The sequence below is a fragment of the Nocardia sp. NPDC059236 genome (genome assembly GCF_042754085.1).
Classification (GTDB): Bacteria; Actinomycetota; Actinomycetes; order Mycobacteriales; family Mycobacteriaceae; genus Nocardia.
Genome location: NZ_JBHZAF010000020.1, coordinates 115344 through 171469, shown reverse-complemented (window position 1 = coordinate 171469; position 56126 = coordinate 115344). Strand labels below are relative to the sequence as shown.

Sequence of the window (56126 nt, the reverse complement as noted above, 5' to 3'; positions counted from 1 at the left end):
GGGCCGGCCGACCAGCCACGCTGGGCCCGACCCGCTCTGCTGAGCATCGCCGTCGCGGCCGGGGTCCTCTACGCCTGGGGCATCAGCTCGCAGACACCACACCTCTACTACTCGGCCGCCGCCCGCTCGATGAGCATGAGCCGGCACAACTTCTTCTACGCGGCCTTCGACCCGGACGCGACCATCAGCATCGACAAACTGCCGGGCGCGATCTGGATCCAGGCGCTGTCGGTACGGGTATTCGGGCCGCACACCTGGGCGTATCTCCTGCCGCAGGTCATCGAGGGCGTGCTCACTGTGTTCGTGCTGTACCGCGCGGTGCGGCGACTGTCCGGTCCGTACGCGGCCCTCGTCGCGGCAGCGGTCGCGGCCCTGGCGCCAGCGGTGGTCGCGCTCGATCGCGGCAATATCTCCGACACCCTGCTGATCCTGCTGCTGGTGCTGGCCGCGGATCAGGCGGCGGCCGTGATCGTGTCGGGGCGGGTGCGGAATCTGATGTGGTGCGGGCTGTGCATCGGCCTCGCCTTCCAGGCGAAGATGGTGCAGGCCTGGTTGATCGTCCCGGTGCTGGCGGCGGCGCTGCTGCTCGCCGCGCCGAGAAGCGAACTGCGGCAGCGCATCACGGGTCTGGCCTGGTTCGGTGCGACCACGCTGGTGGTGTCGCTGAGCTGGATGACAGTGGTCAGCCTGCTGCCCGCCGGGCACCGGCCGTACGTGGACGGCAGCCACCACAACTCGCTGTTCGAGCAGGTCTTCGTCTACAACGCGGCCAGCCGCACCAATGACGGATTCAGTGTGGGGTCGGCCAACTTCACCACCGGTGGCCGGGGCTCGGGATACCGCGCGGAGCTGGTGCTCGGACCGGACAGCCGGTTCGACCATCTCTTCGGAGGCGGCGGCGGTCGCGAGAGCGGGTGGTTGATTCCGCTCGCGCTGGTCTGCCTGATCGCCCTGGCCGGGGCGGCCCGGCGGCGGCCGCGCACCGCCCGCGAGACCGCGGCGCTGGTGCTGTGGGGCGGCTGGCTCGTGGTCCACCTGGCGATCTTCCTGGTGATCGGGACGGTGAACCCCTACTACCTGGCGGTGCTCGCACCCGCGATCGCGGCCCTGATCGGCATGGGGGCCGAGGCTTTCCGCCAGACGGATGACCGCCGGATGCGCGGGCTGGGGTCGGCCGCCGTGGCCGCGACCGCCGCGTACGGCTGGTGGCTGTCCGCGGCCGCGCCCGGCTGGGTGCGGGCCGGGCTCGTGGTCGTCACCGTGGTGCTCATCCTGGCCGCGCTGCGCGTCCGCGAATCATTGGCAACCGCACTGCTACTCGTCGCGGCGCTCGCCGCGCCGACCACGGCCGCGGTCTCGGTGGTCGCGGACGGATACGGTCCGCTGGACACCCCCTATGAAACGGCGCAGGCCCGGCAGATCACCCAGGGCTTCATGGCCTCGGCCCTCACCTCGGCCCGGGAACTCGATGCACAGCTCGCGAAGACGCCCGGCCACCCGCGATATCCACTGGTCACCTTCACCTCCGCGCTGGCCTCGCCGTTCATTGTGAGCAGCGGCCGGCAGGTGCCGGCCATCGGCGGCTTCACGGGCGCGGCCCCGGTGCCGACCACCGCCGAGGTCGCCCGCATGATCGAGGCCGGCGAGGTCGGACTGGTCCTGGTGACGCCCGCGGACGACGACCGTGTGACCTGGATCCGGCAACACTGCCGCGCACTGCCCGGTGGCGGGGACGGCGCGGTCCTCGCCTACACCTGCGCCCGCCACTGACGGCAAACCGAAACGGTCCCGAATCACTGTGCGGCACTTAGCATCACTGACCATGCAGGCCATCAGCGGGCTGATTCACAAGATCAAGCATGGGCTCGACACCCAGGTGAGCATCGCGCGGCTGCGGCGAAACCGCACCCTCGCGGAAGCCGCGACCGGACGCACCGTCCTGATCACCGGCGCCTCCTCCGGCATCGGACGCGTCGCCGCCGCACAACTCGGCGTGGCCGGAGCCACCGTGCTGCTGGTCGCGCGCCGCGCCGAGGAACTCGAACAGGCCGTCGCCGATATCGAGGCCGCCGGCGGCAAGGCCGCCGCCTACCCCTGCGACCTCAACGACTTCGACGCCCTCGACGCCATGACCGCCAGCGTGCTCGCCGACCACGGCCACGTCGACATCCTGGTCAACAATGCCGGCCGCTCCATCCGCCGCCCGCTCGACCAGTCCTACGACCGCTTCCACGACTACGAACGCACCATGCGGCTCAACTACTTCGCGGCCGTCCGCCTCATCCTCGCCTTCGCGCCCGGCATGCGGGACCGGCGTGACGGCCACATCATCAACATCCTGTCCCTGGCCAACCTCTACGGCGGCCCGGGGTACGCGGCCTACGTCGCATCCAAAGCTGCCCTCGACTCCCTGAGCACCAGCCTCCAAGCCGAAACCCACACCGAGAATGTGCGTTTCACCTCCATCTACCTCCCCCTCGTCCGCACCCCGATGATCGCTCCCAACGCCGTCTACCAGAACGCCGACGCGCTCACCTCCGAAGAGGGCGGGCAGATCATCTGCGACGCCATCATCGACCGGCCGCGGCGACTCGCCCCGGTCATGGGCCGAGTCACCGCGCTCATCGACAGCGTCCTGCCCGAACGCGCCGACGGCATCCGCAGCGCACGCTTCCGGCAAGGCATGTGACCAGCACCCCGGGGCGCACCGATGCCCCGGGGACACCGTCACGCGCACCGGCGGCCCCACAGTGCGGCCAAGGCCAGCAGCCATCCGCTCCACAGCACGTACCCGGCGAAATTCGCCTGCTGCGCGCCCGGCACCTGCCACGGAGCACCACACCCGGACAGGACACGCGGATAGTCGAACACCGCGCCCAAACCCGCGAACCCGGCATTCATGCCCACGACTGTCACGGCTATCAGGACCCGCGGCATCAGCGGCGCCCTGCCGGTGGAGGATTTCGTGAGAGTGGATATGGCGGGCTCCTTCACCGGCGCACGGCGGGCTGGGCGTCCAGGGTGGCGCGGACGGCATCCGCGATCGGCGTCGGGTCGAGGCCGAAGTGAGTGGTCGCGGCGCTGGAGTCCAGGACGAAGGGGCGGTCGAATTGGTAACGCAGTTCCCGCATTTCGCGGGCATCGGGTACGAACAGGCCGACCGCCCAGAGCAGGGCGGCGGGCATGCGGCCGACCCGGGCTGACGGCGCGCCGGCCAGCGACGCCGTCAGATCGGCCAGGGCGCGGACCGACAGCGGCGGCGGGGTCGGGACGTGCCAGGCTCGGCCCCAGGCGGTTTCGTCATCCGCGACGGCGATCAGCAGGCGGGCCACGTCCTCGGTGGCGGTCCAGCTGTGCGGGGCGTCCAGGTCCGCCGGGACCAGGGCGCGCTTGCCCGCGAGCACCGCGGGCAGCACCAGCACGCTGAAGGCCGACGTCGCGGCCGGGCCGAGGTAGTCCGAGCCGCGCACCTCGGCGGTGCGGATGCGACCCGCCCGGTGGGCGGCGAGCTGCTCGGACCACATGTCCGCGCGCACCCGGCCCTTCACGGAATTCGGGCGCAGCGGATGCGATTCGGTGACCGGACCGTCGAATTCGCCGTAGCCGTACAGGTTTCCGACCGTGATCACGGCCGCGCCGGAAAGCTCGGCGGCGGCCAGGACGGCGCGATGCAGGGGTGGGAAATCCTGCGGCCAGCGGTGATACGAGGGCTGGGCGCACTGGTACAGGGCGGTGGCGTCCGCGCAGTGGGTGAGCAGGGCTGCCGGGTCGGCGGCGTCGGCGGCGATGCGCTCGATATTCGGGTGGTCGGGGCCGGAGCCGCTACGGGTGACGATGCGGACATGGTCACCTCGCGCGGCGAGCAGTCGCGCGGTGGCCGTGCCCACCGGGCCCGCTCCGATGACGACGTGCAGGGACATGGGGTCCTCGATCCTGTCGGATGTGGATAAGTCGAGAACACTGTTCTCGGCCTGTCGACGGTAGAAGTGCACACCGTTTCCCGTCAAGAACACTGTTCTCTCAGTCGCCTGCCGTTCTCCGAACAGTTGCCTGTTCTCTACACTGCGGATATGTCCGCCGGATCCCTGCGCGCCCGCGTCCGCACCGAAATGATCGAGGAGATCAAGGCCACCGCGCGCAAGCGGCTGGCCACCGACGGCGCGAACCTGTCCCTGCGCGGCGTCGCCCGCGACATGGGGATCGTCGCCTCCGCGCTCTACCGCTACTTCCCCAGCCGCGACGACCTGCTGACCGCCTTGATCCTGGACAGCTACCGGTCCCTCGGCGCGGCAGCCACCGCGGGCCAGGCCACCGCTCCCGCGAACAAAGAACGCGCACAATGGCTTTCGGTGTGCGCATCGGTCCGGGACTGGGCCGTCGCCAACCCCACCGAATACGGACTCCTCTACGGCAGCCCCATCCCCGGCTACGACGCCCCCGAGGACACCGTCGGCCCCGCCGCCACCGTCGTCATGCTGCTCGCCGGCATCGCCGCCCACGCCGCGACCGCCGACCGCCTGCACCCCGCACCCCTGCCCACTCCCCTCCCCGCCCCGGTGCACGCGGACCTGCGCACCCTCATCGAACAGCAGTCGTCCGACCTCCCCGAAGAAGTCCTCGACCGCGTATTCCTGGCCTGGACACAGCTTTTCGGCCTGGTCACCTTCGAGATCTTCGGCCGACTCGACGGCACCATCGAAGCCGTCGCCGACTACTTCACCCACCACATGAACCTCATGGCCGACCTCGTCGGCCTGCCCGCCGAAAGCTGATCCAACACAAGCGAATCGGCCTGTGCGCCACCATCACACGCCTGAGCCCGGCCATCGCGTGCCGATCGCTGCTCTCCTTCCGGGGCCTTACCCACACATGGCCGAGGGCCCGGCCACCATCAGGTGGCCGGGCCCTCGTTCTTCAGATGTGTTGCCGGAAGGCAGGACTCAGAAGTCCATGCCGCCCATGCCGCCGGTCGGGTCGCCCGCGGGGGCGGCCTTCTCCGGCTTGTCGGCGACGACGGCCTCGGTGGTCAGGAACAGGGCCGCGATGGAGGCCGCGTTCTGCAGGGCCGAGCGGGTGACCTTGACCGGGTCGGCAACGCCGGCGGCCAGCAGGTCTACGTACTCGCCGGACTCGGCGTTCAAGCCGTGGCCCGCCGGGAGGTTCGAGACCTTCTCGGCGACAACGCCCGGCTCCAGGCCGGCGTTGAAGGCGATCTGCTTCAGCGGGGCGGACAGCGCGACGCGGACGATGTTCGCGCCGGTGGCCTCGTCACCCGACAGGGACAGGGCGTCCAGGGCCGGGGCGGCCTGCAGCAGCGCCACGCCACCACCGGCGACGATGCCCTCTTCGACGGCAGCCTTCGCGTTGCGGACGGCGTCCTCGATGCGGTGCTTGCGCTCCTTGAGCTCGACCTCGGTCGCGGCGCCGGCCTTGATCACGGCAACACCGCCGGCCAGCTTGGCCAGGCGCTCCTGCAGCTTCTCACGGTCGTAGTCCGAGTCCGAGTTCTCGATCTCGGTGCGGATCTGCGCGACACGGCCCTTGATGGCCTCCGGGTCGCCCGCGCCCTCGACGATGGTGGTCTCGTCCTTGGTGATGACGACCTTGCGGGCGGTGCCCAGCAGCTCCAGACCGGCGGTCTCCAGGGAGAGGCCGACCTCTTCGCTGATGACCTCGCCACCGGTCAGGATGGCGATGTCGGCCAGCATGGCCTTGCGGCGGTCACCGAAGCCCGGGGCCTTGACGGCGATGGACTTGAAGGTGCCACGGATCTTGTTGACGACCAGGGTCGACAGGGCCTCACCCTCGACGTCCTCGGCGATGATCAGCAGCGGCTTGCCGGCCTGGATGACCTTCTCCAGCAGCGGCAGCAGGTCCTTGACGGTCGAGATCTTCGAGCCGACGAGCAGGATGTACGGGTCCTCGAGGACCGCTTCCTGACGCTCCGGGTCGGTCACGAAGTAACCGGAGATGTAGCCCTTGTCGAAGCGCATGCCCTCGGTCAGCTCCAGCTGGAGGCCGAAGGTGTTGCTCTCCTCGACGGTGATGACGCCTTCCTTGCCGACCTTGTCCATGGCCTCGGCGATCAGCTCACCGATGGACGAGTCGCCCGCCGAGATACCGGCGGTGGCAGCGATCTGCTCCTTGGTCTCGACCTCCTTGGCGGTGTCGAGCAGCTTGGCGGTGACGGCCTCGACGGCCTTCTCGATGCCGCGCTTCAGGCCGAGCGGGTTGGCGCCGGCGGCCACGTTGCGCAGGCCCTCACGGACCAGCGCCTGGGCCAGCACGGTGGCGGTGGTGGTGCCGTCACCCGCGACGTCGTCGGTCTTCTTCGCAACTTCCTTGACGAGCTCCGCGCCGATCTTCTCGTACGGGTCTTCGAGCTCGATTTCCTTGGCGATGGAGACACCGTCGTTGGTGATGGTGGGGGCGCCCCACTTCTTCTCCAGCACCACGTTGCGGCCCTTGGGGCCCAGGGTCACCTTGACAGCGTCGGCGAGGCTGTTCAGGCCACGCTCGAGTCCGCGGCGAGCCTCTTCGTCGTACGCAATTGTCTTGGCCATTGCGTTGAGATCCTCCAGATCAGGGGATTGGCATGATCTGGTCAGGTTCGGTGCCCGCGACGGACGACCCGGCTCATTTGGTCAAATACAGCCCGGTCTCACCGTTTCCGACCTAGCACTCGCAGGTGCGGAGTGCCAAATCCCTTTTTAGCACTCGCCCCAGTCGAGTGCAAGGTTGAGGAGATGGCCGCACGAGTCCCCTCGGCGGCCCGGATCCCACGAGGACTACGAGAAGTGGGAACGGTCGTCTACGCGCAGCAGCAGGGCGATCAGGGCGTCGGTACGACGTTCCTCCGGAGTCCGCGGCTCGCCGTGCTCGACGGTGACGAGTTCGGCATCCTGGAGGAGGAGTTCGGCTTCGATTCGCATGATGGCCCGGATGAACGGTGGTGCGACCTCGGGTGGGAGGTCTCCGTTCACGATGTAGCCGCCGTCCGGCGTGTCCTCGGTGGAGACATAACTGAGCGCGCGCAGCAGATCGGCGCGCTTTTCCCCCGCAACTAGGTCGGAACCCTCGTCGCCCGCCATTCCACAATCGTATCTGCCGCATCATGCACACCAGAGGACCCGGTGACGCGGGGATGATCGCGAGCCCTACATCACCAGGTCGGCAGCATGGTGGAGCGACACGCCGACTACTGCGTGTCGGGGGCGGGTGCCGTGATGCCGGGCACCGGCAGCGAGCTCAGCAGGTCCGCGATATCGGCCTGCACCGAGTCCTTGTCCAGACCCAGGCCGGACAGGACGCCGGTGCCGTTCTCCTGGTCCAGCAGGGCGAGCAGCAGGTGCTCGGTGCCGATGTAGTTGTGACCCAGCCGCAAGGCCTCGCGGAAGGTCAGCTCGAGGGCCTTGCGGGCCTGCGCGTCGAACGGGATGAGCGCGGGCACCGGTTCGCCGGTGGCGGCGGGGAGGGCGGCCGTGGCCACCCGGCGGACGGCGTCGGCCGAGACACCCCTGGCCTCGATGACCTTCACCGCGAAGGATTCCGGCTCGGCCAGCAGGCCCAGGATCAGGTGTTCGGGACGGGTTTCGAGATTACCGACGGCCCGGGCCTCCTCCTGGGCGGCCATCACCACGTGGCGGGCGCGCTGGGTGAAGCGGGCGAACCCGGCATTGGGGTCGAGGGCGGCGGCCTGGCCCGGGTCGGCGGGAGTCTTGGGGACGAAGCGCTTCTGAGCGGCCTGCTTGGTCACGCCCATGCTCTGGCCGATATCGGTCCAGGACGCGCCGGAGCGGCGGGCCTGGTCGACGAAGTGGCCGATCAGATGATCGGCCACCTCGCCGATGTGGTTGCCGAGGACCACGGCGTCGGAGAGCTGTTCGAGGACGTCGTCGGGACGGGCCTTCTTGATGCCGTCGATCAGATCGTCGAGGCGGATGGAGTTCGTCATGCGTCAACTGTAGGTTGACCACACCGAAATGGTCAACCCTAAGTTGACGATAGTCCGGGCGTGGGCTCAGAGCTTCGCTGCCCGGCCCACAGCCCGCACGATCTGCTCCTTGATCCATGCCGCCGTGCGACCGGTCAGCACCGTGCGGCCATTCGAGTCGTCGGCGTGCATGAACTGGACGACGCCGTCGCGACGACCCAGGCTGACGCAGGTCAGCACGAAACGGACCCGATAGGGCGCCGGCGTCTTCCCGCGCACCCGGGCGGCCACCGCCGCACCGATGTACTTGCCCGCGGGCTGCGCGGCCTGGCAGGACATCCGCGCCTCGCGGCCGTTGTGCCCGAGCATGACCGCCGCGTCACCGACCGCGTACACATCCGGGATGCCCTGCACCCGCAACTGCTCGTCGACCAGGACGCGGTCGCGCGCGTCCACCGGCAGGCCGGAGCGGGCCGCCACCTCCGGCACGGTGAAACCCGTTGTCCAGAGCACGGTTTCGGCGGCGATGCGCTCGCCGTCGACCAGCTCGAGTCCGGCCGCGGTCACCGCCGCCACCTTGGCGACGTGCACGCGGACGCCGAGGCGGTCCAGGACGGCGCGAATGTGCGCGGCCGCCTTGGGAATCAGCCAGCCTCCCGGTTCCTCGGCGCTCACCAGCAGAACCTCGAGGTCTGGCCGGGATTCGGCGAGTTCGGTGGCGGTCTCGATGCCCGTGGGGCCGCCACCCACCACGGCGACCCGGCCGGTGAGCGCGGGGATCCGGCGCACATCCTCGGAAGTCGCCACGGTGTGGGCGAATTCGGCGGCGCCGGGCACCATGCCGAGGTCGGCACGGCTGCCGAGGGCGTAGATCAGCGAGTCGTATTCGACGACTCCGCCGGAAGCCAGTTCGACGCGGCGGGCCGCGGTGTCGATACGTTCCGCGCGGCCGGCAATGAACTCGATGCCCTTGGCCGCCAGGGTCTTCCGCAGTTCCCAGCGCGGCACGTCCTGACCGGCGGTGACCTGATGCAGCCGCACCCGGTCGACGAATTCGGTGTGCAGGTCGATCACGGTGACCCGCGCGCCCTTCGCCTTCACCGCCTGCCGTGCCGCGGCCAGCCCCGCATAACCCGCGCCCAGTACGACGATTCGATGCTGCCCGGTCATCAGAGTGCTCCTTACCCGGCCCCCGCTCGGTGGCCGACACCCTCTAGACCGGACAGTCCCGCGATCCCTGACAGATTCCGGGTGTGTCCTGCGTCACCAGCGAATTCGCGGCGCGGAAATCGCCCCTATCCGGCGGTTTCGTCGGCGATTCGCTGCTCGGCACGCACGAGATAGGCCAGCTTGTCCGGGTTCACCACGAGCTGGAGCGAAGCGATCGAAGGGCCGTCGAAGTCGGCGGACACGGTACCCATCACGGTCCCCGCCAGCCGGGCCACGAACGCCGGCGCGGCATTGACCTCCTCGACCGAGAAGGTGAGACCCGGCATCTTGGTGAACAGACCCACCAGGTAGCGGGCCACATTCGCGGCGCCGACGATGGGCCGCTTGGCCGCGTGGACCTTCGCGCCGCCATCGGCGACGGCGACGATATCGGCGGTGAACATGGCCTCGAGCGCGGCCAGATCACCGGATTGCGCTGCGCTGAGGAACTTTTCGACCAGTTCGCGCGCATGCGCCGGGGCGGGTTCGAAGCGCGGGCGCTCCTCGTGCACGCGGTGGGTGGCGCGGCGGTACACCTGCTGTGCATTGGCCTCGGTGAGTTCGAGCATGTCGGCGATCTCGCGGTGTGCGTAGCCGAAGGCCTCGCGCAGGACGAAGACGGCGCGCTCGGTCGGGCTGAGCCGCTCCGCCAGCGTCAGGAAGGCGATCGACACCAGTTCGCGCTGTTCCGCCGATTCCAGCGGACCGAGTTCGCCCTTTCCGGTCGGGACCGGTTCGGGCAGCCAGGGGCCGACGTAGGTCTCGCGGCGGGCGCGGGCCGAATCCAGCCAGCTGCGGCAGAGGTTCACCAGGATGGTGGTCAACCAGGCCTCGGCGGAGCGGATTCCGGCGCGATCGGTGCCGTCCCAGCGCAGGTAGGTCTCCTGCACGGCGTCCTCGGCCTCGGCGGCCGAGCCGAGCATCCGGTAGGCGAGCGCGAACAGGCGCGGCCGATGCCGTTCGAATTCGGCCAGCCCGTTCGCGTCCATCAGTGCCCCAGTTCTCGTCCTACGCAATCGTTTGAGGACGATACGCCTGTCGCCGCGGGCCACCACGGTGACCACCCGCCACCGGCCACCGGGGTGCGGTCCGCGCCCGCCGGGGAACCAACGGCCGCCCGACCGAGAATCGGCGCGAAACTACTTGGGCGCCACCCGGATCGCCACCGCGACCGGCGTATTCGCATACGTCGAGGCCAGGCAGGCCAGTTTGGCGGTACCCAGCGCCACGTTCGGGCTGCCGTCCAGGAACGACCCCGGATTGGCGGCCAGGACCTGGTCGATCACCTGCTTCTCGGCATCCTCGGTGAGATCGCGGAAGTCACCGCAGGTGGTCTGGGCGCCGGCGGGCGCGGCCGTCTTCTTGGCCGCGGTGGCGCTGGTGGGCGCCTCGGCGGGCGGTTCCACCGGGGCCGCGGCGGTGGTGGAAGCGCCCGCGCTGGTGGTTCTGGCCGCAGTGGTGGTCCCGGCCTGCTTCAGGCCGTTCGTATCACTGGATTTGTCCGAGCCACAACCGGCGAGAGTCAACGCCATCGCACCGGCGGCGAGGGCGACGATCGAAAGACGCTTCATACCCTGCTTTCCGAACTTTCCCGAGAGTGCCAGCACCGGACCGGCCCGGCGCTCGCAGCAGCGTACCCGCCCCCGGTGACTCCCGGTAGAAAAAGTTCCGGCCCGCGGCTTTCGTCAGTGCAGATGCTGCTGCCAGTCCGCGGGCACCCGGCCGCGCGGGCCGGGCACCGGCTGGTCCAGCGGATGCGCGTGCGGCGGCGCGAGTTCCGGGCCGCCCTCGTACATCTCCTTGTTCTCGAAGTTGTAGTACCAGTCCTCACCCGGCTCGAAGCTCTGGATGAAGGGGTGCCCGGTGCTCTCGAAGTGCTTGGTGCCGTGCTGGTTCGGCGACATGTCGCAGCAGCCGATGTGCCCGCACTGCGCGCACCGGCGCAGGTGCACCCACCAGCCGCCGGCGGCATCGCATTCGACGCAACCGGATCCGCTGGGCGCGATGCTGGGGTCGATGCCTTCGATCTGTTCGGTCATCAGTTGCCTTCCGTCGTTTACTGCGCTGCTTCGAGAGTGGACTGCGCTGCGTCGGGAGCGGCTACCTCGAGCGGCAGTCGGACGATGAAACGGGTATTCCCGGGCCCGGATTCGACCCGGATGTCGCCGTGGTGCTTGTTCACCACGATCCGGAACGAGATGTCCAGCCCGAGCCCGGTGCCCTCACCGACCGGTTTGGTGGTGAAGAACGGTTCGAAGATGCGGGTGCGGATCTCCTCCGGGATGCCCGGCCCGGTATCGCCGATTTCCACTGCGGCGCAGTCGTTCTCACGATAGGTGCGGACGGTGAGGGTGCCGCGCCCGGACATGGCGGAGACCGCGTTGTCGATCAGATTGGTCCACACCTGGTTGAGCTCGGCGGCGTAGCACGGCACCGGCGGCAGCGCCGGATCGTATTCCTTGACCACCGCGATGTCGTCGCCGATCTTGCGGGCCAGCATGACCAGCGTGCTGTCCAGCAGTTCGTGCAGGTCCACCACCTGGAACGGGGCCCGGTCCATCTGCGAGTACTGCTTGGCCGCGTTCACCAGCGAGGAGATGCGGTTGGTCGAGTCGGTGATCTCGTTCATCAGCAGCTCGGTCTCGACCGTGTAGTTGAGCCAGCGCATGGCCGCCTCGAAAACATCGCCGCCACAACCGGACAGGGTGCCGTGCACCTTCTCCATCCAGTCGATGTCGAATCCGGCCTGCACGAAGTTCGGCGCGATGTCCCAGCCATTGGCGACGCCGTGGTCCTCGAGCCAGTCGCCCAGCTCGTCCTCGCGATCGGCGGCCTCCAGCGGCGTCAGCGTCGGGGCCTTGGCGACCTGGGCGGCCGCCTCCTCCTGCAGCTGGGCCAGCGCCTCCATGGTCTCGGAGTTGAACTTGCCGTGCGCCATCATCTTCAGCTTGTGCCGCATGCCCGCGACCCGCTCGCGCAGCGAGGAGGTGGCGCGCACCGCGGCGGCGGCCGGATTGTTCAGCTCGTGGGTGAGGCCCGCCGAGAGGGACCCCAGCGCCAGCAGCCGTTCCCGCTGGCCGATGCGCTCATTGGCATTTCGGTTGCCGAAGAAGACGCCCTCCAGCAGGTGCAGCGCCATCGGGAACCATTCCTGCATCATCTTCGCGAAGGTGCCGGCGTCCAGCACGAAGAACTTCGACGGCCGGGTCACGTAGAACGACGCGGTATAGGTCTGTTCGACCTTGTCGCCCATGTAGGCCGTCCACGCGCCCGAGTAGGAGCCGACGTGCTCGGTGCGGACGAGTTCGATCTCCTCGCCGCCCGACATCTTGGTCAGCCGCACCTCGCCGTCCATCAGGACGTAGAAGCAGGTGGCCGGGTCGCCCTCGCGGAAAACCATTCCGGGCTCGAACATTTCGACCCGGCCGTCCTTGCACAGCCAGGCCAGCTGCTCGTCGTCGAGCTTCTCGAACAGGAACAGCTGCCGCAGTTCGTTCGGGTCGCAGATCAATCGGGTGTTGCCCATTCACCTACTCCTACTGTTTCGCGAGCCAGCGGTGCACCAGCATGACGGCCATGGCGCCCTCGCCGACCGCGGAGGCCACCCGCTTCGCCGATTCCGAGCGCACGTCGCCGGCCACGAACACGCCGGGCACGCTGGTCTCCAGATGCTGTGGGGGACGAGGGAGTTCCCAGCCCGCAGGCCGTTCGCCCTCGACCATCAGGTCCGGTCCGGCCAGCACATAGCCCTTGTCGTCGCGCTCGACGGTGCCTTCGAGCCAGTCGGTTTCCGGCGCCGCACCGATGAACAGGAACAAACGCTCCGCGTCCACCTTTTCTTCCGTGCCGGCCTCGTTATTGCGCAGCACGATCCATTCCAGGTGGTCGTCGCCATCGGCGGACACCACCTCGGTGCGGGTGTGCACCTTGATGTTCGGGATCTGCGCGACCTGCTGAATCAGGTAGTGCGACATGGACGCTTCCAGCGACGCCCCGCGCACCACAATGTGCACGGTCCGGGCCCGCCGGGACAGGAACACCGCCGCCTGGCCCGCCGAGTTCGCGCCACCGACGATGTAGACGTCCTTGTCGGCGCAGTCGCTGGCCTCGGTCATGGCCGAGCCGTAGTAGACGCCGCGGCCGGTGAATTCGTCCACGCCGGGGGCCGGGTGGTGGCGGTAGTTGACGCCGGTGGCGATGAGCACCGAGTGCGCCGCGACGCTGCCGCCGTCGGCGAACCGCACCACGCGCGCGGAACCGCAGGCCTCGAGGGCCACCACCTCCCGCGCGGTGATCAGCTCGGCCCCGAATTTCACGGCCTGCCGGCGGGCCCGGTCGGCCAGCTGCGCGCCGGAGAGGCCGTCGGGGAAGCCCAGGTAGTTCTCGATGCGGGAACTCTGCCCGGCCTGGCCGCCGGTGGCGGTGCGTTCCACCAGCACAGTGCGCAGACCCTCCGACGCGCCGTAAACCGCCGCGCCGAGACCGGCCGGGCCGCCGCCGACCACGATCAGGTCGTAGAAGTCGCTGGAGGCGTCGGTGTTCAGGCCCACGCCCTCGGCCAATTGCGCGTCGGTGGGCATGATCAGCACTTCGCCGCTGGGATTGATGATGACCGGACAATCGTCCTCGGTGGCATTGGCGGCGGTCAGCAGTCGCGCCCCCTCCGGCTCGTCCACCTGGTACCAGCGATACGGCAACTGGTTGCGCGCCAGGAACTCCCGCACCTCCGAGCAGCGGGCCGACCAGCGGTGGCCCACCACCTTGGTCTCGGTCACCGGCTTGTGCTCGTCCCCGCGCCAGGCCTCCAGCAGGGCGTCGACGACCGGGTAGAGCTTCTCCTCCGGCGGATCCCACGGCTTGAGCAGGTAGTGGTCCAGGTCGACCACATTGATGGCCTCGATGGCGGCATTGGTGTCCGCGTAGGCGGTCAGCAGCACGCGGCGCGCGTACGGGTGCAGGTCCATGGCCTGCTCGAGGAATTCGACGCCGTTCATCCCGGGCATCCGGTAGTCGGCGATCATCACCGCGACCGGCTGGCCGCGCAGTTTCATCTCGCGAAGGGCCTCGAGCGCATCGGCGCCGGACTCCGCCCGCAGAATCCGGTAGTCCGCCCCGTACCGGCGGCGCAGGTCCCGCACGACCGCGCGCGAGACGCCAGGATCGTCGTCGACGCTGAGGATGGCCGGCTTCGCGGCAGCTGGTGAAGTCACCTAACGAGTATGGGCTGACGAGGCAAGACCGCGAAGGCCAGACCGTGCCATGTTCGCGTCAGGCGGAACAGACCTGCGTCCTTGCTCGAACATCCTGGGCACACCGATTCAAATCCGGTGATGCTCAATGAAATCCATCTCGGTAGGGGTGAGCAATCGCTCGAATCGCTCTTCGAGGTCGCCGTTGGCCTTGCGGCGGAAGCGTTTCGTCGATTTGTCGAGCGTCGGGGACTCCGCATCGGTACCGGACTCTTCAGCGGGGAGAAGCGGGACCGTCTTGGTCTCGAGATGCAGGAGCGAACGCAGGTTCACGGCCGATCACCTCACGTTTCCCAATCGGAAAGCTGGTGGCAGTGTCTGTTGCTTCGTCTATCGACATTGTGCGCCGAGCATTACATTTCGGACATCAACACCCCCAGAATGTGATCTAGTTGATTTTCAACCGCGGAATGAACCGGCGGCACATGCTCATACGTGCAGGTGGGTGTGGTGATCCACACCACGGAGCCGAGGTGATCCACGCCACCCGAACTAGGATGCGTGGTACCGATCGTCACGTCCCCGGAGGCAACGTTGCCGAAAACTCTCGAAGCCAGCATCGATATCGCGGCAGCACCCGAGCAGGTCTGGAGCGTTGTCGCCGACCTCAAGCGCATTCCCGAGTTCAGCCCGCAGACCCTGCGCATGCAGCCGCTGGGCCGCGAAGTGCACACCGGCACCTGGACGGTGAACCTCAACAAGGCCAAGGGCTACATCTACCCGACCACTTCCCGGGTGGTGCGATTCGAGCCGAATCGCGCGATCGCCTTCCGTATGAACGAGAACCGGACCATCTGGAGCTACACCCTCGAGCCCACCGCCGACGGCGGCACCAAGCTGGTCCAGCGGCGCGACGTCCCCAGCGGCAAGCTGCCCCGGTGGCTGCAGTTCACGATCGACAACGTCTTCGGCGGTGAGCAGCCCTTCGAAGGCGCACTCGAGGACGGCATGCAGGTGACCCTCGGGAAGATCAAGCAAACCGTGGAGCGCTGAGCGTATGTTCGGCCTATGCGACGACTGACAGCGCTCTGCGCCGCCGCGGCCGGTATGACGCTCGTGCTCACCGGCTGCGGCAGCTCCGACTCCTCGGGCGACCGCACGGTCACCGTCACCGGTACCGGAAAGGTCCAGGGCACACCGGATGTGCTCAATGCCGATCTGGGCACCGAGGTGAGCGCGGCCGATGTGTCCGCGGCCGTGAACCAGGCCGGCGACAAGGCCAAGGCGATCACCGACGCCATGGTCACGGCCGGGGCCAAGCGCGAGGACATCAAGACCAGCGACCTGTCCGTGCAGCCCACCTACGGCACCGACGGCCACAACATCACCGGCTATCGCGCCACCAACACCATGCACGTGGCCGTGCGTGACCTGCCGAAGGCCTCGGGCATCCTGTCGGCGGCGGTGCAGGCGGGCGGCAACGACACCCGCATCAACTCGGTGGCCTTCGGGCTGGAGGACAACACCAAGCTGCTGTCCGACGCCCGCGCGCGAGCCTTCGACGACGCCAAGAGCCGCGCCGAGCAGTACGCGGGCCTGTCCGGGCTGAAACTGAAGACGGTCAAGACCATCAGCGAAAACGGCAGCGGCGCAACGCCGACGCCGATGTACCGGGACACCGCCCCGGGCGCCGCACCCAACATCAACCTCGAACCGGGCCAGCAGACGGTCACATTCACCGTGACCGTCGCCTGGGATATGGGATAGCTCGTCCTCTGCGCGCCGCCGGGTGGCGGCGCGCAGAGTCGCTCACTTCCAGTTCGGCAGCTGGGCCACCTGCGCCGCCCAGGACAACCCCGCACCGAAGGCGATGAGCAGTGCGGTGCCGCCGGGTTTGGCGTCGCCCGCGCGCATCATGGCCTCCATGGCCAGCGGGATCGAGGCCGCCGAGGTATTGCCGGTCTCCTCGATGTCATTGGCCAGGGCGCACCGCTCGGGGAGCTTCAGCACCCGCGCCATGATCTCGATGATGCGACCGTTGGCCTGATGCGGGACCATCGCGTCCAGATCGTCCGTGGTCAGGCCCGCCCGCTCGATGGCCTCGCGGCACACCTGCTCCAAAGAGTGTGCGGCCCAGCGGAAGACAGCTGTTCCTTCCATGGCGAGGTAGGGCCGGACAGCATCGAGGCCCTTCTCGTCGATCTCGTCGAAGAACTGAAGCCAGTCCTTGTCCTGGCGGATGGCGCGGTGCTGGGTGCCGTCCGATCCCCAGACGGTCGGGCCGATGCCCGGTTCGCTGGAGGGGCCGATCACCACCGCGCCGGCGCCGTCGGCGAAGAGGAAGGCGGTGCCACGATCCCTCGGGTTGACCGTGTCCGTCAGCTTTTCCACGCCGATGACCAGCACGTGCCGGGCGGTGCCGCCCTTCACCAGATCCGATGCCATGGCGACCCCGTGGCAGAAGCCGGCGCAACCGGCCGAGACATCGAAGGCGGCCACATTGTTCAGACCGAGCGCAGTGGCGATCTGCGGGCCCGCGGCGGGCGTGAGCAGTAGCCAGGTGGACGTTGCGACGATGACGCAATCGATCTGATCCGCGTCGATCTCCGCTGCTTCGATGGCGTCGCGGGCAGCCGCGGCGCTCATGCTGACGATCGTCTCCTCGCGAGAGGCGAAGCGTCTGTTGCGGATGCCGGAACGTGTCCGGATCCACTCGTCACTGGAATCTATCGGCCCCGCCACCTCGTCATTGGTGACGATTCGCTCCGGCCGGTACACACCGAGCCCGAGCATGGCCGTGTGCTCTGCCCCGTTGATCGAAGCAATTCGAGCAGACATTGGTTCTCTCCTATGTACTGCGTACCGCGCGTCGAACGTGACCTTCATCGGGTTCCTCACCCCCCGCGGACCCACAATGCCGCAGACATGAGGCTCCCTCATCTTAATCGCGATAGCCTCTCATGCCAGTGCTTCCCATCACAATCGAGGGGTCATTGCCGGGGTGGCGCACCTCCGGTCCGGGAGGCCGGCCGCGGGTGTTCGGTCACCGAGAACGCGAGCGTCGAACCCACTTCACGTATCGTGTGATCGCGGTCCCTGACCGCATCTACCCGCGCATGAAAGAGGAGCCTGTGGCCCGCCGACCCACCCCGCCCGGCACTCCGGAACAGACCGGCCTCGGCCACGTCGCCGACCTGGTCCGCAAAGCCGTTCCGCCGCTGCATCCGGCAGGTCTGCCGTTCGTGGCCGCACCGCTGGCGGTGGCCACCCTCGGCTATCGGCGGAAGTGGCTGCGCCGCACCGGTTTGCTGGCGGCCGCGGCCTGCGCCGGATTCTTCCGGCACCCGCACCGGGTGCCGCCGAACCGCCCCGGCGTCGTGGTGGCCCCCGCCGACGGCGAGGTCGCCCTGGTCGACACCGCGGTGCCGCCGGCCGAACTCGGCCTGGGTGACGCCCCGCTGCCGCGGGTGAGCATCTTCCTGTCGGTGCTGGACGTGCACGTGCAGCGGGTGCCGGTGAGTGGCCTGGTGGAACAGGTCGCCTACCAGAAGGGCAAGTTCGTCTCCGCCGACCTGCCCGAGGCCAGCGACCGCAACGAGCGCAACAGCATCGTCATCGAGACCGCCTCCGGGCAGCGCGTGGTGGTGGTGCAGATCGCGGGGCTGCTGGCGCGCCGCATCATCTGCGAGGCCGAGACCGGCGACAAGCTGAACATCGGTGACACCTACGGCCTGATCCGGTTCGGTTCGCGCGTGGATACCTACTTCCCGGCCGGGACCAGGCTGCTGGTCACCCCGGGGCAGCGCACCGTCGGTGCGGAAACGGTGCTGGCCGAACTGGATTCATGATGGAACAACTCGCGCCCGCACCGAACGGGCGTCGCCGTAACCGCACCATCCGACTGCTGCCGAGCATGGTGACCATTCTGGGACTGTGCTCGGGCCTGTCCGCGGTGAAGTTCGGCATGGAGGGCAAGCTGGGGATCGCGCTGGCACTGGTCGGCGCGGCCGCGGTCTTCGACATGCTGGACGGGCGCATCGCCCGCATGCTGGACGCCACCACCAAGATGGGCGCGGAGCTGGATTCGCTGTCGGACGCCATCGCGTTCGGCGTCACGCCCGCCCTGGTGCTGTACGTGACCTTCCTGCACGCCGACAGCATCGGCTGGATCCTGGCGCTGATGTTCGCGGTCTGCATGGTGTTGCGGCTGGCCCGCTTCAACACGCTGATGGACGACGACAACCGCCCGGATTGGCAGCGTGAGTACTTCACCGGCGTGCCCGCCCCGGCGGGCGCGCTCATCGTGCTGACGCCCATCGCGCTGTCCGAGCAGTTCGGCGACGGCTGGTGGGTGAGCTTCCCGGTGGTGGCGGTGTGGACGGTGCTGACCGGCCTGCTGTGCGTGAGCACGCTGCCCACCCTGGCCGTCAAGTCGGTGTCGGTGGCCCCGCGCTCCGCGCCCATCCTGCTGGTGCTGGTCGCGCTGGCCGCCGCGCTGCTGGTCACCTACCCGCTCATCCTGATGATGGCGCTGGTCGTGCTGTACCTCGGCCACATCCCGTTCGCGGTGCACTCCGCGCGCTGGGTGGCGGCCCGGCCCGAGACCTGGAACCACAAGCCCGCCGAGCGCCGCGCCCAGCGCAAGGCGCAGCGCCGCCAGCGCCCGCTGGCCGGGCGGGTGCCGCGGGTGTCGGTGTCCACAGCACGGCTGCGCCTGCGCCGCCCGGGTCAGCGCGACCGGGTGTCGAACCGCCCCGGGCGCTGAAACCAACGGCCGGGCCGCAATTCGCCGACGCTACCGTCGGCGGCCGGCCGGCCCGGGCAGAATTGACGGCGTGACCGACTCACAGCCGGGTTTCCAGTTCACCGCTCGCCTGAACACCTCCCCCGCCGACGATCGGCGGGGGGTGGTCCGGTTGCATCCGGACTCGCTGGCGCTGCTGGGCGTGAATCCGTGGGACGTGATCTCGATCGCCGGCGGCAGACAGACCTCGGCGTTGGTGGCGACGCCGGTGAAAGGCAAACCCGTCGGGCGCGGCGAGGCGCTGCTCGACGAGGTGACGATGTCGAACGCGCACATCTCGGCGGGCTCGAAACTGACCATCGCGAAGGTGATTCCGCGCCGGGCCACCCGGATTTCGGTCACGGGCTCGCCGGACGTCATGCGCGCCATCGACGAGACGACACTGCGGCAAGCCCTGCAGGGCAAGGTGGTGTCGATCCAGGATGCCGTGTCGCTGCGCCCGATGGATCTCAAACCCGGGGCCAGCCGATCCGGTGTGGCCCAGCAGCTTTCGAGAGCCCTCAATATCGCCTGGACGTCGGAGCTGCTGCGGGTGACGGCCGTCGATCCGCAGCCCGGCCCGGTGGTCGTCAGTACCAACAGCGCGGTGGGCTGGGGTTTCGGCGTCGCCGAGACGGACCTCCCGACGGCTCCCCTGGACGACACGGATACCCGCACCGACCTGCGGGTCAGCGCTCCGGCATCACCACCGCCGTCGGTGGTGGCGGTGGCCGATCTGGCCGGGGTCCAGGCCCAGGCCGCGAAGCTGCGGGAGTGGCTGAGCCTGGCGCTGGACGAGCCCGACCTGCTGAAGAAGCTCGGAGCGTCCTCGCATCTGGGGGTCCTGATCACCGGTCCGGCGGGCGTCGGGAAGGCGACGCTCGCGCGGGCCGTGACGGGATCGCGGCGGCTGGTGGAGCTGGACGGTCCGGCGGTCGGTGCGACCGACATCGGGCCCAGGCTGCGCGACGTGTCCGACAAGGTGGCCGAAATCTGTTCCGGCGCAGGCGGAGTGCTGCTGATCACCGATATCGACGCGCTGCTGCCGACGCCGGCCGAACCGGTGGCCACGCTGATTCTCGACCAGTTGCGCGCCGCCGTGGCGCTGGAGACGGTCGCGGTGCTGGCCACGACGTCGAACAGGGCGGGTATCGACCCGCGGCTGCGTGCTCCGGAGCTGTGCGATCGGGAGGTGTCGCTGCCGCTGCCCACCTCCGGGGTGCGCGCGGCGCTGCTGGAGCAACTGCTGCGCAATGTCCCGACCGATGGGCTGAAGCTCGATGAGATTTCCTCGCGGACACCGGGTTTCGTCGCGGCGGACCTGACGGCGCTGGTACGGGAGGCGGCCCTGCGGGCGGCCGCGCGGGCCAGTCGCGAGCAGTCGGATCCGATGCTGCTGCAGGAGGATCTGGCCGGAGCGCTGGAGGTGATCCGTCCGCTGTCGCGTTCCGGGTCCGAGGAACTGGCCATCGGCAGTCTGAGCCTCGCCGACGTCGGGGACATGGCAGAGACCAAGCAGGCCCTCACCGAGGCCGTGCTGTGGCCGCTGAAGCATCCGGATTCGTTCCAGCGGCTGGGTATCGAGCCACCGCGCGGAGTGCTGCTGTACGGGCCGCCGGGGTGCGGCAAGACCTTCCTGGTACGGGCGCTGGCGGGATCGGGGCAGGTGAGTGTGCACGCCGTGAAGGGCGCGGAGCTGATGGACAAGTGGGTCGGCTCCTCGGAGCGGGCGGTGCGCGAATTGTTCCAGCGCGCACGGGATTCCGCGCCGTCGCTGATCTTCCTGGACGAGGTGGACGCGCTGGCGCCGCGGCGTGGGCAGTCCAGCGATTCGGGCGTCTCGGATCGTATTGTCGCCGCGCTCCTGACCGAACTGGACGGTGTCGAGCCGCTGCGGGATGTGGTCGTGATCGGCGCGACGAACCGGCCCGAACTCATCGATCCGGCCCTGACCCGTCCCGGGCGCCTGGAGCGCCTGGTGTTCGTGCCGCCGCCGGATGCCGATGCCCGCGCCGAAATCCTGGGCACCGCCGCCAAATCCGTGCCGCTGGCCAAGGACGTCAATCTGCGGCGGCTGGCACGTGAGCTGGAGGGCTACTCGGCGGCGGATTGCTCGGCGCTGCTGCGCGAGGCCGCGCTCGCCGCCATGCGCCGCGATGTCGAGGCCGGCGAGGTGACGGCCGCGGATGTGGGGGCCGCGCGCAAGGCGGTGCGGCCCTCGCTGGATCCGGTCCAGGTGGAGGCCCTGCGGCTGTATGCCGCCCAGCGCGAATCGTCGACTCCGCCCGGCGACGTGTCCGGCTACGTCTGAAGGCTCCCAACCAGAGCATATGAGACCGATTAGTCTGCTGTGCCAGTGGTTTCGCGGCGCGTTCGCCATGCGTGCCGGTAGCGCGCCGAATCTGTACAAAGTAGGCGAGTCGTACCAATCGGTCCGCCTATCACCGGTAATTTTGCGCTGGTGAGGTCGCATCAGGTAGCCGCGGAGACGATCACGGCGCTGGTCGCAGCAACGGTTGCCGGCCTGGCGCTGGCCCTGCCCATCGACTTCGGCTGGACCTCGGAGACGTCGGCCCTGCAGCGGGACCTGCTGACCTACACCCTGCCCCGCGCCGTATCGGCGGGCGCGCTCATCGCCATGATCGCGGCGGTGCTCATCACCACGCTGGGCAGCCCCGTGGCGGCGTGGGCGACCACGCTGGGCGGGCTGCTGGTGCTGCTGGCCAATCACGTGTTCGGCCATGCCGGCGAACCGAATTCGTCGCTGCCCACCATGAACTTCATCGATTCCCTGGCCGGCGGCCTGATCCTGGGCGCGCTGGGGGCGGCGGTGCTGCACCGTCGGCTACCCGCCTTCGGCTGGACCCTGGGCGTTCTGATCAGCCTGCTGCTCGGTTCGGTGAATCCGGTGTCGCGGATCGGCGGCGGCATCGACGCGACGGCGAGCGATCACTGGCACGCCGGTGATGTGCTGCCCATCTGGATGCTCCTGCTCGCGCTGGTCCTGGTCGGCTTCGGGTTCCTGACCCATCGGAAGCGCGAGGTGGAGGAACGGCTCTCGGCGGAGCTGCCGCTGGCCCCGATCCTCGCGGGCGTGGTGCTGGTGCTGGTGACGCTGTTCAGTGCGGAATGGCTGGCCCGGCACGGCGACAGCCATGCGGGCATCGTCCTCGCGGTGGCGACCGCGGTGGGGACCGCCATTGTCGCGGCCATGCTGTTGCCGGGCCGGGACGGCGAGATCGTGCTGCTGGCGGTGGGCCTGGGAGCGGTGGGTTCGGCGACCGTGGCGGCCGAGATGCCGGCCTGGTCGATCCCGCTGCTGGCGGCGGTGTCGGCGGTCGGCATGTGGGTGGGCAGCAGGGGCGGGGGTCCTGCAGTCTCCCTGGCCGCGGGCATGGCGCTCGGGCTGCTCACGGCGTTCACGGCCGATTCGACCCGGGCCTGGCTGATCGTGGGCAGTGCGGCGGCCGTGTCCTGGCTCATCGGTTTCGCCCTGCTGTCCACGCGGCCGCGCTATGTGCCGAGCCGGGTGCTGGGCACCCTGGTGCTGTTCGTCCCGTCGGCGGTGCTGGGCATGCGCGACTATGTGTCGCGCGGCCACTACGCCACGCAATCCGCCGACAGCGCGTCGATGTGCGCGGTGAGCTCCAGCAGCACCGTGGCCCCGGGCTGGACGTCGGCGCTGGTGGCCGGGGGCTGTCTGGCCGGGATCTACCTGCTGCGGCGCAGTCGCCCGCGGATCCCGGCGACGATCGACACCGCGCCCGAATCTCCGAACGACGCGGCCACCTCCGGCTGACCGTGGTGTAACCGGCGAGCGGTCAGGCGCGCACCGCGGATTCGAGCTCGGGGGCCGTGGTCACGGCGTCGCCGAACCAGGTGCGGTAGAAGGCCGTCACATAACCCGCCAGCAGGCCGAGCACGACGATGCCCGCGGGCACCGGATGTTCGGCGAAGCCGGTCGACAGGTACCGGTAGGACAGCAGCAGCCCGGCGAAGAGCGCGGCGCCGGCCGACACCAGCTGCACGCGGGTGCGATCCCAGCCGCGTTCCGGTGCGCGCAGGGCGGATTCGATGGTCAGGCACAGCACCGCGCCCGCCACCAGATCCGCGCCGTAGTGGTAGCCGAAGCCCAGGGTGGCCGACAGGGTGGCGACGAGCCAGAAGGTCCCGCCCCAGCGCAGCCAGACCGGCGCGGGCGCACCCGTGAAGGGGTCGCGGCGCGAGTGGATGAAGATCGACAGCGCCCACGCGGTGTGCAATGACGGCATGCAGTTGCGCGGGGTGTAGTGGTCGAAGGCGATCGAACCCGGCGAGAGGTCCGCCGGCGGCACGACATTCGGCCAGTAGCTACCCAGGGAGAAGACGTGCCCGTCCGCGCCGAACGCGAACATCGGCCCGACGACGGGGAATGCGACATAGAAGACCGGGCCGACGAGGCCGAGCACCAGGAAGGTGCGCACCAGGTAGTGCTTGGGCCAGTCCCCCGTCGTGACCACATTGCGCAGCTGCCAGATGGTCACGATCATCGCGCCGACGGGCAGTTCGATGTAGACCCAGTGCAGCACGACGGAGGCGATGGGCCCCAGCCAGTCCAGCAGCTGCCCCATCAGCCAGGAGGGGTCGCCCAGGGCGTGGTCCACCAGCACGATGTGTTCGTCGAGCACCCGGGGCCCGGCCAGCACGGTGATGCCCAGCCAGACGTCGGCGACCTTGCTGGACAGCACCAGCAGGATGCCGAGCGCGGCGGCGTGCAGCGCATTGGCGCGGTCCTTGCCCTGCCACTTCCAGCAGGCGAGCCCGATGAGGGCGAGCAGTACGAGAACGGGGCCGTTGCCCATGGCCAGCGGTCCACCGGACAGCGTCCGAATCGCTTGGTACACAAGGTCGATGCCGAGCGCCGCGCCGACCGCCAGGAACCGCCGCCGCCAGCTCAGCCCGATGAGCGCGAGCCCGAGCCCGGCCCACGGCACGGTGAAGGATTTGGCATCACCCGCGAAGTCGGCCCAGATGCTTTCCAGCGGGCCGGTGAAGTGGTGGTGCGAGGCCACGATCTGCAGGACGATGAGCAGCGCCGCCCCCACCGACAGCGCGGCCGTCAGGCCGGCGCGCGGCGACAGCATCCGTAACCCGGTTCGGCGTGCCTCGCCGCCGATTCGGGAGTACGGATCGTCGAGCAGCATCCAGCCATAGTAAACGCCGCGTGAACGCCAGCTCGGTGAGTAGTTGAACGCCGCCCATCTCACCAGATGAACAGGCCCCGGTCAGCGCGGCATCGCTCCTGGCCACGCGTACACCGTACGTAGACGGTCGTAATCGAAATCACAACCGTGCAAGACGGTTCCGCGGTGCGCGAGTTCGTGGACCTCAGTACTCGAGTTCGCGGACCAGCGAATCGACGACCGCGACCAGATCGCCCTGCGCGGTCGCGGCCACCCGGCGCTGACGCTGATAGGACGCGCCCTTCTTCGGGATGTCGGCGACCATGGCGAGCTCGTTCTCGCAGCCGAGGCTCTTGGCGGTCGGCTCCAGCCGGTTGAGCAGTTCCATCAGGTCGTCGGTGACCAGTCGCTCATTGCTGTCGGCGTCGGTGATGACGATGGCGTCGAGCCCGTATCGCGCTGCGCGCCACTTGTTTTCCTGCACATGCCAGGGCGGCAGGATGGCCGGCATGGTCTCGCCAGATTCCACCCGGCGGTCGAGATCCACCACCAGGCAGTGGATCAGCGCCACGATGGCCGCCAGTTCGGCCTTGGTGGGGGTGCCGTCGCAGACGCGGACCTCGATGGTGCCCCACTTGGGCGCGGGCCGGATGTCCCAGTGCATGCCGCCGAGTTGTTCGATCACACCGGTTTTCATCTGGTCGTGCACGAAACCCTCGAACTGGTCCCAGTTCTCGAACTGGAAGGGCAGTCCGGCGGTGGGCAGCTGCTGGAACATGAGCGCCCGGTTGCTGGCGTATCCGGTGTCGACGCCCGCCCACATGGGCGAGGAGGCCGACAGCGCCAGCAGGTGCGGATAGGACGGCAGCAGCCCGTTCAGGATGGGGAAGACCTTGTCCGGGTGGGAGATTCCGACGTGCACGTGCACGCCCCAGATGAGCATCTGGCGGCCCCACCACTGGGTGCGCTCGATGAGTTCGTCGTAATGCGCACTGCGCGTGAGCTGTTGGGTGGACCACTGCGCGAAGGGATGGGTGCCGGCGCAGAACAGGTCGACGCCGACCTGGTCGGCGGCGCGGCGCACGGTGTCCTGGGTGGCCCGCAGTTCGTCGACCACTTCGCTCACGGTGTCGTGCTTGCCGGAGACGAGTTCGACGGTGTTCTTCAGCAGTTCCTTGGTGATCTGCGGGGTGCCGTCCCAGGCGCGCAGATCACCGCAGGCTTCGAAAACTGCTGCGGCGGTGTTGGACAGGTCGCGCGTGTGCTTGTCGACGAGCGCGACCTCCCATTCCACGCCGAGCGTGTGCCGGGGCGATGAGTTGAAGGGGACCTTCGTTCTGCCTGCCCCGGCCATGGCTCACCTCGAGAGGGTTCAGGCGACGACGCCGCAGGCGACCCGTGCACCCGCGTCGCCGGTCGCGAGGGTGTCCGCATCCGGTGCGGGCGCGTACCGGGTGGGAATGTTGCCGAAGTTGTCGGCGCCGGCGTGGATGATCAGGGCCTTGCCCTTGACCTCGTCCAGGGTGAAGGCGTCGGTGGTGGTGACCAGCTTGGCGGTGCCGTCCTTGAGCACCTCGAGCGAGGTCAGGTCGCCGCTGGCCGGGTGGGTGCTCTGGTCGCCGACCTGCAGGTGGCCACCAGCGGAGAGGAAGTCGCCGGGCGCGCCGCCCGCGGGTGCGGTGGAGTTGGGCTCGCACTTGCCGACCGAGTGGACGTGCAGGCCGTGGAAGCCGGGCTTCAGCCCGTGCGCCTCGACGGTGATCTGGAGGTGGTTGCCCACCTTCGCGATGGTGGCGGTCCCGACGGTGCCGCCGCTGGGGTCCTTCAGCGTGACGCTGGACGAATCCTCCGGAGCATTGCCGCCCTCGGTCCCCTGCGTGCCGGCGGGGGCCTGCGAGCTGGTGAACACCGGCGGGGTCGTCCCCTTGACGTCGCTCGACTCTTGGCTGTTGGAGCAGGCGGTGAGGCCGAGGGCTGCGACCGCGAGCACCGGAGCAACAGTCCACCAGGACGGGCGACGAGTTGTGGACGAGGCCATCGGGGAACTCCTTTACGAGTCCGAGTTTATCGGGAAAGCAGGGTGGACATACTTCGTACCGGACAAGATGATGCCAGAGACGTGCCTGTGTGCCGTGGAGGGGCCGGACGGTTTCTTTCGAGCGACCCGACAGTGCCTTACCAACTGCGATTCAGTGCCTTGTCAACAGCGATTCAGTGCCTCTGTCAACAGCGATTCAGTTACCGGTGACGATGACGATGACGCCGGTGGGCGAGTCCGAGATTCCGGGGAATCGGGGTTCGGCCGAGCAGCCCAGTTGCGCGGCGATGGCCTGGGCCAGCGCCTGCTCCTTGGGCGAACTGCCGTAGTACACAGTGGTTTTCGGAACGACGCCGTTCGCGTAGTTGCCCACCTCGGTGACGTTGTACCCGTCGGAGGTGAGCTGGTCGCCGGTCTTCTTGGCCAGGCCGGGCACAGTGCCGTTGTTGTAAACCCGTACGGGAAGGGTCTTGTCGACGCCCGCGGCCGCGGTGGTGGTCGCGGTAGTGGTCGTGGGCAGCGCCGCCGTGGTGGTGGGCGCGACCGGTGGGGTGGTGGTGGCCTGGGCCGAATTCTGCTGTGCCGCAGTGGTGGTGGCCGCGGCGGTGCTCGACTGCGAGGTCGAGTCGGCGCTGCTGCTCGAGGAGTCCGAACTCGACAGCGACATCGCGCCCAGCCCGGCGAACACGATGGCCAGCGCGATCAGGACCATCGCCAGGGCCCGTAGCGGCGGGCCGCCGGCCGACGAATTCGGGTTGCTCACGGCGTCGAGCCTAATGGGTGATGGGGCGCCCGCGCGGGATCAAGCGCGTACGCACGCGGTGTTGGAGGCTGGTTCACATTCCGGGCGTGGTTCACACCTGGAAACCGAGACGGCGTGCGGCCCTGGTCTTCTGGCGGCTGGCGCGCAGCCGGCGCAGGCGTTTGACCAGCATGGGGTCGGCGGCCAGCGCCTCCGGCTTGTCGACGACCGCGTTCAGGACCTGGTAGTAGCGGGTGGGTGAGAGGTCGAAGAGCTCACGGATGGCTTCTTCTTTCGCACCGGCGTACTTCCACCACTTGCGCTCGAAGTCGAGAATGTCGAGCTCGCGGCGGGAAAGCCCGTGTGCGCCATCCTCGCCGGAAGGGCCGTCCTCGCTTGCGGGGATGTCGCGTGCCGCTGCGCTGTCCATAGTGCTCCCTCGCCGAGTGGTCACCAGACGAATATGGTGCTTTGTGCGTCGCCGATCATTCAACCACGCGGCGGAGTCGTCCCGATGCGTACCGATCGGCGTGTTCTGTGCGCCCGCCCGGCGTGTCGCCGTGGACCGGGTCCGTCCAGTGTGCGAGGTCAGTCGGCCCTACGACAGCGGCAACAGGCACCTCGAGCGGCCCGGCAACCACCCAGTAGGCTGCTCAGCATGGCTATTCTCCCGATTCGCATTGTCGGCGACCCGGTTCTGCACCGCGCGACCACTCCGGTCACGCAGACCCCGGAGGAGCTGGCCGAGCTGATCGCGGACATGTACGAGACCATGGACGCCGCCAATGGCGTGGGCCTGGCCGCCAATCAGGTCATCATCAAGGACGAGGACGAGGTCTCGCCGCGCATTTTCGTCTACGACTGCCCGGATGACACCGACGGCGCGAAGATGGTCCGCCGCCGCGGCTGCGTCGTGAATCCCGTGCTGCAGACCTCGGAGATCCCGGAATCCATGCCGGATCCCGATGATGACGAGGAGGGCTGCCTGTCGGTGCCCGGCGAGCAGTTCCCCACCGGACGCGCCGACTGGGCGAAGGTCACCGGCACCGACGAGCACGGCGAACCGGTCGAGATCGAGGGCCGCGGCTTCTTCGCCCGCATGCTGCAGCACGAGACCGGACACCTGGACGGCTTCCTCTACGTCGATGTGCTGATCGGGCGCAATGCCCGGGCCGCCAAGAAGTCCATCAAGCGAAACGGCTGGGGCAAGCCGGGTTTGAGCTGGGTACCGGGCACCGTGCCGGATCCCTTCGGACACGACGACGACGATCTCGACGACTGATCGGGTATGACCGATTCCGAACTCCCGCCGATCGGTAAGCGGGTGGTGGTTCGCTACCGCCTGCCCGCGGGCTATCCGCAACCGCTGACGGATGTGATCGGTGAACTCACCGAGACCGATCCGCTGACCGTGCGCACCGCCGACGGCCAGGTGGTGTCGATCGCCTGGGATCGGGTGGTGGCCTGGAAACCGCTCGGGCCCAGGCCCATTCGGACCAGCGAGATCCGCGCGCTGGAGGCGGCCGCGGCCGACGGCTGGCCGGGCCTGCGGCGGTCCTGGATCGGCGGCTGGCTGCTGCGCGCCGGGGACGGGTACACCAATCGCGCGAATTCCGCGGTGCCACTGGGCGGTACGGACGGACCCGCCCTGATGGACACCGAGACCCTGCATCGGATCGCCGAGTGGTACACCGCGCACGGCCTGCCCGCACAGTTCCAGCTGCCCGACCGGCTGGCCACCGTGCCCGCGGACTGGCGCAGCTGGAACGAAACCCAGGTGCTGGCGGTCGATATCGAGACCATGGCGCTGCCGTCCGGGCCGCCGATGGTGCGCTTCACCGCGGATCCGGACGGGGCCTGGCTGTCCATGCACCGACATCGCGGCGGGGACGCCGAACTCGGGTCGACCCCGGTGGTGGAGGTGCTGACGGCGGTGCGCGACGGTCAGGTCGCCTTCGCCACGCTGGGGTTGCAGTCGCCGCTGGCCATCGGCCGGGTCGCGGTCACCACCGCCCCGGACGGCCGCTGCTGGGCGGGGCTGACCTGCGTCACGGTGGCGAACGGGCATCGGCGGCACGGGCTGGGCGCGCTGGTGTGCGCGGAGATGATCCGCTGGGGGCAGTCACACGGGGCCACGCACGCGTACGTGCAGGTGTCGGACGAGAATGACGCGGCGCTGGCGCTGTACCAGGAGATGGGGTTCGTCGAACACCACCGCTACCGGTACGCCGCGCCCTGATTGCGTGCCACTCGCTTTCGCAAGACACTAGTTCTGAAAGGTTCACCACTCGTGCGCATCGCTACCTGGAACGTGAATTCGATTCGTACCCGGCAGGATCGGGTGCTGGCGTGGCTGGACCGCGCCGATATCGACGTGCTGGCCATGCAGGAAACCAAGTGCAAGGACGAGCAGTTCCCGTTCGAGGCCTTCGAGGCGGCCGGGTACGAGGTCGCGCACGCGGGCTACAGCCAGTGGAACGGCGTGGCCATCGCCTCCCGGGTCGGGATCGAGGATGTCGAGATCGGCTTCCCGGATCAGCCCGGATTCGACAAGGACGCCGGGGAATCGCTGCTCAGCGCGCCGGTGGTGGAGGCCCGCGCGATCAGCGCGACCTGCGGCGGGGTGCGGGTGTGGAGCCTGTACGTGCCCAATGGCCGCGCCCTGGACGATCCGCACTACACCTACAAGCTGGAATGGCTTGCCGCCCTGCGCAGTGCGGGCAGCAAGTGGCTGTCGGAGGATCCGGACGCGCAGATCGCGCTGGTGGGTGACTGGAATATCGCGCCGACCGATCTGGATGTGTGGTCGCCGGAATTCTTCGAGGGCAAGACGCATGTGTCCGAGCGGGAACGCGACGCCTTCGACGCCTTCGGCGAGGTGGGCTTCAGCGACGTGATGCGGCCCTTCCACCCGGGCCCGGGCGTCTACACCTACTGGGACTACACGCAGCTGCGCTTCCCCCGGAAAGAGGGCATGCGCATCGATTTCATCCTCGGCTCCCCCGCCCTGTCGGCCCGGGTCACCGAGGCGAACGTGGACCGCGAGGAGCGAAAGGGCAAGGGCGCCAGCGACCATGCGCCCGTGGTGGCCGAACTCGCCGACTAGACGGACCGGCTCTTGATGGCGTCGCGGGAGATGAAGACGTCGTAGCTGCCCGCAGCCGCGATGACCGCGTTGCCGTAGGCCGAGCGCACGAAAGGCCTTGTGTACCAGGACTGATTCTTCATGTCCTGGAAGAAGTCGGCGTCGCTGCCATTGAGGAAGATCTGATTCTGCTTGGTGGCGATGCCGTCCAGCCGCTGGCCGTAGAGCCGGGTCACCTTGTACCCGGAGTTGAAGCCGAGCGCGTTCACCCACGGTTCGAGTTCCACGATATTGGCCTGCAGTACCCACAGGTCGCCCTCGACCTGATAGGTCTGGTGCTGGTCGCCGTGGTCCTTGTCGCCGTAGAGAGTCAGTTCCACGTTCATCAAGTGCTCTTGCCCCGCAACAGGTTTAGCCTCGATGTGCGCCGCCTTCACCTCCCCGGTGAGCCCGAGAAACGTCTGCAGCAGCGTGGTGATCCACAGGATCACGACCGCGACGAGCACCAGCCCGGCCGCACCCGCGCCCCGGCCGGCCAGCGCCCGCCACCCCACCTTGCGCGCTTTCAGCACAGCCGTGACGAGCAATCCGATCGCCGCGATGCCGAGTACCAGCAGCAGCATCTGGATCCAGCCGAAGGTAACCGGGAAGACCATGCCGTAGTTGTACCCGCTGGGGACGACACTTCACGGCGCCGTCACACATCGAATGTGCGTGTCACATCGGCGAGTCGCGCCTCGCCGACAAGACACACAGGAACTCGCTCGGGGGCCGGGTGGATCGGGGAGTCTGCGGGCTGATCCACCCGGCCGTCGAGCAACTTTCCGCGCACGGTGCACCACCCGGGTTTGATGAAGTGTGGGCACCGCGTTCCGGGACCGTCCGGCGACGGCCCCGACATGGTGATCCGGACCGGGGGTGCGGCGAGATAACCACTCCCGAGCCCCGCCACGTTCCCCACTCCGGTCACCCGTACCGGACGGTAATGCAATCTGGTGCTGGAGCGGCCCAGATACCACGCCGATGGCACGAATCGAGAGTGCTCGAGGCACGGAAAGTCACAGTTATCTTCAAAGTAGCTACACGTTCGAATATCTCGTGCAGAATGCCGGTCAAAACCCGGCCCCGGCCGGTGGCGGACCTCGGAGGGGCGAGATGAACAATCCGACAGGCTCGAGTGCGCACCAGGTACTCGACGAGATCCTCACGCGCTACGGCAGCCTCGACGCCTTCAGCGCCCACCTACACGCCGTGCTGGACGCACCGACCATCGTGCTCCCCAACCCCGTGGTCACTCCCGCCGCCGGCGGACGGCACCGACGTCGAGACCCCGCCGACCGAGGACCGGCGAGCCGGGTGGCGTGAAGCAAACCGGCCCCGCACCGAACAGGTGCGGGGCCGGGGATGCGCGTGGGTCAGAAAGCGGCTTCGTCCAGCTTCATGATGTCGTTGTCGATGTTCTCGACGACCGAGCGCACGCCGCTGATGAGCGGCAGCTTGTTCTTCGCGAACCAGGACGCCACGCCGACCTTGCCGGTGTAGAAGTTCTTGTCCTTGTCGGCCGCACCGGCGTCCAGCGCCGCCTGGGCGATGGCGGCCTGCTCCAGCAGTCGCCAGGAGATGACGAGATCGCCCACGGCGTACAGGAATCGGACCGAACCCAGACCGACCTTGTAGATCTCGTCGATCTGCTGCTGCGCGGCCATCAGGTAGCCGGTGAGGGTGGCCGCCATGGCCTGCACGTCGGCCAGCGCCGCGCCGAGCAGCCCGCGCTCGATCTTGAACTGGTCCGGGCCGGCGTCGATGAACTGCTGCATCAGGCCCGCGACATGCGCGAGCGCCACGCCCTTGTCGCGAATGATCTTGCGGAAGAAGAAGTCCTGCGCCTGGATGGCGGTGGTGCCCTCGTACAGCGAGTCGATCTTGCAGTCGCGGATGTACTGCTCGATCGGGTAGTCCTGCAGGTAGCCGGAACCACCCAGGGTCTGCAGCGATTCGGTCAGGCTCTCGTACGCCCGGTCCGAACCGCAGCCCTTGACGATCGGCAGCAGCAGGTCGTTGACCTTCTCCGCCAGCTCGGCGTCCACCCCGTAATTGGCCTGCGCCACATCGGCGTTCTGGTACGAGGCGCAGTACATGTACAGCCCGCGCAGACCCTCGGCGTACGCCTTCTGGGTGGCCAGCGAACGACGCACGTCCGGGTGGTGGGTGATGGTGACGCGCGGTGCGCTCTTGTCGGCCATCTGGGTCAGATCCGCGCCCTGCACGCGCTGCTTGGCGTACTCCAGGGCGTTCAGGTACCCGGTGGACAGCGCGCCGGTGGCCTTGGTGCCCACCATCATTCGCGCGTTCTCGATGACCTTGAACATCTGCGCGATGCCATTGTGCTTGTCACCGACCAGGTAGCCGACGGCCGGAAGGTCGCCGCCGAAGGTGATCTCACAGGTGGGCGAGGACTTGATGCCCATCTTGTGCTCGACGCCGGTGACCAGCGCGCCGTTCTTGGCGCCGAGTTCCATGGTCTCGGTGTCGAACAGGAAGCGCGGCACCACGAACAGCGACAGGCCCTTGGTGCCCGGGCCGGCGCCCTCGGGGCGGGCCAGCACCAGGTGGAAGATGTTGTCGGCGGTGTCGCCCACATCGCCACCGGAGATGAAGCGCTTCACGCCCTCGATGTGCCAGGTGCCGTCGGCCTGCTGGATCGCCTTGGTGCGGCCCATGCCGACATCGGAGCCGGCGTCCGGCTCGGTGAGCACCATGGTGCCGCCCCAGCGGTTCTCCCACGCGTGGGTGGCCCACTTCTGCTGCTGCTCGGTGCCCTCGTCGAAGAGCACCTTGTGCATGAGCGGACCCATGTTGAAGAACGAGGCCGAGTTGTTCGCGGCGACCAGCATTTCCTGGATGCCCCAGATGAGGGCGTTGGGGGCGGGCACGCCACCCATCTCCTCGGCCATGCCCAGACCGGAGTACCCGGCCTCGTTGACCGCGGCCACGGTCTTCTTCAGCGATTCCGGCACGGTGATGGTGTGCTGGTCCGGAATGAACTCGACCGGGTTGCGATCGGCCTCGACGAACGATTCCGCGATCGGTCCCTCCGCCAGGCGCCTCGCCTCGGCGAGCATTTCCCGCGCGGTGTCGGCGTCCAGGTCGCCGTAGGCGCCCTGGTCCAGCAGTTCCCCGATACCCAATACTTCGAACAAGTTGAACTCGATGTCTCGTAGGTTCGCCTTGTAGTGGGACACGGAAGGGCCTCCTCGGCTGAGTCTGAACTGGTGGAGCGATGTCGAAGATCTGGTCGAGCGTCTCGAAGATCAAGGCGAGGTTGCCGTACGCCTGTCCTGTTACGCAAGCGTAGGTACGCCTCTTTACCCGGAAAGCCCCGTTCGACCGGGAAGAATCCCAAAAAGTTAACCCCGCCGTTATGCGCTGGACCGGGACCCGCGGGCATACAGCCCCTTGGCCTGCTGCGGAGTGACGGTCGCGGGATTCGTGGGAACCCAGGCTCGCATGTGCTCCTCGAGCAGACGGCCGGCGAATGTGGCATTTGCGGCCCGGGCCGGCCGGGCCGCGGGGGACAACGTCAGGGATTCATTTCGTAGACCCCGGCCAGGGCTTCGACCTGCGCCGATACGCGGTCGAAGCGGGCGGGGCCGGCGATCGGGCGGCGGACCAGATCCAGGGCCCGGATCTGCTGGGCCTTGGTGGCGGTCGGTTTGGTGTGCAGGGTCAGGGCGTGCTCGGAGAACTCGCGGACGAAGAGGTCGAAGAGTTGGTCGAGCACCGACTCGTCGGCGCCGGCGATCTCGGCCTGTTCGAGGATGAGCTGGGCGTACGGGAGCGTGGTGAACAGCTCGCCGAGGGCGAAGAGGAAGTCGACGTCCTGCTGCTGTGCGGCGGTCGGGGTGGCGGCCGCGAGCAAGGTTTGGAAGGCGAGGGCCTGTTCCAGGAAGACCGCGACATTCGGGATGTGGGCGAACTTCTCGAAGACCGGTCGCCAGTCGGTGAAGCGGATCTTGCCGAGGCCGCTGCTCGGGCCCTGGCGGAACAGGAATTCGTCGTCGGCGGCGTCGCGGCGGGTGGGCACGGGAGCGTGTGCAGCCCGGGCGAATTCGCCCTTCAGCGCGGGCACCGCCTTGGCGGCCGGGCCGCTGGCACGACGGCTGGTCCAGCTCAGCGCGCCGGACACCGCGCGCACCGCGCCCTTGGGCGCGACGCCCGCGCCCGGCAGGTAGCGCAGCGCGGCGAGTCCGGCGTCGGCGGGGTGGAACATGAAGTTGGGCATGAACTTCAGCGACAGGGCCATGTTCACGTGGACGGTGCCCTCGAGCCGTGGCAGGCCGAACATGCCGACCATGGCCATCGGGAAGTACATGTCGTTCTCGAAGCCGCGCGCCGCGATGACGTCGGCGAGGTCCTCGTACAGCCGCTGGCCGTGCCGGGTGACCGACATCTTCTCGATGGCGTTGAAAAGCAGGTAGCGCCGGTCGTTCTCATTGGCCGAGCGCAGGTAGTCGATGGCCCGCTCGCTGTAGAGCTTCATGCCGATCAGGCGGGCGTAGCTGTCCGCCAACAGCGATCTCACCTGCGGGAACTCGGTCACCCGGTGCCCGAACAGGATTCGGTTGTACGCGTGGCCGACCGCCTCGAACATGGCGTGCTCACACGCGCCGACCGCACCGAAACCGAGATTGAACTTGCCGACATTGACGGTGTTCATGGCGGCGTCGAAGGCCGCGCGCCCGGTGTGCAGGATGTCGGATTCGGCGACCGGGTACCGGTCGAGATCGAAAGCGGCGACGTACATCTGGGAGTCGACGACATTCTTGCGCAGCTTGTAGTTCTTGTGCCGGGAGTCGGCGGCGAAGAACAGATAGCCCGAGTACTCCTCGTCGGTCATCTTCCGCAGGAAGTCCGAGGAGTCGATGATCGGCTTGTCGGCGCGGCGGCCGAAGACCGACACCATGCCCGCGAGATTGCCGTTGCCGATGTAGTGCTTGCTTCCGGTGGCGGTGTAGCCGCCGCCCGGTTTCGGTTCCAGCACCATGTCGGTGGAGTAGATGTCGGCGCCGTGCTCCTTCTCGGAGAGGCCGAAGGCGAAGATCTCGCCGGATTCCAGCAGCGCGGCGGCGCGGGCCTTGGCCTCGGCATTGGCGCTCTGCCAGATCGGGCCGAGGCCGAGGATGGTGACCTGCCACACGTACCAGTACTGCATGCCGTAGAAGCCGAGGATCTTGCTCATCATGGCGATACGCGCGGTGTCCCAGCGCTTGTTCGGGTCGCCGCCCGCCTGCGCCGCCGGGGTCAGGAAGGTCGCGAAGATCCGTTCGCGCTTGATGAAGTCCAGGAAATCCGCGTACCAGACCCGGTCCCGGCTCTCGGCCAGCAGCCTGGCCTTGCCGAAGGTCTCGAAGTAGTCGACGGTGGCGCGCAGCAGCCGCCTGGTCTCGGCGTCGAATTCGGCGAATTCGCAGGTCTTCGGATTGAACAGGGTCTGACTCATCGGGATTCGTCTCCTCCGGCCGGGGGCGTCCACGGCTCCTCCGGGTGGTTTCCTTCGTGAATGTAGCATTTTTGTGCACTACCGTAGGAAACGATCTTGTTACCGGCTCGGACCAGCGGGTCCCCACCCCGCGCGCACTGCTATCGTCGGTGCGCATGGGCATCGATTCGGCGATACGACCACGCCAGCGCGCGCGGCATCTGGGTCCCGAACGGCGTCGCCCGCAGGTCCTCGACACCGCCCTCGAGATCGCCGTCGCCGACGGCATCGCGGCGGTGACCATCGCCGCCGTGGCCGACCGCATGAAGGTCACCCGCCCGGTCGTCTACGCCTGCTTCGCCGATCGGGTGGAGCTCCTCGAAGCGCTCATCCGCCGCGAGGAGGACTACCTGGTGCAGGGCGTCATGGACACGCTGCCGCGCCGCCGGGTCGAAGCCGACGAGGCGGTCTTCGTGGAGGGCTTCCGCGCCCTGCTGCACACGGTGTCCCAGCGGCCCGACACCTGGCGCCTGCTGTACGGCAATCCCGATCCGGCCGTGGCGGATTCGTTCGGCAAGGGCCGGCTGCTGGCCGTGGAGCGCTGCACCCGGCGGTTGCGCCCGACCCTGAAGGCCTGGGGCACCGCGCAGGCCGAACGCAAGCTGCCGGCCCTGGTCGAGCTGTGGGTCTCGGCCGGCGAGGGTGCGGTGCGCACCCTGCTCACCGATCCGGGCGAGTGGACCCCCGACACACTGGGCGAGTTCGTCGGCGCGGCGGTGTATCGGGCCCTGCGCCACGCTTGAGAATCCGGGGTCCTGCCGTTATCCGGTGGCTACGATGGGAAAGGGACCATCGGTCATCGGGAGGCCGCCATGACGTTCTATCGGCAGGTTGGTTCGGTGCCGCCCAAGCGGCACACGCAGCATCGGGACGAGCGGGGCACGCTCTATTACGAAGAGCTGATGGGCGAAGAGGGCTTCTCCGGTGATTCCTCGCTGCTCTATCACCGGGGATTGCCTCCGGCCATTGTGGATTCGTCGGTGTGGATACTGCCCGAGCAGCGGCTGTACCCGAATCATCCACTGCGGCACCGGCATCTGAAGCTGCACGAACTGTTCCTGGGCGACAAGCCGGCCGACAGCGATGTGGTGACCGGGCGGCGGCTGCTGCTGGGCAATGCCGATGTGCGCATCTCCTACGTGGCGGCGCTGCGGGAATCGGCGCTGTACCGCAATGCCGTCGGCGACGAACTCGCCTACATCGAATCCGGTTCGGGGCGGGTGGAAACCGTCTTCGGGGCGCTGCCGGTACGGCAGGGGCATCAGGTGCTGCTGCCGCGCGCCACCACGCATCGCTGGATTCCCGACGGCCCGGAACCCTTGCGCGCCTATGTCATCGAGGGCGCCGGCCACATCACCCCGCCCAAGCGGTATCTCTCGAAATACGGCCAGTTCCTGGAGAACTCGCCCTACTGCGAGCGGGATCTGCATGGGCCTGCAGAGTTGATGCAGACCGACGGCGAGAACGTGGAGGTGCTGGTCAAGCACCGTCCCGCCGGTGAGATCGTCGGCACCAGCATGGTGTACGCCAGCCACCCCTTCGACGTGGTGGGCTGGGACGGCTGCCTGTACCCGTTCACCTTCGATATCGCCGACTTCGAACCGATCACCGGCCGCGTGCATCAGCCGCCGCCGGTGCATCAGGCCTTCGAGGGGCAGAACTTCGTGATCTGCAATTTCGTGCCGCGCAAGGTGGACTACCACCCGCTCTCGATACCGGTCCCCTACTACCACTCGAATGTGGACTCCGACGAGATCCTCTTCTACTGCGGCGGAAACTACGAGGCGCGCAAGGGATCCGGGATCGGGCAGGGCTCGGTGTCGGTGCATCCGGGCGGATACGCGCACGGGCCGCAGCCGGGGGCCTACGAGCGCAGCATCGGCATCGATTTCTTCGACGAGCTGGCGGTCATGGTGGACACCTTCCACCCGTTGCAGCTGGGTGAGGGCGCGCTGGCGTGTGAGGACGCGCGGTATGCCTGGACCTGGTCGGGGCGAGGGCCGTCCGAGTGGATCTGAGTCCGAGTGGTGCGACGGTGCAGGGGTTGGTGACATGGGATCGGGTGGTGGGGAAATGAGCAGCCGGGTGCGGATCGAGGTGCCCGCGGGTTCCGGATTCGGTCCGGAACACCTGCCGTACTGTGTGTTCCGCCCGCTGGGCGGGGACCCGCGGGTGGGGGCGCGGCTGGGCGATTCGATCATCGATCTGGCGGTGGCGCTGGATGATCCGATGTTCGCGCAGCCCAGCCTGAACGCCTTCATGACCCAGGGCCCGCAGTGCTGGCGGGAGGTGCGCGAGCGGGTGCGCGCGGCGGCCGACGCGGAACTGCCCGCGCCGGCGGTGCATTCGGTGCGGGCGGTGCGGCTGGACCTGCCGGTGGAGATCGGCGACTACGTCGACTTCTACGCCAGCCTCGATCACGCCACCGCCATGGGCCGGATGCTGCGGCCGGCCGGTGAACCGCTGCTGCCGAATTGGCGGCACCTGCCGGTGGGGTATCACGGGCGCGCGGGCACCGTGGTGGTGTCGGGCACGGATGTCGTCCGGCCGCACGGACAGCGCCGGGCCGATTCCGGCACACCGGATTTCGGGCCGAGCCGCCGCCTCGATATCGAGGCCGAACTGGGCTTCGTGGTGGGCGCGGGCTCGCGGCTCGGTACGCCCATCGGGACCGGCGAGTTCGCCGAGCACGTCTTCGGGGTGGCGCTGGTGAACGACTGGTCGGCCCGGGATATCCAGGCCTGGGAGGGGCAACCGCTGGGCCCGTTCCTCGGCAAGTCCTTCGCGACCAGCCTGTCGGCGTTCGTGACTCCGCTCGACGCGTTGGCCGCCGCGCGGATTCCGCTGCCGCCGCAGCATCCGGAGCCGCTGCCGTATCTGCGGGACGACACGTCCTGGGGACTGGACATCACGCTGACCGTCGAGTGGAACGGCCAAGTGATCTCCACTCCCCCGTTCCGGCGCATGTACTGGTCGGGGCCGCAGATGCTCGCGCATCTGACGGTCAACGGCGCGTCGACCCGCACCGGCGACCTGTTCGCCTCCGGCACCATCTCGGGAGCCGATCGTGGCGAGCGTGGGTCGCTGATGGAAATGAGCTGGGGCGGTACCGAACCGATCGAGTTGAACGGGGTCCAGCGGACCTTCCTGCAGGACGGCGACGAGGTGGTCATCACGGCCACCGCACCCGCCATCGGGGGCGGTCACCTGGAGCTGGGTGAGGTGCGCGGGCGCATCACGAAAGCCGAGTGATAGCTAATCTGCATCACCATGAACATCATCACTGACCCTACCGACCGGTAAGTCAGGAACGTTACCGTTCCGAAGGTCTGAAGACTTCGGAGGGTGGCGTCAATGTTGACCAGTTCTGCCCGGTTCGCCATGGCACGCCCGCGCGCGGTCCTGGTGGCCGCACTCCTGTTGATGCTCGTGTGCGGTGCCTTCGGAGCCACCGTGAAATCCCACATGGTCGGCGGCGGCTATCTCACCGACTCGCTGGAGTCGGTGCGCGCCAATGACTTCATCACGAAGAACTTCCCCGGCGGTAATCCCAACCTCATCGTCATGGTCAGCGGTGACGGGGGCGTCAACAGCCCACAGGTGCGCGGCGAGGCGCAGCGCGTCACCGACGAGCTGAGCCAGGACCCGACGGTGACCGGCGTGCAGTCGTATTGGACCAGCCTCGCCGCCCGGCCCGACCTGGCCGCCGCGCTGAAGAGCAAGGACGGGCAGCGCGGGCTCATCATGGCCACGGTCACCGGCACCGACACCGAGGTGCAGAACCGGGCCGCCGAGCTGTCGAACCAGCTCAATGGGGACAACGACGGGGTGCAGGTCCGGGTCGGCGGCATGGCCGGTTCCTTCGCCGATATCAATCACCAGGTCGAGAAGGACCTGCTGCTGGCGGAGGCCATCGCGGTGCCGGTATCGGCGCTGCTGCTGGTGCTGGTGTTCGGCAGCGTGGTCGCGGCGCTGCTGCCGGTCGGCGTGGGACTGTTCGCGATCGCCGCGACGCTGGGCATTCTGCGCGGGCTGACCACGGTCATGGATGTCTCCATTTTCGCGCTGAACATGACCAGCGCGCTGGGGCTGGCCCTGGCCATCGACTACAGCCTGTTCATTGTCAGCCGGTACCGCGAGGAGCTGGCCAATGGCCGCGATACCCGGGCGGCCATTCTGCGTTCGGTGCAGACCGCGGGCCGCACCGTGGTGTTCTCCGGCTTGACCGTCGCCCTGGCCCTGGCGGCGCTGGCGGTGTTCCCGCAGCCGTTCTTCAAATCCTTCGCCTACGCCGGTGTCGCCGTCGTCGCCGCGGCCGTGGGCGCGTCGGTGCTGTTGCTGCCCGCCGCGCTGGTGCTGCTCGGCGATCGCGTGAACGCCTGGGATCTGCGGAAACCGGTGCGCCGCCGGCTGGGTCGCGGCGCGCCCGCGCCCAAGCCGGTGGAGACCACCTTCTGGTACCGGCTGGTGACCGCGGTCATGCGGCGGGCACTGCCGGTCGCGGTGATCGCGGCGGCGGTGTTGCTGGCCCTCGGATCCCCTTTCCTGAAGGCACATTTCGGCACCCCGGACGATCGGGTGATCGGCACCTTCGCGTCCAGCCGTCAGGTGGGTGACGCGCTGCGGCAGGACTTCAATGCCGACATGGCCTCCAGCACGGTGATCGTGCTGCCCGGATTCCACGGCGGCGCAGCGGAAATCGGCGCGTATGCCAAGAGCCTGTCGGAGGTGCCGGGCGTCGCGGCGGTGCTGTCCAGCGAGGGCGTCTACCTGGCGTCGCCGTCCGCCGAGGGCGTTCCGCCGACCGGCAAGCGGGTGGCGACCGGTATCCCGCAGATGGCCGGCCCGAACGGGACCTATCTTTCGGTCGGCACGAAGGTCGCGCCCTACTCCGCCGCGGGCAAATTGCAGCTCGCGGATCTGCGGGCGGTCCCGGCTCCCGGCGAGGTGCGGTACGGCGGCGCGGCGGCCCTGAACGAGGACACCATGGACTCGGTCATCAGCCGGATCCCCTTGGCGGCCGCGCTCATCGCCGTCATCACCCTGATCCTGCTGTTCCTGTTCACCGGCAGCGTGGTGCTCCCGGTGAAGGCACTGCTGTTGAACATGCTGTCGCTGACCGCCACCTTCGGCGCCATGATCTGGGTCTTCGCGCAGGGCCACCTGTCCGGTCTGCTGGGGTTCACCCCGACCGGCAGCATCGACCTGTTCATGCCGATCCTCATGTTCTGCCTGGCCTTCGGCATGTCGATGGACTACGAGGTCTTCCTGCTGTCCCGGATTCGCGAGGAGTGGCTGGCCTCGGATCGCGGCCGGGCGGCCAATACCCGCTCGGTGGCCCTCGGGGTGGCCCGCACCGGCCGGATCTTCACCGCCGCAGCGGGTTTGATGGCGGTGGTGCTGCTGGCCGTGGCCACCTCCGAGGTCGCGCCCATGAAGTTGTTCGGCATCGGCCTGGCGCTGGCCGTGGTCTCCGACGCCACCATCATTCGCGGCCTGCTGGCCCCGGCTCTCATGCGCCTGATGTCCACCGGCAACTGGTGGGCGCCGAAACCGCTTGCGGCGCTGCACAAGCGGATCGGGCTGGAGGAGGAGTCAGCCGCGGCGGTAGCCGAGGGCGACCACGCCGGCGGCGAGCAGCACCAGGACGCCGAGACCGACGCCCATGCTGTCGGCGAAGGCGACCGGGTGGGCGCCGTCTCCGGCGTGTGAGGCCATAACGGCGCCGATCACCGCGACGCCGCTGGCGGCGCCGAATTCCCGTGCGGCGAGATCATGCTCGCCGCCGCCCGCGCGACTGAGCGCCCCGGTCGGAGGTTCGCTCAGCGGGCGGCGGTCCGGCCCGCGTCGACCACCGCCACGAAGTGGTTCAGATCGGCGACGAGGGTGTCCACGGAATCCGGTGCGCCGCCGTCGTCGTGGTGGTGCAGCCAGTCGGCGACCAGTTCGAACATGCCGCCGATGGTGGCGAGGGCCAGCGCCAGCAGGTGCGGGTCGTCGCGCGGATCGGCCTGCAGCCATTGGTGTTCCAGGAATTCGGCGGACCAGCGGCGGTTGGATCGGCGCATGGCTTCGACGGTGGGTGAGATGCCGCCGGCTTCGCCGAAGGTGACCTTGGCCAGGCGGGGGTCGTCGGCGATGGCGTGGACGAAGGCGGCCAGGACGGTGGCGCGGCGGGTGGCCCAGTCCGCGTCGGCGGTTTCGACGGCCACCTCGGCCACCCGTTGCTGGATGCCCGTGGTGATCTGTTCCAGCAGGGCGGTGTAGCAGGCTTCCTTGCTGTCGAAGTGGTCGTAGAAGCCCTTGGTGCCGACGTAGGCGTGCTGACAGATCTGTTCGATGGAGGTGCCCGAATAGCTCTGCCGGGCAAAGAGTTCGGTGGCGGCGGCGAGCAGCTGACGGCGGCGCTGGGCGCTGCGCTCGTCGGCGTCGAGGCCGCGGATGCGACGCCGTACGGGGGTCCGGTCGGTCGGCGCGGCAGATTTGCTGCGGGACATGCCTAGACGATAGCCAAGCTCATTTCAGAAAGACATCTTGTTGGTAACTGGATGCCGTGCTGTAATCGCTGTCACGTCGATGCGGAAGGGAACAGAGACGTGGCAATCACTGGGGATCGCGGGCGTGGGAGGCGGCTGCTCGCGGCCCTCACGACGGCACTGACGACCGCCTCGGCCGTACTACTGGGGGGAGTCACCGCGGGAACGGTTGCCGCGCAACCACTCCCGGTGAACATCGACCCGTTCTATCGAGCGCCCGACGGGTTCGAATCCACCGATCCCGGCACGATCCTGCGCAGCCGCGAGGTGCAGCTGGCGGTGCTCACCGTGCTGCCGGTGCACGTGCGATCGTGGCAACTGCTGTACCGCACCACCGACCTGTTCGGGCAGCCGACGGTCGCGGCCACCACGGTGGCGATTCCGGAGGGGGCCAACACTTCTCACAGTCGGCCGCTGGTCTCGCATCAGTTCTTCTACGACAGCACCTCGCCCGCGTGCGCGCCGTCCTACGTGCTGCAGCAGGGCGGCGGGCTACCCGCACTGGAGGGTGTGCACTCCACGGTCGAGTACCTGGAGCTCGCGGCCTCCATCAGCCAGGGGTACGCCATCAATGTGCCCGACTACGAGGGCCCGAACGGGCATCTCGCGGTCGCGAAGGAACCGGGATATCTGGTTCTCGACAGCGTGCGCGCCGCCGAAAGCTTCCAGCCGCTGGGCCTGGGCGGCGCGAAGACGCCGGTGGCCCTGTGGGGTTACTCCGGTGGCGGCATGGGCAGCGGCTGGGCCGCGGAGATGCAGCCGGGCTATGCGCCGGAGCTGAACCTCGAGGGCATCGCGCTCGGCGCGCCGGTTTCGGATGTCGAATCCCTGTTGCACGTCAACGGTTCGATGTTCGCCAGCCTCATCGGCGTGGGTATCGCCTCGCTGCGCAACGCGTATCCCAAGTTCGCCGAGACCACCGAGAAGTACCTGACACCCGAGGGCCGCGCGGTCATGGATCGCACCGCGAACCAGTGCCTGGTGCGCAATGTGCTGAACCTGATGTTCACCGACTATCAGCGCATGCTGACCATCCCGATCGCCGACTACCTGGCGCTGCCGGAGATCAAGGAGGTCTTCGATTCGACTGTGCTGGGCAGTAATCCGCCGACCGCGCCAACCATGGTCTATCAGGGCGTCTACGACGAGGCCGTGCCGTGGTACACCAACGACCGCATGGTCCAGCGGTGGTGCGACGGGGGTGCTTCCGTCTATTACAAGCGCGACCACCTCAGCGAGCACCTGACCCTGACCACCCTCGGCATGGCCGACGCCTTCAACTGGATCAAGTCCCGCCTCGCCCCCGGCGCGGCCGACCCGTCCGGCTGCCGTACCGACGATGTGATCACCATGCTCGGCAGCCTCGACGCCCTCACCACCCAGACCGAGATCGAGCTGAACGCCGCGTTCGGCGCACTGGGCTGGCCCATCGGCCCGCAGGAGCGCTGAGACTCGCCTACCCGCTGAACCGCACCCGGCCGATCCATCCCCCGAGCAGACCGAATCGTATATTCCGCGGTCTCGGAGCGTGCGTGCCGTGGAGCGCGGTATGGTCGCTGCGGAAAAGTACGTATGCCAACGGGGGCTCGCACCAGCGGGCTGAGAGGACGGCTAGCGGGCCGTCGACCGTATGAACCTGACCGGGTAATGCCGGCGTAGGGAGGATTCACCCATGTCATCGAGTCGCGTCCCGAGCAACTCCGCGCCCGTCGACACCGTGACAACCGGTCCCATCGAGGGCAGCGTCAAGCACTACGAACAGGTCGAGGCCGACGGCACGACGCTGCGGGTTCCGGTGCGGCGCATCAATCTCACCAATGGCGAGCACTTCGACGTGTACGACACTTCCGGTCCGTACACCGACGACACCGCCACCATCGATCTCGAGGCGGGGCTGCCCAAGCTCCGCGACACCTGGGACAAGCCGCAGGTCGACGGCCCGCCGACCCAGCTGGCCTGGGCCCGCCAGGGCATCATCACCAACGAGATGCGCTACATCGCGGCGCGCGAGGGCGTCGCGCCCGAGCTGGTGCGCGACGAGGTGGCCGCCGGTCGCGCGGTGATCCCGGCCAACCACCGCCACCCCGAGTCCGAGCCGATGATCATCGGCAAGAAGTTCGCGGTCAAGATCAATGCGAACATCGGCAATTCGGCCGTGAGCTCCTCCATCGCCGAGGAGGTGGAGAAGATGGTGTGGGCCACCCGCTGGGGCGCCGACACCATCATGGATCTGTCCACCGGCAAGAACATTCACGAGACCCGTGAGTGGATTCTGCGCAACTCCCCCGTCCCGGTCGGCACCGTGCCGATCTACCAGGCGCTCGAGAAGGTGAACGGCGATCCCACCAAGCTCACCTGGGAGATCTACCGCGACACCGTGATCGAGCAGGCCGAGCAGGGCGTCGACTACATGACGGTGCACGCCGGCGTGCTGCTGCGCTACGTGCCGCTGACCGCCAAGCGGGTCACCGGCATCGTGTCGCGCGGCGGTTCCATCATGGCGGCGTGGTGCCTGGCGCATCACCAGGAATCGTTCCTGTACACCAACTTCGCCGAGCTGTGCGAGATCCTGGCCAAATACGACATCACCTTCTCGCTGGGTGACGGTCTGCGCCCGGGCTCCATCGCGGACGCCAATGACGAGGCCCAGTTCGCCGAGCTGCGCACCCTGGGCGAGCTCACCAAGATCGCGAAATCCTATGGCGTGCAGGTGATGATCGAGGGCCCGGGCCACGTGCCCATGCACAAGATCGTCGAGAACGTGAAGCTGGAGGAGGAGCTCTGCGAGGAGGCCCCCTTCTACACGCTCGGTCCGCTGGCCACCGATATCGCGCCGGCCTACGACCACATCACCTCGGCCATCGGCGCGGCCATCATCGCGCAGGCGGGCACCGCCATGCTCTGCTACGTGACGCCCAAGGAGCACCTGGGCCTGCCCAACCGGGACGACGTGAAGGTCGGCGTGATCACCTACAAGATCGCCGCCCACTCCGCTGACCTGGCCAAGCAGCACCCGCGCGCCCAGGACCGCGACAACGCACTGTCCAAGGCGCGCTTCGAGTTCCGCTGGACCGACCAGTTCAACCTCTCGCTGGACCCCGACACCGCCCGCGAGTACCACGACGAGACCCTCCCGGCCGAGCCCGCCAAGACCGCGCACTTCTGCTCCATGTGCGGTCCGAAGTTCTGCTCCATGCGCATCTCGCAGGACGTGCGCGACTACGCCGAGAAGCAGGGCCTCACCGATATCGCCGCCATCGAAGCGGGCATGGCGGAGAAGTCCGCCGAGTTCGCCTCCACCGGCAACCAGGTGTACCTGCCGGTCGTGTCCTAGGACCGCATCCGGTAGCCGGCGAATCCGATTCGGGGCGGGCGGCTTTCGAGCCGCTCGCCTCGAATCGTGTTCCGGCCCGGCGTCGTTGCCTCAGGCCCTGCTCGAGATCTGCTGGACGGCCCAGCTGTTGCCGTCCGGATCGTCGAAGAAGATGAACCCGCTGTTGTCCAGCGGGTCGCCCGCCGACGGCGGCCCCGGCAGTACCTGGATGTCGCTCACCTCGACTCCGCGCTCGACCAGTTCAGCGTGGGCACGCTTCAGATCCGGCACCACCAGCTGCAGCCCTTTGAGATATCCCGGCTCCATCTTCGGCACCACACCCTCGCCGATGACGATCGAACAGCCCGAGCCCGGCGGGGTGAGCTGACAGATCCGCGTCCCCTCCGCGGGCCGGACATCGTGGTCCACATGGAACCCGAGCTTGGTGCTGTAGAAATCCTTGGCGCGGTCCACGTCCGACACGGGGACGATGACCACTTCGAGGGTCCAGTTCATGACAGTTCCTTCCGATTCGAGTGCTCTTGCGGAAGTCGGAGCCGAGCCGCGGAATTCATCATGGTTCGGGAACGAATGCCGGCACGCCCGCGGCGAACGCTACCGTTCACTGGTCACGACGCTGCCAGCGTTGGGCGAATTCGCCCGGAACCGGTGGCGGGCCGGGCAAGTCGCCGGTGGCGGTGAGGCCGTCGATCAGCAGGGCCAGGACCCGGCGGCGCAGCTGGGCGGTGCGCTCGGGATCGGGCAGTGCGATCGTCGCGCAGGCTTCGAGGATCAGGCCGAAGTCGGCGACGGTGACCCCGGGCCGCAGCCGCCCCGACTCCCCGGCCCGGCGCAGGAGTTCGTCATTGAGTTCGGCCGAGCGCTGGACGTCCGGGAGGATCGATTCGTCCGGGGTGAAGGTGCCGGCCAGATGCACGGTCAGCGAGTGCACATCGGCGTCGACCACGCGGTGCAGGAAGTCGACCAGTGCCGCCCATCCGTCGGAATTCTCCAGGGCCGCTTCGGCTTCCGCGTTGTAGCGGCGCAATCCGTCGTAGCAGAGGGTGCGCAGCAGCTCCTCCTTGCTCGGATAGCGGCGATACAGCGCGCTGATGCCCACCCCCGCGCGCTCGGCGACGGCCGAGATCGGCGCCTTGGGTTCGGCCAGGAACACGTCCCGCGCGGCGGCCAGGATGAGTTCGTCATTGCGCGCGGCCTGCGCCTTGCGGCCGGGTAGGGCGCGCTGAGCTGCGGGTTCGGCTGTCTTCGGCATGAATCCGAGCTTACCACTTGAACGGAATGATCCGTTCCGTTATGGTTTGAACAGAACGAAGCATTCCGTTCCATTAAGGAGAGAATGATGAACGCCATCCGCCCCTTCCGCATCGACGTCCCCCAGGCCAGGCTGGACGATCTGGCCGAGCGGCTGCGCAGGGCACTGTGGCCGAACGAGCTGCCGGGCGTGGGCGACGCGTACGGCGTCCCGAACGCACGCATTCGCGAGCTCGCGCAGTACTGGCTGGAGGAGTTCGACTGGCGGGCACTGGAATCCGAGCTGAACGCCTACCCCCAGTTCACCACCGAGATCGAGGGTGAGGACATCCACTTCCTGCACGTGCGGTCCGCGCGAGAGGATGCCACCCCGGTGATCCTCACCCACGGCTGGCCGGGCTCGATCCTCGAGTACGTGGATCTCATCGCGCCGCTCACCGCACCCGAGGACACGGACGCTCCGGCCTTCCACGTGGTCATCCCGTCGCTGCCGGGCTACGGATTCTCCGGCCCGACCCGCTCCACCGGCTGGAACCGCTACCGCACCGCCCGCGCCTGGGTGGAGCTCATGGACCGGCTCGGCTACACCCGGTTCGGTGCGATCGGCAATGACGCCGGCTCGATGATCGCGCCGGAAATGGGCCGGATCGCGCCGGATCGCGTGCTGGGAGTCCATGTGACGCAGCTGTTCTCGTTCCCGTCGGGCGACCCGGCCGAGATGGCCGGCCTGTCCGAGGAGGACATGGCCGCACTGGCGCACCTGCAGTGGTTCTACGACAACAAGTTCGCGTTCAATACGCTGTCGAGCCAGCAGCCGCACACCCTGGCCTTCGCGTTGTCGGATTCGCCGCTGGGGCTGCTGGGCTGGAACTCGCAGCTCTTCCCCGAGAGCCTCGACGCGGAATTCGTGATCGGCAATATGGCCATCTACTGGCTGACCGGCACCGCCGGATCGTCCATCCGCTTCTACTACGAGGACGCCCACGCCACCGAGCAGCCCACCGGACCGACCACCGTCCCCACCGCGCTGGCCATGTTCGCCGGCGATTTCCAGTCCATCCGCCCCTTCGCCGAACGCGATCACAAGAACATCGTGAGCTGGCACGCCTACGACGTGAACTCGGGCTCGACCAGCGCCAATGATGCGGCGGGACACTACGCCGCACACGAGGCGACCGACGTGCTGGTGGCGGATATTCGCGAATTCTTCGCCGGGCTACGCTGATTCGCCCGGTTCTGCCCGAAGGCCGGCCTGGTTCAATCCCACGGGCCGGCCTGGATCCTCCCGCATGTTCGCGAGACGCGCGGCGATGGTTCCCGGAGGCTCTCGCTGATGTACTGAATTCATCATCGCAACAACGAATTACACGAGGTGAGAGCCATGAAGGTCGCCATTTTCGGAGCCACCGGAACCGTCGGTCGCCACGTCGTCGCCCGGGCCCTCGCGGCCGGGCATCAGGTCACCGCGCTGACCCGCGATGCCGCCAACCTGACCGCCGCAACCCACGAGCGACTGCGCGTCGAGGTCGGCGATGTGCTGGACCCGGCCGCGGTGGAGCGCACCGTGATCGGGCAGGACGCGGTGATCGTCACCCTCGGCGCGGGCCGCAAGGGCGTGGTGCGCGCCGAGGGCACCCGCCACATCATCGAGGCCATGGCTCGGACGGGGGTGAAGCGGCTGATCTGCCAGTCCTCGCTGGGTGTCGGCGACAGCCGCGGCAATCTGAACTTCGTCTGGAAGTACGTGATGTTCGGCATGCTGCTGCGGCAGCCCTATGCCGATCACGTGCGGCAGGAGGAGTACGTGCTGGCCAGTGATCTGGACTGGACCATCGTGCGGCCCAGCGCCTTCACCGACGGACCGGCCACCGGGAACTACCGCCGGGATTTCCCGGCCACGGAAACCGGTCTGTCGCTGAAGATCTCACGCGCGGACATCGCCGAGTTCCTCGTCGAACAGCTCACCGACGGCACCTACGTCCGCCGCACCCCTGGCATCTCGAACTGACCCGGTGCGCCGCTGATCAGAAACCGAAAACCTCTGCCATGGAGATGGATTCGTCGTCCCAGCGCCGTTCTATGGCCGCGCGCTCGGCATCCGGGAGGTACGGATCCCATCCGGCCCTGCGCCAGAAGGCTTCTCGATGCTCATCGCTGAGGGGATGCGGCGTGCTCATGGCGAATTCCCTGGATCATGACGACCGTCACATCGATTCTAACGACGAGGTAGATCACTTGCGGCCGAGTTGCACACCGACTTGTGTGCGACGGAAAGAACCGAGCGCTCGTCCCCCATCGGGTACGAGCGCTCAGTCCTGTTGTGGCGGTGGCAAGCCCGCCGGTTATGTGGTCTTCGGCGAGGTCAGGTCGTAGAGGGTGATGCCGTCCACCTCCTGCGAGTTGAAGTGCTCCTTCACCCACGCCGTGATCTGCGAGCTCTGGCTCTGGTTGCCGCCGTTGCCGCCGCGGTCGCCGCCCATCTGATTGCCGCTGATGAAGTAGTGGATCCGGCCGACCTGCACGTACTCCTGGAACTGGGACAGTGTCGGCGAGGGGTCGCTGCCATTGAAGCCACCGATCGGCATGACCGGCAGCTGGGTCGCCAGCTGGAATCCGGCCGCCGAGTTGGAGCTGACCGTCGCCGCCACCCAGGTGTACTCGGAGCCGTCGGCCTTCAGCAGCGCGGTGACCTTGTCACTCGGGTTGCTCGCCATCATCATGTTGCCCGCGCCGCCGCCGAATCCGCCGTGCTGACCGCCACCCGGCTGCCCGCCGGGCATGCCATTGCCGGGTCCCGCATTGCCACCCGGTCCACCGTTGCCGGTGCGGCCGTTCGGCATACCGTGGTCGCCGCCGCGCGGACCGCCCGGACCCCAGCCGCCGCGCACCGCGGGTCCGGCCGAGGGCATCGGCCCCTGGTGTGCGGTGGCGATGCCGTCCACGGCGTAGGCGGTGGGACCGGCCAGACCGACCAGCACCGCGGCCGCCGCGACGGCCAGACCGGCCTTGCGGGGCAGGCGAATCAGCAGCAGGACGGTGGCGACAATGCCGCCCACCAGGACCACCCAGCGCAGCCACGGCACGAAGGACGTGCTGCGGGACAGGATGATCCACGCCGTCGCCGTGGTCAGGCCCATCGCCAGAACGGCGGCCAGGCGCACCCACAGCCGATCGCGGTGCTGCCAGGCGAGCACCGAGCCCGCGCCGAGCAGCGCGGCCACGGCCGGGGCCAGCGCCACCGTGTAGTACGGGTGGAAGATGCCCTTCATGAGGCTGAACACCAGTCCGGTGCCCACCAGCCAGCCGCCGAACAGGATCAGCGTGGCGCGCTGGGGATCGGTGCGGGTCAGCTTGCCGCGCAGGGCGATTCCCGCCACCAGCAGTACCAGGGCGGCCGGGATGAGCCAGGCGATCTGACCGGCCTGCGCCGGTTCGAACAGCCGCCCGATGCCGGGCGTGCCCCACATGCCGCCACCGCCGCTCGGCAGCTGGTCGCCGCCGCCGAAACCGCCGACACTGCCGCGCTCATTGCCGTCGAGACGGCCCAGGCCGTTGTAGCCGAGGGTGAGTTCGATGATCGAATTGTGCTGCGAGCCGCCGAAGTACGGGCGATCCGAGGCCGGCCACAGCTCGGCCAGCAGCACCCACCAGCCGGCGCCCGCCACCATGGCCGCGGCCGCGCCGAACAGCTGCGCGATGCGCTTGCCCAGCTCGGGCGGGCCCGCGATCAGGTAGGTCAGCGCCAACGCGGGCACCACCAGCAGCACCTGCAGCTGCTTGGCGAGGAAGCCGAGTCCGATGAACGCGCCGGTGAGCAGCACCCAGCGCCAGCGGCCGTCGGCGACCGCGCGGGTCATGGCCCAGGCCGCGGCCAGCATGAGGAACACCAGCATGGCGTCCGGGTTGTTGAACCGGAACATCACGGCGGCAATGGGAGTCAGCGCCAGCACCAGGCCGGCCAGCAGTCCGGCGCTCGCGCCGAAGGTGCGGCGCACGATGGCCCACAGCAGCGCCACCGAGGCCACGCCGAGCAGGGCCTGCGGCAGCAGCATGCTCCAGCTGTGCAGGCCGAAGATCCGCACCGAGATCTCCATGGGCCACAACGACAGTGGCGTCTTGTCCACGGTGATGGAGTTGGCCGCGTCGGAGGAGCCGAAGAACATGGCCTTCCACGACACCGAACCCGCCTGCACGGCGGCCGCGTAGAAGGAGTTCGCCCAGCCGTTGGCCGACAGGTTCCAGAGGTAGGCGATGGCGGTGCCGATCAGCAGGGCCGCCAGCGCCAGGTACTCCCGGCGGCCGGTGCGGGCCGCGGGCGGCTCGGCCGGGGCTGGAGCGAGCCGGGGCTCGGTCAGAGTCGCGGTCAACGGTCGCCTCCTCGGTCAGCTCGATCGGTGGGGGTGTCGGACGGGGTGGTCCAGTACGGCAGGTCGCCGTGTTCGGGATGGCACCGGCCGGGGAAGTCCACTCGCACCAGCCGGAAGCCATCGGTCGGAAGCGCCTGTGGCGCAGGGAAGATCGTTGTCACCGGACCGCCTCGGGCTCGGGATGCCGTCCGGCATTGCGGAAGACCCAGCGCAGCCCGACGAAGCGCAGCAGGGTGGCGACCAGGTTGGCGATCACCAGCACCAGCAGCTCCAGGTGCACCGCCGCATCCGGGGCCCAGTGGTGCAGGGTGTAGAGCGAGCCACTGGTCAGCGCCAGGCCGACGCCGAAGATGACCAGACCCTGGAAGTGGTGCGACACCGCCTGATTGGATCCGCGCACCCCGAAGGTGAAGGCGCGGTTGGCGGCGGTATTGCCGATCGCGGTGACCAGCAGGGCCAGGAAGTTGGCGGCCTGCGCGCCCGTGATGCCCTGCAGCAGGACATAGAGCAGCAGGTAGGCCAGGGTCGAGGTGACGCCGACGATGCCGAAGCGGACCAGCTGCCCGACCATGCCCAGCGGCACGCCCTCCACCAGCGGCTCGCGGCCGATGGCGGCACGCAGCTCGTTGATGGGGAGCCGGCCGGTGGTCAGCGCGCGGCCGACCCGCCAGACGCCGAGCAGGTCCTTGCGGGCCGTGTCGATGATGTCCACCCGGGAGTCCGGGTCGTCGATCCAGTCCACCGGCACCTCGTGGATGCGCAGCCCGATGCGCTCGGCCAGCACCAGCAGTTCGGTGTCGAAGAACCATTCGCCGTCCTCGACGAGCGGCAGCACCAGCTTGGCCACGTCGCCGCGCATGGCCTTGAAGCCGCACTGCGCGTCGGAGAACTTGGCCTGCAGCGAGGCCCGCAGGATCAGGTTGTAGCAGCGGGAGATGATCTCGCGCTTGGGCCCGCGCACCACCCGTGAGGAGGAGGCCAGCCGGGTGCCGATGGCGACGTCCGAGTGCCCGGACACCAGCGGCGCGACCAGCGGTAGCAGCGCGTTGAGGTCGGTGGACAGGTCCACGTCCATGTAGGCGACGACCTGGGCGTCGGAGGCCTGCCAGACCTCGCGCAACGCGCGGCCGCGGCCCTTGCGGTCCAGGTGCACCACCCGCACGCCGTCCATCTGGTCGGCCAGCTGCCGGGCCACCTCGAGGGTGTTGTCGGTGGAGGCGTTGTCGGCGATGGTGATGCGCGCCGTGAAAGGGAAGTTCAGGGTGAGGAACGCGTGCAGTCTGCGTACGCAGGGGCCGAGGTCGACCTCTTCGTTGTAGACCGGAACGACCACGTCCACGACGGGAGCGGTCACTGCTTCTGCGGGTTCCGCCGCCCGCACGGCGGTTACGGTGTCGTTCATAGTGACCAATCTCGATCACCAGACTCACATCAGTCTGCGGCCTGCCTGGGAGGTTCCTGGGAGCCGCTTGCCTCGGCGTCGATTTCGTGCGATGCGCGAACCCGGATCGAGATCGCACGGACCCCGCCGTGATCGCGCTAGCTCGGTCCGAGATGCAGCCGCCACAGCGGGGAGACCGGTCCGTGTCCTTTGCCGAGGTCGTAGGACGCTTCCAGGCAGCGGAAGGTCCATTCCTTGGCGAAGGCGACGGCGTCGGGGACCGAGTAGCCGTGGGCCAGCGCGCAGCAGATGGACGCGGCCAGGGTGTCGCCACCGCCGTGATCGTTGCCGGTGACCAGGCGCCGGGCGGGGAGCTCGTGGAAGGTGTCGCCGTCGAAGAGCAGGTCGGTGGACTGCTCCGAGGTGCGCAGGTGCCCGCCCTTGACGATGGCCCACTGCGGGCCCAGCGCGATGAGCGCCTCGGCGGCCTTGCGGGCGGAAGCGTCGTCGATCACGTCGATGCCGGTGATCAGGCGGACCTCGTCGAGGTTGGGGGTGACCACGGTGGCCAGCGGAATCAGGGTGTGGCGCACCGCGTCCAGGGCCTCGGCGTGCAGCAGGGCGTCGCCATGCATGGAGGCGGCGACCGGATCGACCACCAGCGGGATGCTGCCCTGGCGTCCGATGCCGACCTCGCGGCAGACCCCGGCCACAGCCTCGATGATGGCGGTGGAAGCCAGCATGCCGGTCTTGGCCGCACCGATTCCGATGTCGCCGACCACGGTTCGCACCTGGTCGGCCACGATCTGCGGCGGGATCTCGTGGAAACCGCTGACGCCGACGGTGTTCTGCACGGTCACCGCGGCGACCGCCACGCACGCGTGCACACCGCACAGGGCCATGGTGCGGGAGTCGGCCTGGATGCCCGCGCCGCCGCCGGAGTCGGTGCCCGCGATGGTGAGGGCGCGAACCGGGGTGGTGCCGTTCGGGGCAAGCGGTAGCAGTTGCACGGCGCTTATTTTGCCCTCCGCTTCGCTCCGGGCGGGTTCCCGGCCCTGGAGGTCTCGTTCTTCCCTCCCTCCGCCTCCTCCGCTTCGCTCCCCCGGCTCCGCTCAGTCCAGAACGAGACGGGCCGCGAACCTTTGGGGGCGATCGATCGCAGATATTGAAAATCATTATCATTAATGGATGACTTCAACTCAGCTGCCGGTGACCGTGCTGTCGGGATTCCTCGGTGCGGGCAAGACGACCCTGCTCAACCACATCCTGGCCAACCGGGAGGGCCGCCGGGTGGCGGTCATCGTCAATGACATGAGCGAGGTGAACATCGACGCGGCGCTGGTCGCGGGGCAGGGGCATCTGGACCGCACCGAGGAGAGACTGGTGGAGCTCACCAACGGCTGCATCTGCTGCACACTGCGCGAGGACCTCATCGAATCGGTGGGAAAACTGGCGCGGGAGGGGCGCTTCGACCAGCTGGTCATCGAATCCACCGGGATCTCCGAGCCGATGCCGGTGGCGGCCACCTTCGAGTGGGAGTTCGAGGACGGCTTTCAGCTCGGTGAACTCGCGCGCCTGGACACCATGGTGACGGTCGTGGACTGCTCCACCTTCCTCGCCGAAGTGGTGAAGGGGCAGGCCCTGGCCGAGCGGAATCTGCAAGCGGGAGAAGGGGATGCGCGCACCATCGCCGACCTGCTGGTCGATCAGGTCGAGTTCGCGAACGTGCTGGTGCTCAACAAGACCGACCTGGTGAGCGCGAATGCCCTCGGAACCGTGGAGGCCACGATCCGGCGATTGAACCCGGCCGCGCGGATCCTGCGCGCCGCACACGGCGTCGTCGACCTCGCGGAAGTCCTCGACACCGGCCGCTACAACCCCGATCTCGCCGCCCAATTCGAAGGCTGGGACGAGGAATTGGCGGGCGGCCACACCCCCGAAACCGAGGAATACGGCATCAGCAGCCTCACCTTCACCGCCGACCGCCCCTTCCACCCCGAACGCCTCGACGCCGCCCTCGCCCAACTACAGCGACTGCTCCGCAGCAAAGGCTTCTTCTGGCTGGCGAGCCGCCCCCACCTGGCCGCCATCTGGTCCCAGGCCGGCCCGAACCTGACCTTCGAAGCCGGCGCCTACTGGGACGCCCTCGACATGCAACCCGGCCAGGAAATCGTCTTCATCGGCATCAGACTCGACCGCCACCACGTCCACGACCTCCTGGCCTCAGCCCTCCTCACCGACACCGAACTCGCTGCGGGCCACCAGGAATGGCTCACCTACCCCGACCCCTTCCCCTCATGGGGCCCATCCCACAACCACGCCTGATCATCCGAACCGGCGGCGACTCCCCGATCGACTCCACCACCCGTGACGCAGGTCATACGAAGGTGATGTCACAAGACCGGACGATTTCGAGTCTTGTGTGCGAATCGCCGAGAAGGAGTCGCCACCATGAGCATCGCCCTGTGGATCTGCGCCGGCCTGCTGGCAGCCGTAGCCCTCTTCGGCGGCCTCACGAAAATCGTCGTCCCCAAGGAGAAGCTGGCCGCCGCCCCCGGCGGCGGCTGGACCGGCGACGCCACCGCCACATTCGTCAAAACCCTCGGCGCCCTGGAAGTCCTGGCCGCCCTCGGCCTCACCCTCCCCGCAGCCCTCGACATAGCCCCGTTCATGGTCCCGGTCACCGCCATCTGCTGGATCCTCCTGATGATCGGCGCCATGATCACCCACCTCCGCCACGGTGACCGAGCGGCCTTGATAGCCAACGTGCTCTACTTGGCCCTGGCCCTCTTCATCACAGTGGGTCGCTCCTGGCTCCACCCGTTCTGACCGGCGATCCAGCCAGGTTTGGCATCGACCCACAAGTCCGGACGTGCGATTTCACCGCGACTGATCCGAAGCCACAGTCCGGCGGATGAAATCCCGTAGCGGTGATACACGGCCGTGCTGTCCAGGGCTTCAACAGTCGATTCCGGCCAGCACCACTGGACCGGCACCGGAGATGACAACCGGTGCCCACGCCTGAATCATCGGCAGCGGCCAGCCCGGCCACCGCCCGACCATGACCACCGGCGGCGGCACCCAGTACGGACCGCGAATTCGCCAGCGCTGCAACTGTTCGTATCGCATGCCCGCCGCCAACGCCATTCCGACCAGCCGGTTCGCCACTGTTCAGCGGTCGGTAGTGAGTGGCGCCGCTCAGGGAGATTCGGTTGCCGTGAACATCAATGTCGCCAGGGGTGCTACGCATCGACGCGCGTATCGGCGGAGGGCATGCTCATCGTCGAGGTCGATGACGCTGTTTCGGTTGAAGACGAACGACATGGCCAGGCGTACAGCGGTTTCGGTGAGCGCGGCAGTCCGGGCGACGGATGGTCAGTGGCGGGCGGCCAAGGCGGTGTGGAGGGTGGCGGCCCACTGCTGCACGATTTCCTTGCGGCGCAGGGAGTCGTCGGTGAGGACATCGGCGAGGCCGAGGCCGCGGGCCAGGTCGAGGGTGGCCTGCACCAGGTGGTGGGCGACCGGATCCGAGTCGTCCACGCTCAGCGCCTCGACGGCCATCCGATGCGAGATGCGG

The 56126-nt window shown here is 68.3% G+C and carries 53 protein-coding genes and 1 riboswitch (2 of these 54 cut by a window edge); of the genes, 23 read left to right on the top strand and 30 right to left on the bottom strand.

Features of this window, described 5'->3' with window-relative positions:
• On the top strand, window positions 1–1770 hold the 3' portion of the coding sequence (locus tag ACFXIV_RS37885) for an ArnT family glycosyltransferase (RefSeq protein ID WP_379401327.1). It extends 60 nt beyond the left edge of the window; 1770 of the gene's 1830 nt are visible here — the last part of the coding sequence; the start codon falls outside the window, past its left edge; the stop codon is at window positions 1768–1770.
• A 52-nt stretch (window positions 1771–1822) separates the two neighbouring features.
• Entirely contained in the window at window positions 1823–2689 is an 867-nt protein-coding gene (locus tag ACFXIV_RS37880) for an SDR family NAD(P)-dependent oxidoreductase (protein ID WP_379401326.1), read from the top strand.
• A gap of 38 nt (window positions 2690–2727) precedes the next feature.
• On the opposite strand, the gene ACFXIV_RS37875 is transcribed toward ACFXIV_RS37880, so the two are convergent.
• Together ACFXIV_RS37875 and ACFXIV_RS37870 are read right to left on the bottom strand one after the other, a co-directional pair.
• Complete coding sequence (locus ACFXIV_RS37875) at window positions 2728–2901, bottom strand: hypothetical protein (RefSeq protein WP_379401325.1); 174 nt, start codon at window positions 2899–2901, stop codon at window positions 2728–2730.
• Between the two features lie 89 nt (window positions 2902–2990).
• Complete coding sequence (locus tag ACFXIV_RS37870) at window positions 2991–3920, bottom strand: NAD-dependent epimerase/dehydratase family protein (RefSeq protein ID WP_379401324.1); 930 nt, start codon at window positions 3918–3920, stop codon at window positions 2991–2993.
• A gap of 150 nt (window positions 3921–4070) precedes the next feature.
• Here ACFXIV_RS37870 and ACFXIV_RS37865 point away from each other — a divergent pair, with 150 nt between their 5' ends.
• The gene (locus tag ACFXIV_RS37865; RefSeq protein ID WP_379401323.1) at window positions 4071–4772 is read left to right on the top strand and encodes a TetR/AcrR family transcriptional regulator; all 702 of its coding nucleotides are present in this window, start codon (window positions 4071–4073) and stop codon (window positions 4770–4772) included.
• A 168-nt stretch (window positions 4773–4940) separates the two neighbouring features.
• On the opposite strand, the gene groL is transcribed toward ACFXIV_RS37865, so the two are convergent.
• From groL to ACFXIV_RS37815, 10 genes are all read right to left on the bottom strand, one after another.
• Entirely contained in the window at window positions 4941–6563 is a 1623-nt protein-coding gene (groL, locus tag ACFXIV_RS37860; RefSeq protein ID WP_354843619.1) for a chaperonin GroEL, read from the bottom strand.
• Between the two features lie 225 nt (window positions 6564–6788).
• Entirely contained in the window at window positions 6789–7091 is a 303-nt protein-coding gene (locus ACFXIV_RS37855; RefSeq protein ID WP_071343351.1) for a hypothetical protein, read from the bottom strand.
• 107 nt (window positions 7092–7198) lie between these two features.
• On the bottom strand, window positions 7199–7954 hold the full coding sequence (locus tag ACFXIV_RS37850; protein WP_379401322.1) for a Clp protease N-terminal domain-containing protein: 756 nt from the start codon (window positions 7952–7954) through the stop codon (window positions 7199–7201).
• A 66-nt stretch (window positions 7955–8020) separates the two neighbouring features.
• Window positions 8021–9103, bottom strand: coding sequence for an NAD(P)/FAD-dependent oxidoreductase (locus ACFXIV_RS37845; RefSeq protein WP_379401321.1), 1083 nt, complete (start codon window positions 9101–9103; stop codon window positions 8021–8023).
• Between the two features lie 125 nt (window positions 9104–9228).
• Complete coding sequence (locus ACFXIV_RS37840; RefSeq protein WP_379401319.1) at window positions 9229–10131, bottom strand: RNA polymerase sigma-70 factor; 903 nt, start codon at window positions 10129–10131, stop codon at window positions 9229–9231.
• 150 nt (window positions 10132–10281) lie between these two features.
• Window positions 10282–10713 (bottom strand): hypothetical protein, encoded by a 432-nt coding sequence (locus tag ACFXIV_RS37835; protein ID WP_379401318.1) that lies wholly within the window; start codon window positions 10711–10713, stop codon window positions 10282–10284.
• Between the two features lie 114 nt (window positions 10714–10827).
• Window positions 10828–11181: a UBP-type zinc finger domain-containing protein gene (locus ACFXIV_RS37830; RefSeq protein ID WP_357004805.1), complete on the bottom strand. Its 354-nt coding sequence runs from the start codon at window positions 11179–11181 to the stop codon at window positions 10828–10830.
• Window positions 11182–11198: 17 nt separating this feature from the next.
• Complete coding sequence (locus ACFXIV_RS37825) at window positions 11199–12668, bottom strand: ATP-binding protein (protein WP_379401317.1); 1470 nt, start codon at window positions 12666–12668, stop codon at window positions 11199–11201.
• A gap of 10 nt (window positions 12669–12678) precedes the next feature.
• Entirely contained in the window at window positions 12679–14352 is a 1674-nt protein-coding gene (locus tag ACFXIV_RS37820; protein ID WP_379401316.1) for an FAD-dependent oxidoreductase, read from the bottom strand.
• A 108-nt stretch (window positions 14353–14460) separates the two neighbouring features.
• The gene (locus ACFXIV_RS37815; RefSeq protein WP_379401315.1) at window positions 14461–14664 is read right to left on the bottom strand and encodes a hypothetical protein; all 204 of its coding nucleotides are present in this window, start codon (window positions 14662–14664) and stop codon (window positions 14461–14463) included.
• Window positions 14665–14925: 261 nt separating this feature from the next.
• Between ACFXIV_RS37815 and ACFXIV_RS37810 the strand changes: the two genes are divergently transcribed.
• Both ACFXIV_RS37810 and ACFXIV_RS37805 read left to right on the top strand, forming a co-directional pair.
• A complete protein-coding gene (locus ACFXIV_RS37810; RefSeq protein WP_379401314.1) occupies window positions 14926–15384 on the top strand; it encodes an SRPBCC family protein in 459 nt (152 codons plus the stop codon).
• A gap of 15 nt (window positions 15385–15399) precedes the next feature.
• Window positions 15400–16098 carry an SIMPL domain-containing protein gene (locus ACFXIV_RS37805; protein ID WP_379401313.1) on the top strand — a complete coding sequence of 233 codons (699 nt, stop codon included), beginning with the start codon at window positions 15400–15402 and terminating at the stop codon, window positions 16096–16098.
• A gap of 42 nt (window positions 16099–16140) precedes the next feature.
• Here the strand turns inward: ACFXIV_RS37805 and ACFXIV_RS37800 are convergent, their stop codons facing one another.
• Window positions 16141–17169 (bottom strand): beta-ketoacyl-ACP synthase III, encoded by a 1029-nt coding sequence (locus ACFXIV_RS37800; RefSeq protein ID WP_379401312.1) that lies wholly within the window; start codon window positions 17167–17169, stop codon window positions 16141–16143.
• 293 nt (window positions 17170–17462) lie between these two features.
• Here ACFXIV_RS37800 and ACFXIV_RS37795 point away from each other — a divergent pair, with 293 nt between their 5' ends.
• The 4 genes from ACFXIV_RS37795 to ACFXIV_RS37780 all read left to right on the top strand — a co-directional run bounded on the left by ACFXIV_RS37795 (window position 17463) and on the right by ACFXIV_RS37780 (window position 22913).
• On the top strand, window positions 17463–18179 hold the full coding sequence (locus tag ACFXIV_RS37795; RefSeq protein WP_379401333.1) for a phosphatidylserine decarboxylase: 717 nt from the start codon (window positions 17463–17465) through the stop codon (window positions 18177–18179).
• Window positions 18176–19096 (top strand): CDP-diacylglycerol--serine O-phosphatidyltransferase, encoded by a 921-nt coding sequence (pssA, locus tag ACFXIV_RS37790; protein ID WP_379401311.1) that lies wholly within the window; start codon window positions 18176–18178, stop codon window positions 19094–19096. Before ACFXIV_RS37795 ends, pssA begins: the two co-directional genes overlap by 4 nt.
• Window positions 19097–19166: 70 nt before the next feature.
• On the top strand, window positions 19167–21425 hold the full coding sequence (locus tag ACFXIV_RS37785; protein ID WP_379401310.1) for an AAA family ATPase: 2259 nt from the start codon (window positions 19167–19169) through the stop codon (window positions 21423–21425).
• A gap of 150 nt (window positions 21426–21575) precedes the next feature.
• Window positions 21576–22913 carry a hypothetical protein gene (locus ACFXIV_RS37780; protein ID WP_379401309.1) on the top strand — a complete coding sequence of 446 codons (1338 nt, stop codon included), beginning with the start codon at window positions 21576–21578 and terminating at the stop codon, window positions 22911–22913.
• A gap of 22 nt (window positions 22914–22935) precedes the next feature.
• Here ACFXIV_RS37780 and ACFXIV_RS37775 read toward each other — a convergent pair whose 3' ends face one another.
• The 5 genes from ACFXIV_RS37775 to ACFXIV_RS37755 all read right to left on the bottom strand — a co-directional run bounded on the left by ACFXIV_RS37775 (window position 22936) and on the right by ACFXIV_RS37755 (window position 27486).
• Window positions 22936–24297 (bottom strand): DUF5933 domain-containing protein, encoded by a 1362-nt coding sequence (locus tag ACFXIV_RS37775; RefSeq protein WP_379401308.1) that lies wholly within the window; start codon window positions 24295–24297, stop codon window positions 22936–22938.
• Between the two features lie 184 nt (window positions 24298–24481).
• Window positions 24482–25630, bottom strand: a complete 1149-nt coding sequence (locus ACFXIV_RS37770) for a glutamate--cysteine ligase (RefSeq protein ID WP_379401307.1) — start codon at window positions 25628–25630, stop codon at window positions 24482–24484.
• 18 nt (window positions 25631–25648) lie between these two features.
• Entirely contained in the window at window positions 25649–26314 is a 666-nt protein-coding gene (locus ACFXIV_RS37765; protein WP_379388572.1) for a superoxide dismutase family protein, read from the bottom strand.
• Between the two features lie 196 nt (window positions 26315–26510).
• Window positions 26511–27077 (bottom strand): LytR C-terminal domain-containing protein, encoded by a 567-nt coding sequence (locus ACFXIV_RS37760; protein WP_379401306.1) that lies wholly within the window; start codon window positions 27075–27077, stop codon window positions 26511–26513.
• Between the two features lie 91 nt (window positions 27078–27168).
• The gene (locus ACFXIV_RS37755; protein ID WP_364619725.1) at window positions 27169–27486 is read right to left on the bottom strand and encodes a DUF3263 domain-containing protein; all 318 of its coding nucleotides are present in this window, start codon (window positions 27484–27486) and stop codon (window positions 27169–27171) included.
• Between the two features lie 228 nt (window positions 27487–27714).
• On the opposite strand from ACFXIV_RS37755, the gene ACFXIV_RS37750 reads away from it, so the two are divergent.
• The 3 genes from ACFXIV_RS37750 to ACFXIV_RS37740 are packed head-to-tail and all read left to right on the top strand — an operon-like array spanning window position 27715 to window position 30162.
• A complete protein-coding gene (locus ACFXIV_RS37750) occupies window positions 27715–28338 on the top strand; it encodes a peptide deformylase (RefSeq protein ID WP_379401305.1) in 624 nt (207 codons plus the stop codon).
• A gap of 6 nt (window positions 28339–28344) precedes the next feature.
• Window positions 28345–29295, top strand: a complete 951-nt coding sequence (locus ACFXIV_RS37745; RefSeq protein WP_379401304.1) for a GNAT family N-acetyltransferase — start codon at window positions 28345–28347, stop codon at window positions 29293–29295.
• Window positions 29296–29346: 51 nt separating this feature from the next.
• The gene (locus tag ACFXIV_RS37740; protein ID WP_379401303.1) at window positions 29347–30162 is read left to right on the top strand and encodes an exodeoxyribonuclease III; all 816 of its coding nucleotides are present in this window, start codon (window positions 29347–29349) and stop codon (window positions 30160–30162) included.
• On the opposite strand, the gene ACFXIV_RS37735 is transcribed toward ACFXIV_RS37740, so the two are convergent.
• Entirely contained in the window at window positions 30159–30797 is a 639-nt protein-coding gene (locus tag ACFXIV_RS37735) for a hypothetical protein (protein WP_379401302.1), read from the bottom strand. The two genes, ACFXIV_RS37740 and ACFXIV_RS37735, sit on opposite strands and share 4 nt — an antisense overlap.
• A gap of 499 nt (window positions 30798–31296) precedes the next feature.
• On the opposite strand from ACFXIV_RS37735, the gene ACFXIV_RS37730 reads away from it, so the two are divergent.
• Entirely contained in the window at window positions 31297–31506 is a 210-nt protein-coding gene (locus ACFXIV_RS37730; protein ID WP_379401301.1) for a hypothetical protein, read from the top strand.
• Window positions 31507–31556: 50 nt separating this feature from the next.
• Here the strand turns inward: ACFXIV_RS37730 and ACFXIV_RS37725 are convergent, their stop codons facing one another.
• On the bottom strand, window positions 31557–33383 hold the full coding sequence (locus ACFXIV_RS37725) for an acyl-CoA dehydrogenase (protein WP_379401300.1): 1827 nt from the start codon (window positions 33381–33383) through the stop codon (window positions 31557–31559).
• 338 nt (window positions 33384–33721) lie between these two features.
• On the bottom strand, window positions 33722–35641 hold the full coding sequence (locus tag ACFXIV_RS37720; protein ID WP_379401299.1) for an acyl-CoA dehydrogenase family protein: 1920 nt from the start codon (window positions 35639–35641) through the stop codon (window positions 33722–33724).
• 155 nt (window positions 35642–35796) lie between these two features.
• Here ACFXIV_RS37720 and ACFXIV_RS37715 point away from each other — a divergent pair, with 155 nt between their 5' ends.
• The 4 genes from ACFXIV_RS37715 to ACFXIV_RS37700 all read left to right on the top strand — a co-directional run bounded on the left by ACFXIV_RS37715 (window position 35797) and on the right by ACFXIV_RS37700 (window position 41392).
• Window positions 35797–36423 carry a TetR family transcriptional regulator gene (locus ACFXIV_RS37715; protein ID WP_354843547.1) on the top strand — a complete coding sequence of 209 codons (627 nt, stop codon included), beginning with the start codon at window positions 35797–35799 and terminating at the stop codon, window positions 36421–36423.
• Between the two features lie 69 nt (window positions 36424–36492).
• The gene (locus tag ACFXIV_RS37710; protein ID WP_379401298.1) at window positions 36493–37698 is read left to right on the top strand and encodes a homogentisate 1,2-dioxygenase; all 1206 of its coding nucleotides are present in this window, start codon (window positions 36493–36495) and stop codon (window positions 37696–37698) included.
• A gap of 55 nt (window positions 37699–37753) precedes the next feature.
• Window positions 37754–38932, top strand: coding sequence for a fumarylacetoacetase (gene fahA / locus ACFXIV_RS37705; RefSeq protein ID WP_379401297.1), 1179 nt, complete (start codon window positions 37754–37756; stop codon window positions 38930–38932).
• Window positions 38933–39034: 102 nt separating this feature from the next.
• Window positions 39035–41392, top strand: a complete 2358-nt coding sequence (locus tag ACFXIV_RS37700; protein WP_379401296.1) for an MMPL family transporter — start codon at window positions 39035–39037, stop codon at window positions 41390–41392.
• 110 nt (window positions 41393–41502) lie between these two features.
• Here the strand turns inward: ACFXIV_RS37700 and ACFXIV_RS37695 are convergent, their stop codons facing one another.
• A complete protein-coding gene (locus ACFXIV_RS37695) occupies window positions 41503–42177 on the bottom strand; it encodes a TetR/AcrR family transcriptional regulator (protein ID WP_379401295.1) in 675 nt (224 codons plus the stop codon).
• Window positions 42178–42276: 99 nt separating this feature from the next.
• Here ACFXIV_RS37695 and ACFXIV_RS37690 point away from each other — a divergent pair, with 99 nt between their 5' ends.
• On the top strand, window positions 42277–43665 hold the full coding sequence (locus ACFXIV_RS37690; RefSeq protein ID WP_379401294.1) for a lipase family protein: 1389 nt from the start codon (window positions 42277–42279) through the stop codon (window positions 43663–43665).
• Window positions 43666–43784: 119 nt separating this feature from the next.
• Window positions 43785–43895, top strand: a riboswitch (TPP riboswitch).
• A complete protein-coding gene (gene thiC, locus ACFXIV_RS37685; RefSeq protein WP_379401293.1) occupies window positions 43889–45550 on the top strand; it encodes a phosphomethylpyrimidine synthase ThiC in 1662 nt (553 codons plus the stop codon). (Overlaps the previous riboswitch by 7 nt.)
• Window positions 45551–45640: 90 nt before the next feature.
• On the opposite strand, the gene ACFXIV_RS37680 is transcribed toward thiC, so the two are convergent.
• Window positions 45641–46045, bottom strand: a complete 405-nt coding sequence (locus tag ACFXIV_RS37680; protein WP_354843524.1) for a VOC family protein — start codon at window positions 46043–46045, stop codon at window positions 45641–45643.
• 106 nt (window positions 46046–46151) lie between these two features.
• The gene (locus tag ACFXIV_RS37675) at window positions 46152–46802 is read right to left on the bottom strand and encodes a TetR/AcrR family transcriptional regulator (RefSeq protein WP_379401292.1); all 651 of its coding nucleotides are present in this window, start codon (window positions 46800–46802) and stop codon (window positions 46152–46154) included.
• Window positions 46803–46889: 87 nt separating this feature from the next.
• On the opposite strand from ACFXIV_RS37675, the gene ACFXIV_RS37670 reads away from it, so the two are divergent.
• Both ACFXIV_RS37670 and ACFXIV_RS37665 read left to right on the top strand, forming a co-directional pair.
• The gene (locus tag ACFXIV_RS37670) at window positions 46890–48026 is read left to right on the top strand and encodes an epoxide hydrolase family protein (RefSeq protein WP_379401291.1); all 1137 of its coding nucleotides are present in this window, start codon (window positions 46890–46892) and stop codon (window positions 48024–48026) included.
• Window positions 48027–48182: 156 nt separating this feature from the next.
• Window positions 48183–48809, top strand: coding sequence for an NAD(P)-dependent oxidoreductase (locus ACFXIV_RS37665; RefSeq protein WP_379401290.1), 627 nt, complete (start codon window positions 48183–48185; stop codon window positions 48807–48809).
• 16 nt (window positions 48810–48825) lie between these two features.
• Here the strand turns inward: ACFXIV_RS37665 and ACFXIV_RS37660 are convergent, their stop codons facing one another.
• The 4 genes from ACFXIV_RS37660 to thiD form a co-directional block, all read right to left on the bottom strand.
• On the bottom strand, window positions 48826–48978 hold the full coding sequence (locus ACFXIV_RS37660) for a hypothetical protein (protein ID WP_364619771.1): 153 nt from the start codon (window positions 48976–48978) through the stop codon (window positions 48826–48828).
• Window positions 48979–49143: 165 nt separating this feature from the next.
• A complete protein-coding gene (locus tag ACFXIV_RS37655) occupies window positions 49144–51168 on the bottom strand; it encodes a glycosyltransferase family 39 protein (protein WP_379401289.1) in 2025 nt (674 codons plus the stop codon).
• Window positions 51169–51325: 157 nt separating this feature from the next.
• Entirely contained in the window at window positions 51326–52570 is a 1245-nt protein-coding gene (locus ACFXIV_RS37650; protein WP_379401288.1) for a glycosyltransferase, read from the bottom strand.
• 137 nt (window positions 52571–52707) lie between these two features.
• A complete protein-coding gene (thiD, locus tag ACFXIV_RS37645; protein WP_364619779.1) occupies window positions 52708–53559 on the bottom strand; it encodes a bifunctional hydroxymethylpyrimidine kinase/phosphomethylpyrimidine kinase in 852 nt (283 codons plus the stop codon).
• Between the two features lie 178 nt (window positions 53560–53737).
• On the opposite strand from thiD, the gene ACFXIV_RS37640 reads away from it, so the two are divergent.
• The gene (locus ACFXIV_RS37640; RefSeq protein WP_379401287.1) at window positions 53738–54874 is read left to right on the top strand and encodes a GTP-binding protein; all 1137 of its coding nucleotides are present in this window, start codon (window positions 53738–53740) and stop codon (window positions 54872–54874) included.
• A gap of 126 nt (window positions 54875–55000) precedes the next feature.
• Entirely contained in the window at window positions 55001–55378 is a 378-nt protein-coding gene (locus tag ACFXIV_RS37635) for a DoxX family protein (RefSeq protein WP_379401286.1), read from the top strand.
• Between the two features lie 129 nt (window positions 55379–55507).
• Here ACFXIV_RS37635 and ACFXIV_RS37630 read toward each other — a convergent pair whose 3' ends face one another.
• On the bottom strand, window positions 55508–55717 hold the full coding sequence (locus ACFXIV_RS37630; RefSeq protein WP_379401285.1) for a hypothetical protein: 210 nt from the start codon (window positions 55715–55717) through the stop codon (window positions 55508–55510).
• Window positions 55718–55924: 207 nt separating this feature from the next.
• Window positions 55925–56126: the end of a TetR/AcrR family transcriptional regulator gene (locus tag ACFXIV_RS37625; protein ID WP_354843499.1), read on the bottom strand. Its footprint extends 413 nt past the window's final position; 202 of the gene's 615 nt are visible here — the last part of the coding sequence; the start codon falls outside the window, past its right edge; it ends in the stop codon at window positions 55925–55927.

Coding starts and splice junctions, on each gene's coding strand:
- ACFXIV_RS37880 (WP_379401326.1), top strand. CDS start 1,823: ATGCAGGCCATCAGCGGGCTGATTCACAAGATCAAGCATGGGCTCGAC.
- ACFXIV_RS37875 (WP_379401325.1), bottom strand. CDS start 2,901: ATGAATGCCGGGTTCGCGGGTTTGGGCGCGGTGTTCGACTATCCGCGT.
- ACFXIV_RS37870 (WP_379401324.1), bottom strand. CDS start 3,920: ATGTCCCTGCACGTCGTCATCGGAGCGGGCCCGGTGGGCACGGCCACC.
- ACFXIV_RS37865 (WP_379401323.1), top strand. CDS start 4,071: ATGTCCGCCGGATCCCTGCGCGCCCGCGTCCGCACCGAAATGATCGAG.
- groL (WP_354843619.1), bottom strand. CDS start 6,563: ATGGCCAAGACAATTGCGTACGACGAAGAGGCTCGCCGCGGACTCGAG.
- ACFXIV_RS37855 (WP_071343351.1), bottom strand. CDS start 7,091: ATGGCGGGCGACGAGGGTTCCGACCTAGTTGCGGGGGAAAAGCGCGCC.
- ACFXIV_RS37850 (WP_379401322.1), bottom strand. CDS start 7,954: ATGACGAACTCCATCCGCCTCGACGATCTGATCGACGGCATCAAGAAG.
- ACFXIV_RS37845 (WP_379401321.1), bottom strand. CDS start 9,103: ATGACCGGGCAGCATCGAATCGTCGTACTGGGCGCGGGTTATGCGGGG.
- ACFXIV_RS37840 (WP_379401319.1), bottom strand. CDS start 10,131: ATGGACGCGAACGGGCTGGCCGAATTCGAACGGCATCGGCCGCGCCTG.
- ACFXIV_RS37835 (WP_379401318.1), bottom strand. CDS start 10,713: ATGAAGCGTCTTTCGATCGTCGCCCTCGCCGCCGGTGCGATGGCGTTG.
- ACFXIV_RS37830 (WP_357004805.1), bottom strand. CDS start 11,181: ATGACCGAACAGATCGAAGGCATCGACCCCAGCATCGCGCCCAGCGGA.
- ACFXIV_RS37825 (WP_379401317.1), bottom strand. CDS start 12,668: ATGGGCAACACCCGATTGATCTGCGACCCGAACGAACTGCGGCAGCTG.
- ACFXIV_RS37805 (WP_379401313.1), top strand. CDS start 15,400: ATGCGACGACTGACAGCGCTCTGCGCCGCCGCGGCCGGTATGACGCTC.
- ACFXIV_RS37800 (WP_379401312.1), bottom strand. CDS start 17,169: ATGTCTGCTCGAATTGCTTCGATCAACGGGGCAGAGCACACGGCCATG.
- pssA (WP_379401311.1), top strand. CDS start 18,176: ATGATGGAACAACTCGCGCCCGCACCGAACGGGCGTCGCCGTAACCGC.
- ACFXIV_RS37775 (WP_379401308.1), bottom strand. CDS start 24,297: ATGCTGCTCGACGATCCGTACTCCCGAATCGGCGGCGAGGCACGCCGA.
- ACFXIV_RS37770 (WP_379401307.1), bottom strand. CDS start 25,630: ATGGCCGGGGCAGGCAGAACGAAGGTCCCCTTCAACTCATCGCCCCGG.
- ACFXIV_RS37765 (WP_379388572.1), bottom strand. CDS start 26,314: ATGGCCTCGTCCACAACTCGTCGCCCGTCCTGGTGGACTGTTGCTCCG.
- ACFXIV_RS37755 (WP_364619725.1), bottom strand. CDS start 27,486: ATGGACAGCGCAGCGGCACGCGACATCCCCGCAAGCGAGGACGGCCCT.
- ACFXIV_RS37750 (WP_379401305.1), top strand. CDS start 27,715: ATGGCTATTCTCCCGATTCGCATTGTCGGCGACCCGGTTCTGCACCGC.
- ACFXIV_RS37745 (WP_379401304.1), top strand. CDS start 28,345: ATGACCGATTCCGAACTCCCGCCGATCGGTAAGCGGGTGGTGGTTCGC.
- ACFXIV_RS37735 (WP_379401302.1), bottom strand. CDS start 30,797: ATGGTCTTCCCGGTTACCTTCGGCTGGATCCAGATGCTGCTGCTGGTA.
- ACFXIV_RS37730 (WP_379401301.1), top strand. CDS start 31,297: ATGAACAATCCGACAGGCTCGAGTGCGCACCAGGTACTCGACGAGATC.
- ACFXIV_RS37720 (WP_379401299.1), bottom strand. CDS start 35,641: ATGAGTCAGACCCTGTTCAATCCGAAGACCTGCGAATTCGCCGAATTC.
- ACFXIV_RS37715 (WP_354843547.1), top strand. CDS start 35,797: ATGGGCATCGATTCGGCGATACGACCACGCCAGCGCGCGCGGCATCTG.
- ACFXIV_RS37710 (WP_379401298.1), top strand. CDS start 36,493: ATGACGTTCTATCGGCAGGTTGGTTCGGTGCCGCCCAAGCGGCACACG.
- fahA (WP_379401297.1), top strand. CDS start 37,754: ATGAGCAGCCGGGTGCGGATCGAGGTGCCCGCGGGTTCCGGATTCGGT.
- ACFXIV_RS37700 (WP_379401296.1), top strand. CDS start 39,035: ATGTTGACCAGTTCTGCCCGGTTCGCCATGGCACGCCCGCGCGCGGTC.
- ACFXIV_RS37695 (WP_379401295.1), bottom strand. CDS start 42,177: ATGTCCCGCAGCAAATCTGCCGCGCCGACCGACCGGACCCCCGTACGG.
- thiC (WP_379401293.1), top strand. CDS start 43,889: ATGTCATCGAGTCGCGTCCCGAGCAACTCCGCGCCCGTCGACACCGTG.
- ACFXIV_RS37680 (WP_354843524.1), bottom strand. CDS start 46,045: ATGAACTGGACCCTCGAAGTGGTCATCGTCCCCGTGTCGGACGTGGAC.
- ACFXIV_RS37675 (WP_379401292.1), bottom strand. CDS start 46,802: ATGCCGAAGACAGCCGAACCCGCAGCTCAGCGCGCCCTACCCGGCCGC.
- ACFXIV_RS37670 (WP_379401291.1), top strand. CDS start 46,890: ATGAACGCCATCCGCCCCTTCCGCATCGACGTCCCCCAGGCCAGGCTG.
- ACFXIV_RS37665 (WP_379401290.1), top strand. CDS start 48,183: ATGAAGGTCGCCATTTTCGGAGCCACCGGAACCGTCGGTCGCCACGTC.
- ACFXIV_RS37660 (WP_364619771.1), bottom strand. CDS start 48,978: ATGAGCACGCCGCATCCCCTCAGCGATGAGCATCGAGAAGCCTTCTGG.
- ACFXIV_RS37650 (WP_379401288.1), bottom strand. CDS start 52,570: ATGAACGACACCGTAACCGCCGTGCGGGCGGCGGAACCCGCAGAAGCA.
- ACFXIV_RS37640 (WP_379401287.1), top strand. CDS start 53,738: ATGACTTCAACTCAGCTGCCGGTGACCGTGCTGTCGGGATTCCTCGGT.
- ACFXIV_RS37635 (WP_379401286.1), top strand. CDS start 55,001: ATGAGCATCGCCCTGTGGATCTGCGCCGGCCTGCTGGCAGCCGTAGCC.